The sequence below is a fragment of the Flavitalea flava genome (assembly GCF_054461575.1).
In genome coordinates, this window is sequence record NZ_JBTLQH010000025.1 from 1 (window position 1) to 57,671 (window position 57,671).

Annotated in this window: 50 protein-coding genes and 8 tRNA genes (1 of these 58 running past the window's edge); 20 read left to right on the forward strand and 38 right to left on the reverse strand. The window is 45.0% G+C overall.

Annotated elements, in window-relative coordinates; translation table 11 throughout:
* The first annotated feature begins 131 nt into the window (after positions 1-131).
* Genes ACX0G9_RS19975 through ACX0G9_RS19985 form a run of 3 tightly spaced genes read left to right on the forward strand, consistent with a single transcriptional unit; the run spans position 132 to position 935 of the window.
* The gene (locus ACX0G9_RS19975) at positions 132-467 is read left to right on the forward strand and encodes a helix-turn-helix domain-containing protein (protein WP_459066723.1); all 336 of its coding nucleotides are present in this window, start codon (positions 132-134) and stop codon (positions 465-467) included.
* 4 nt (positions 468-471) lie between these two features.
* Complete coding sequence (locus ACX0G9_RS19980; protein ID WP_459066724.1) at positions 472-684, forward strand: hypothetical protein; 213 nt, start codon at positions 472-474, stop codon at positions 682-684.
* Positions 681-935 (forward strand): type II toxin-antitoxin system RelE family toxin, encoded by a 255-nt coding sequence (locus tag ACX0G9_RS19985; protein ID WP_459066725.1) that lies wholly within the window; start codon positions 681-683, stop codon positions 933-935. The genes ACX0G9_RS19980 and ACX0G9_RS19985 overlap by 4 nt, the downstream gene beginning before the upstream one ends.
* Positions 936-943: 8 nt before the next feature.
* Here the strand turns inward: ACX0G9_RS19985 and ACX0G9_RS19990 are convergent, their stop codons facing one another.
* The 8 genes from ACX0G9_RS19990 to ACX0G9_RS20025 form a co-directional block, all read right to left on the reverse strand.
* Entirely contained in the window at positions 944-1,303 is a 360-nt protein-coding gene (locus ACX0G9_RS19990; RefSeq protein WP_459066726.1) for a hypothetical protein, read from the reverse strand.
* 15 nt (positions 1,304-1,318) lie between these two features.
* Positions 1,319-5,596, reverse strand: a complete 4,278-nt coding sequence (locus tag ACX0G9_RS19995) for a DUF6443 domain-containing protein (protein WP_459066727.1) — start codon at positions 5,594-5,596, stop codon at positions 1,319-1,321.
* Positions 5,597-5,644: 48 nt separating this feature from the next.
* Complete coding sequence (locus ACX0G9_RS20000) at positions 5,645-6,163, reverse strand: glutathione peroxidase (RefSeq protein ID WP_459066728.1); 519 nt, start codon at positions 6,161-6,163, stop codon at positions 5,645-5,647.
* Between the two features lie 41 nt (positions 6,164-6,204).
* Positions 6,205-10,623, reverse strand: coding sequence for a DUF5977 domain-containing protein (locus ACX0G9_RS20005; RefSeq protein WP_459066729.1), 4,419 nt, complete (start codon positions 10,621-10,623; stop codon positions 6,205-6,207).
* Between the two features lie 29 nt (positions 10,624-10,652).
* On the reverse strand, positions 10,653-12,170 hold the full coding sequence (locus ACX0G9_RS20010) for an intermediate filament family protein (RefSeq protein ID WP_459066730.1): 1,518 nt from the start codon (positions 12,168-12,170) through the stop codon (positions 10,653-10,655).
* A gap of 632 nt (positions 12,171-12,802) precedes the next feature.
* Complete coding sequence (locus ACX0G9_RS20015) at positions 12,803-13,642, reverse strand: universal stress protein (protein ID WP_459066731.1); 840 nt, start codon at positions 13,640-13,642, stop codon at positions 12,803-12,805.
* Positions 13,643-13,805: 163 nt separating this feature from the next.
* Positions 13,806-15,191: an ATP-binding protein gene (locus tag ACX0G9_RS20020; protein ID WP_459066732.1), complete on the reverse strand. Its 1,386-nt coding sequence runs from the start codon at positions 15,189-15,191 to the stop codon at positions 13,806-13,808.
* A gap of 108 nt (positions 15,192-15,299) precedes the next feature.
* Positions 15,300-15,992 carry a response regulator transcription factor gene (locus ACX0G9_RS20025; RefSeq protein WP_459066733.1) on the reverse strand — a complete coding sequence of 231 codons (693 nt, stop codon included), beginning with the start codon at positions 15,990-15,992 and terminating at the stop codon, positions 15,300-15,302.
* 245 nt (positions 15,993-16,237) lie between these two features.
* On the opposite strand from ACX0G9_RS20025, the gene ACX0G9_RS20030 reads away from it, so the two are divergent.
* Positions 16,238-16,543, forward strand: a complete 306-nt coding sequence (locus ACX0G9_RS20030) for an early set domain-containing protein (protein ID WP_459066734.1) — start codon at positions 16,238-16,240, stop codon at positions 16,541-16,543.
* Between the two features lie 56 nt (positions 16,544-16,599).
* Here the strand turns inward: ACX0G9_RS20030 and ACX0G9_RS20035 are convergent, their stop codons facing one another.
* The 6 genes from ACX0G9_RS20035 to ACX0G9_RS20060 all read right to left on the reverse strand — a co-directional run bounded on the left by ACX0G9_RS20035 (position 16,600) and on the right by ACX0G9_RS20060 (position 23,595).
* The gene (locus ACX0G9_RS20035; protein WP_459066735.1) at positions 16,600-17,292 is read right to left on the reverse strand and encodes an SDR family NAD(P)-dependent oxidoreductase; all 693 of its coding nucleotides are present in this window, start codon (positions 17,290-17,292) and stop codon (positions 16,600-16,602) included.
* Between the two features lie 84 nt (positions 17,293-17,376).
* Positions 17,377-17,997, reverse strand: a complete 621-nt coding sequence (locus ACX0G9_RS20040; RefSeq protein WP_459066736.1) for an SGNH/GDSL hydrolase family protein — start codon at positions 17,995-17,997, stop codon at positions 17,377-17,379.
* Positions 17,998-18,072: 75 nt separating this feature from the next.
* Positions 18,073-19,290, reverse strand: a complete 1,218-nt coding sequence (locus tag ACX0G9_RS20045; RefSeq protein ID WP_459066737.1) for an AGE family epimerase/isomerase — start codon at positions 19,288-19,290, stop codon at positions 18,073-18,075.
* 29 nt (positions 19,291-19,319) lie between these two features.
* Positions 19,320-20,543 carry a glycoside hydrolase family 130 protein gene (locus tag ACX0G9_RS20050; protein WP_459066738.1) on the reverse strand — a complete coding sequence of 408 codons (1,224 nt, stop codon included), beginning with the start codon at positions 20,541-20,543 and terminating at the stop codon, positions 19,320-19,322.
* Between the two features lie 21 nt (positions 20,544-20,564).
* Positions 20,565-22,421 carry a sodium:solute symporter family protein gene (locus ACX0G9_RS20055; protein ID WP_459066739.1) on the reverse strand — a complete coding sequence of 619 codons (1,857 nt, stop codon included), beginning with the start codon at positions 22,419-22,421 and terminating at the stop codon, positions 20,565-20,567.
* 22 nt (positions 22,422-22,443) lie between these two features.
* Positions 22,444-23,595, reverse strand: a complete 1,152-nt coding sequence (locus ACX0G9_RS20060) for a glycoside hydrolase family 26 protein (protein WP_459066740.1) — start codon at positions 23,593-23,595, stop codon at positions 22,444-22,446.
* Between the two features lie 250 nt (positions 23,596-23,845).
* Between ACX0G9_RS20060 and ACX0G9_RS20065 the strand changes: the two genes are divergently transcribed.
* A complete protein-coding gene (locus tag ACX0G9_RS20065) occupies positions 23,846-24,724 on the forward strand; it encodes a helix-turn-helix domain-containing protein (RefSeq protein ID WP_459066741.1) in 879 nt (292 codons plus the stop codon).
* 53 nt (positions 24,725-24,777) lie between these two features.
* Here the strand turns inward: ACX0G9_RS20065 and ACX0G9_RS20070 are convergent, their stop codons facing one another.
* Positions 24,778-25,836, reverse strand: coding sequence for a fatty acid desaturase (locus tag ACX0G9_RS20070; RefSeq protein ID WP_459066742.1), 1,059 nt, complete (start codon positions 25,834-25,836; stop codon positions 24,778-24,780).
* A gap of 109 nt (positions 25,837-25,945) precedes the next feature.
* Between ACX0G9_RS20070 and ACX0G9_RS20075 the strand changes: the two genes are divergently transcribed.
* Entirely contained in the window at positions 25,946-26,575 is a 630-nt protein-coding gene (locus ACX0G9_RS20075) for a hypothetical protein (RefSeq protein WP_459066743.1), read from the forward strand.
* Positions 26,576-26,626: 51 nt separating this feature from the next.
* Here the strand turns inward: ACX0G9_RS20075 and ACX0G9_RS20080 are convergent, their stop codons facing one another.
* Together ACX0G9_RS20080 and ACX0G9_RS20085 are read right to left on the reverse strand one after the other, a co-directional pair.
* Positions 26,627-27,487, reverse strand: coding sequence for an alpha/beta hydrolase (locus ACX0G9_RS20080; protein WP_459066744.1), 861 nt, complete (start codon positions 27,485-27,487; stop codon positions 26,627-26,629).
* 24 nt (positions 27,488-27,511) lie between these two features.
* Entirely contained in the window at positions 27,512-28,174 is a 663-nt protein-coding gene (locus ACX0G9_RS20085; protein WP_459066745.1) for a MarC family protein, read from the reverse strand.
* 83 nt (positions 28,175-28,257) lie between these two features.
* Here ACX0G9_RS20085 and ACX0G9_RS20090 point away from each other — a divergent pair, with 83 nt between their 5' ends.
* The 3 genes from ACX0G9_RS20090 (at position 28,258) to ACX0G9_RS20100 (ending at position 30,644) form a co-directional block, all read left to right on the forward strand.
* Complete coding sequence (locus ACX0G9_RS20090; RefSeq protein ID WP_459066746.1) at positions 28,258-28,857, forward strand: peptidylprolyl isomerase; 600 nt, start codon at positions 28,258-28,260, stop codon at positions 28,855-28,857.
* A gap of 144 nt (positions 28,858-29,001) precedes the next feature.
* Positions 29,002-29,352 carry a YciI family protein gene (locus ACX0G9_RS20095; RefSeq protein WP_459066747.1) on the forward strand — a complete coding sequence of 117 codons (351 nt, stop codon included), beginning with the start codon at positions 29,002-29,004 and terminating at the stop codon, positions 29,350-29,352.
* Entirely contained in the window at positions 29,352-30,644 is a 1,293-nt protein-coding gene (locus ACX0G9_RS20100) for an RNA polymerase sigma factor (protein WP_459066748.1), read from the forward strand. The genes ACX0G9_RS20095 and ACX0G9_RS20100 overlap by 1 nt, the downstream gene beginning before the upstream one ends.
* Here ACX0G9_RS20100 and ACX0G9_RS20105 read toward each other — a convergent pair whose 3' ends face one another.
* Both ACX0G9_RS20105 and ACX0G9_RS20110 read right to left on the reverse strand, forming a co-directional pair.
* Positions 30,645-32,864 carry a DUF3857 domain-containing protein gene (locus ACX0G9_RS20105; protein ID WP_459066749.1) on the reverse strand — a complete coding sequence of 740 codons (2,220 nt, stop codon included), beginning with the start codon at positions 32,862-32,864 and terminating at the stop codon, positions 30,645-30,647. It abuts the gene before it with no gap.
* Between the two features lie 65 nt (positions 32,865-32,929).
* A complete protein-coding gene (locus ACX0G9_RS20110) occupies positions 32,930-34,927 on the reverse strand; it encodes a transglutaminase domain-containing protein (protein ID WP_459066750.1) in 1,998 nt (665 codons plus the stop codon).
* Between the two features lie 38 nt (positions 34,928-34,965).
* Between ACX0G9_RS20110 and ACX0G9_RS20115 the strand changes: the two genes are divergently transcribed.
* The 3 genes from ACX0G9_RS20115 (at position 34,966) to ACX0G9_RS20125 (ending at position 39,769) form a co-directional block, all read left to right on the forward strand.
* Positions 34,966-35,856, forward strand: coding sequence for an alpha/beta fold hydrolase (locus ACX0G9_RS20115; protein ID WP_459066751.1), 891 nt, complete (start codon positions 34,966-34,968; stop codon positions 35,854-35,856).
* A 79-nt stretch (positions 35,857-35,935) separates the two neighbouring features.
* Positions 35,936-39,052: a ligand-binding sensor domain-containing protein gene (locus ACX0G9_RS20120; protein ID WP_459066752.1), complete on the forward strand. Its 3,117-nt coding sequence runs from the start codon at positions 35,936-35,938 to the stop codon at positions 39,050-39,052.
* A gap of 90 nt (positions 39,053-39,142) precedes the next feature.
* A complete protein-coding gene (locus tag ACX0G9_RS20125) occupies positions 39,143-39,769 on the forward strand; it encodes a response regulator (RefSeq protein ID WP_459066753.1) in 627 nt (208 codons plus the stop codon).
* Here ACX0G9_RS20125 and ACX0G9_RS20130 read toward each other — a convergent pair.
* Positions 39,750-41,249 (reverse strand): RtcB family protein, encoded by a 1,500-nt coding sequence (locus ACX0G9_RS20130; protein WP_459066754.1) that lies wholly within the window; start codon positions 41,247-41,249, stop codon positions 39,750-39,752. The two genes, ACX0G9_RS20125 and ACX0G9_RS20130, sit on opposite strands and share 20 nt — an antisense overlap.
* Before the next feature lie 630 nt (positions 41,250-41,879).
* The gene (locus tag ACX0G9_RS20135; RefSeq protein ID WP_459066755.1) at positions 41,880-43,397 is read right to left on the reverse strand and encodes a TROVE domain-containing protein; all 1,518 of its coding nucleotides are present in this window, start codon (positions 43,395-43,397) and stop codon (positions 41,880-41,882) included.
* A 106-nt stretch (positions 43,398-43,503) separates the two neighbouring features.
* Between ACX0G9_RS20135 and ACX0G9_RS20140 the strand changes: the two genes are divergently transcribed.
* Positions 43,504-44,514, forward strand: a complete 1,011-nt coding sequence (locus ACX0G9_RS20140; protein WP_459066756.1) for a helix-turn-helix transcriptional regulator — start codon at positions 43,504-43,506, stop codon at positions 44,512-44,514.
* Here ACX0G9_RS20140 and ACX0G9_RS20145 read toward each other — a convergent pair.
* The 10 genes from ACX0G9_RS20145 to ACX0G9_RS20190 form a co-directional block, all read right to left on the reverse strand.
* Positions 44,511-44,996 (reverse strand): ribonuclease H-like YkuK family protein, encoded by a 486-nt coding sequence (locus tag ACX0G9_RS20145; RefSeq protein ID WP_459066757.1) that lies wholly within the window; start codon positions 44,994-44,996, stop codon positions 44,511-44,513. The genes ACX0G9_RS20140 and ACX0G9_RS20145 overlap by 4 nt on opposite strands.
* Positions 44,997-45,042: 46 nt before the next feature.
* Complete coding sequence (locus ACX0G9_RS20150) at positions 45,043-46,116, reverse strand: AAA family ATPase (protein WP_459066758.1); 1,074 nt, start codon at positions 46,114-46,116, stop codon at positions 45,043-45,045.
* Positions 46,117-46,425: 309 nt separating this feature from the next.
* Positions 46,426-46,499 (reverse strand) — tRNA-Lys (locus tag ACX0G9_RS20155).
* 37 nt (positions 46,500-46,536) lie between these two features.
* Positions 46,537-46,608 (reverse strand) — tRNA-Ile (locus ACX0G9_RS20160).
* Between the two features lie 22 nt (positions 46,609-46,630).
* Positions 46,631-46,703, reverse strand: a tRNA-Ile gene (locus ACX0G9_RS20165).
* Between the two features lie 9 nt (positions 46,704-46,712).
* Positions 46,713-46,783: transfer RNA gene (locus tag ACX0G9_RS20170), tRNA-Arg, on the reverse strand.
* 19 nt (positions 46,784-46,802) lie between these two features.
* Positions 46,803-46,876 (reverse strand) — tRNA-His (locus ACX0G9_RS20175).
* 5 nt (positions 46,877-46,881) lie between these two features.
* A tRNA-Gln gene (locus ACX0G9_RS20180) sits at positions 46,882-46,954 on the reverse strand.
* 6 nt (positions 46,955-46,960) lie between these two features.
* Positions 46,961-47,036, reverse strand: a tRNA-Met gene (locus tag ACX0G9_RS20185).
* A gap of 5 nt (positions 47,037-47,041) precedes the next feature.
* Positions 47,042-47,112 (reverse strand) — tRNA-Asp (locus ACX0G9_RS20190).
* A gap of 868 nt (positions 47,113-47,980) precedes the next feature.
* On the opposite strand from ACX0G9_RS20190, the gene ACX0G9_RS20195 reads away from it, so the two are divergent.
* Positions 47,981-48,496, forward strand: a complete 516-nt coding sequence (locus ACX0G9_RS20195) for a hypothetical protein (protein WP_459066759.1) — start codon at positions 47,981-47,983, stop codon at positions 48,494-48,496.
* A gap of 1 nt (position 48,497) precedes the next feature.
* Here the strand turns inward: ACX0G9_RS20195 and ACX0G9_RS20200 are convergent, their stop codons facing one another.
* The 5 genes from ACX0G9_RS20200 to ACX0G9_RS20220 form a co-directional block, all read right to left on the reverse strand.
* On the reverse strand, positions 48,498-49,241 hold the full coding sequence (locus ACX0G9_RS20200; protein ID WP_459066760.1) for a nuclear transport factor 2 family protein: 744 nt from the start codon (positions 49,239-49,241) through the stop codon (positions 48,498-48,500).
* 34 nt (positions 49,242-49,275) lie between these two features.
* On the reverse strand, positions 49,276-49,800 hold the full coding sequence (locus ACX0G9_RS20205) for a GNAT family N-acetyltransferase (protein ID WP_459066761.1): 525 nt from the start codon (positions 49,798-49,800) through the stop codon (positions 49,276-49,278).
* Between the two features lie 114 nt (positions 49,801-49,914).
* Positions 49,915-50,898: a helix-turn-helix domain-containing protein gene (locus ACX0G9_RS20210; RefSeq protein ID WP_459066762.1), complete on the reverse strand. Its 984-nt coding sequence runs from the start codon at positions 50,896-50,898 to the stop codon at positions 49,915-49,917.
* A 13-nt stretch (positions 50,899-50,911) separates the two neighbouring features.
* Positions 50,912-51,316, reverse strand: a complete 405-nt coding sequence (locus ACX0G9_RS20215; RefSeq protein ID WP_459066763.1) for a hypothetical protein — start codon at positions 51,314-51,316, stop codon at positions 50,912-50,914.
* Entirely contained in the window at positions 51,313-51,651 is a 339-nt protein-coding gene (locus ACX0G9_RS20220; protein ID WP_459066764.1) for a hypothetical protein, read from the reverse strand. The genes ACX0G9_RS20215 and ACX0G9_RS20220 overlap by 4 nt, the downstream gene beginning before the upstream one ends.
* A 168-nt stretch (positions 51,652-51,819) precedes the next feature.
* Here ACX0G9_RS20220 and ACX0G9_RS20225 point away from each other — a divergent pair, with 168 nt between their 5' ends.
* Positions 51,820-52,476 (forward strand): Crp/Fnr family transcriptional regulator, encoded by a 657-nt coding sequence (locus tag ACX0G9_RS20225; protein WP_459066765.1) that lies wholly within the window; start codon positions 51,820-51,822, stop codon positions 52,474-52,476.
* A 107-nt stretch (positions 52,477-52,583) separates the two neighbouring features.
* Positions 52,584-52,913 carry a hypothetical protein gene (locus tag ACX0G9_RS20230; RefSeq protein WP_459066766.1) on the forward strand — a complete coding sequence of 110 codons (330 nt, stop codon included), beginning with the start codon at positions 52,584-52,586 and terminating at the stop codon, positions 52,911-52,913.
* A gap of 35 nt (positions 52,914-52,948) precedes the next feature.
* Here ACX0G9_RS20230 and ACX0G9_RS20235 read toward each other — a convergent pair whose 3' ends face one another.
* Entirely contained in the window at positions 52,949-53,917 is a 969-nt protein-coding gene (locus ACX0G9_RS20235) for a ligand-gated ion channel (RefSeq protein WP_459066767.1), read from the reverse strand.
* A gap of 137 nt (positions 53,918-54,054) precedes the next feature.
* Here ACX0G9_RS20235 and ACX0G9_RS20240 point away from each other — a divergent pair, with 137 nt between their 5' ends.
* The 4 genes from ACX0G9_RS20240 to ACX0G9_RS20255 all read left to right on the forward strand — a co-directional run bounded on the left by ACX0G9_RS20240 (position 54,055) and on the right by ACX0G9_RS20255 (position 57,527).
* Positions 54,055-54,477: a secondary thiamine-phosphate synthase enzyme YjbQ gene (locus ACX0G9_RS20240; protein WP_459066768.1), complete on the forward strand. Its 423-nt coding sequence runs from the start codon at positions 54,055-54,057 to the stop codon at positions 54,475-54,477.
* Positions 54,478-54,565: 88 nt separating this feature from the next.
* The gene (locus tag ACX0G9_RS20245) at positions 54,566-55,357 is read left to right on the forward strand and encodes a 2OG-Fe(II) oxygenase (RefSeq protein WP_459066769.1); all 792 of its coding nucleotides are present in this window, start codon (positions 54,566-54,568) and stop codon (positions 55,355-55,357) included.
* A 122-nt stretch (positions 55,358-55,479) separates the two neighbouring features.
* Positions 55,480-56,559, forward strand: coding sequence for an acyltransferase family protein (locus ACX0G9_RS20250; RefSeq protein WP_459066770.1), 1,080 nt, complete (start codon positions 55,480-55,482; stop codon positions 56,557-56,559).
* A 131-nt stretch (positions 56,560-56,690) separates the two neighbouring features.
* The gene (locus ACX0G9_RS20255) at positions 56,691-57,527 is read left to right on the forward strand and encodes a hypothetical protein (protein WP_459066771.1); all 837 of its coding nucleotides are present in this window, start codon (positions 56,691-56,693) and stop codon (positions 57,525-57,527) included.
* A 38-nt stretch (positions 57,528-57,565) separates the two neighbouring features.
* Here the strand turns inward: ACX0G9_RS20255 and ACX0G9_RS20260 are convergent, their stop codons facing one another.
* Positions 57,566-57,671, reverse strand: partial view of a DinB family protein gene (locus ACX0G9_RS20260; RefSeq protein ID WP_459066772.1) — the end only. 341 nt of this gene lie beyond the right edge of the window; the window shows 106 of its 447 coding nt (coding positions 342-447); its start codon lies beyond the right edge, outside the window; the stop codon is at positions 57,566-57,568.

Genomic DNA, 57,671 nt, shown 5'->3' on the forward strand with positions numbered 1-57,671 from the left:
TATAGTACCTATTGGTGACAAAAATAATAGATAGGTTTTAAACGGACAAAACTTTTATAGTTTGTACAGCATAAATAAGTATCTTAAATTTGCTTCAACCCCTTGTTTTAGGGGATTTAAAGCACTTTTATATGACTTTTGGAGAACATGTGGTCTTGCACCGCAAGCAGTTGAAGCTGTCCCAGGACGATCTGGCTAAAAAGGTAGGCACCTCAGCTCCTATCATTGGCAGGTATGAACGCGACGAGATTAAGCCCTCTATCGAGACAGCTAAAAAAATTGCCGATGAACTCGGTGTAACTGTTGATTATCTCATTGGAGGCTCGACGAACATGGTCATGGATAAAAAGCTTATGAAGCGCATCGAGGATATTGAAGCCTTGCCGGCAGAGGATAAAGACAAGGTTTATTATTTTATTGATATGGCCATCACTTACAATAAAACAAAAAAGGCTTTTGCCAAATAATTTTATGACACACCTCAGAGAAAATTTTGTCGTAGATGCAAAAGGTAATCGGGTAGGCGTTTTCCTGCCCATTAAGGATTACAATAAATTACTCGAAGAACTCGAAGACCTGGAGGATGTTAAGACCTATGACAAAGCAATGAGTCGCAAACAGGAGTTTGTCCCGTTAGACCAGGCCTTAAAACAGATCGAGGTTTCCCGTAAAAAGAAAAAATGATGTACCAGGTTGTCATTGAAAAACAAGCTCAAAAGCAACTTTCTAAAATCTCTCCGCCCGATTACACTAAAATAGTAGCCGCATTAAAGGAGCTGGCGTCTAATCCCAGGCCCTACGGGTACAAAAAACTCAAAGGCCGCCCCGGCTACAGAGTGCGGATTGGTGACTATCGCGTTATCTACAATATTGAAGATAATATCCTGACGGTATTTGTCCTCATCATTGGCCATAGAAGAGAGGTCTATGAGTAAAGATATGTTCATGATTTCGCTGGCAAACTCCTTTCTAATATTTCTCCTGTTAATGGATCGACTATTAAATAAATATCACACCAATTATTTAAATGAATCCGGTTATTATGCAATTTGGCACCTACAAATGGACAGTTGACCTCTGCGCCATATTTTAATTCGGCTATTTGCCATTTAATTTTCCTTTCTGTAAGACTCACACCAAATACATTCTCATTAAAAATAACGCCTTGTAAATGCTCTAGTATGACTATCAGCATATCAAACACCTCCACAACATCGTCAATTCGATATTCAAAGGGAATCTCACAATCACCGATTTTAAGGATATTTTCGAGCGTACTGTATTTATTGTTGTTCTGATTCATTGGATAAATTTATTGCTAAGGTATAAGATCTTCAATAGGTGGTATTTCTTCTATAGGTATTCTGGTGCCAGTTTTAAACATAGACTCTGGCAGAACAATATCAGGTATTGGCGTTTGTATTGAGCCAGGGTTTTTAAACCAGCTTTTAACTAAGTCACTTAAAATTTTAAATTGAATTCCACCGCCTTTCCCAAATTCATTTTCACCGGCGACACTTGATTCCATCTCCTGGCCCGCAGGTACGTCAACGTCTGCTATCTGATCAGGAGTTTCAGGTAACGCCAACCTATCCTTTATCTGAGTAGGACTCAATCCCTCTATTTCACTTCTTTGTACTATCCATCTCCCGACGGCATTTGAATTCGGGTTTTTAGAATTGTACACGCGTACATATTTTCCTAATACACTCGATTTAAATCTCATTACGGTTGTCCCCTTCTTGTAAGGAGGCTGTTTATACCCAGATGCAACATTTGCTTCTTCTGCTGAAACAAACCTAATGGATGTATTTACAGTGGCTCTAGCAACCGGATGATCAGTCACCGCCGCTCTACCAACCGTCAAAGCTGATAAAGCCGCCAGTCCTTTACTTGAATTAGTATTATTATTTTTAGGCGTAACGGTAACAGGGGGAAGACTATCGGGCATCAAACCCATAGGATCAACGTGCAGTATGGGATTATCTACCCCAAAGGCATACGGAGAAATATCTTCGCTGATTTCAAGCAAGGGATCTATCTGCCAGAATCTCCCAAGTTGAGGATCCAAACTTCTGAAATTGGTGGCATATAACTCTAAGCCGCTCCCATCACTGAACTCCTTGTTTTGAAGCTCTGTACCTCTATTATATCTACTCTTATTCTCAGCATATTGTGCCTTCAACGCCTTATCTGATATACCCGCCATGGTCAACCCAAACGGATAATAGTGATTTTCCTCCAACATCGGGCCGCTGCGCATCGTTACGCTCAGGTTATCAAAGAACACATCCCATCCCTTCGATTCATTACTCACGTAAATATACAAATATCCGCTCTTTTTCATCGTTATTCCCGGTTGCGCCAGGGTGCCCAATACTCCGGCAGCATAGGTACTCACCGGGATGGCCCCGCTTTGGAAGTTTCCGGTGACATAATTGAACTGGTTATCCAGTAAGATCCAGTTCAGATACGCCATCGGCTTGTTCGCTATGGGCTGGTCATATTGGGTAACAAAGGAGCTTAAGGCCCCGCCTAAGGGACCGGCCGTATTATTTAACTGGGTAAGGGTTCCTTTTGCTCCGCCCGTCATATTTACCATGGCCCCGGCCAGGGAATTCAGGACATCATTAAAAGAACTGCTCGTATCGCTCGGGGTAATGCTGTTATAATAAGACTTCACCCCGATATCTACCACATCCCCGCTCATCACTTTCAGGATAATAGCCGGTCCTACCTTTTGGCCGCTGCCATTTACCCTGGCCACGCTGTCGTTCGGACCCGGGATGCTTGTATCCACAGGATATCCTAATGCCACAGGGCGAGCCACTGAAGTCTGTGGAATATTATAGAATAAGGCATTTTCCGTAGTCCGGTAGGCCGCTTCCATCGTCGCCACGTATTTGGCCGTGTCCTTTTGCTGGCTCAGAAGGACCCTGGTATTACCCAAATGATCCTTTTCCATAAAATCATATTCCCAGCCGTAAGCCGTTGTACCGGTGGTATATTTATGAAAAGCCCATCGGGCCCGGCCTTCCTCGTGAGCCATGAATTGCAGGGTATCAATGCTGCTTCCCGGGCTAGTGATCGTATCGGTTTTCTGGTAAACAAAACCTCCGATATATAGGGTCGTTGTCGCCCGACGAGTCAGGCTGTCCAGTGTTACCTTGCGGAGCTTTGTGCCCGTGTTATCATAGGTATACTGGATATAGCCTTTCCCTTTCATATACACCTGCGTGGGAAGATTCAGGTAATTATAGACGATGCTGGAGATGTCCTTGTTTTTGTCGGCAGTCAGATTTCCGTCATTGTCGTAAGTGTAGTCGGTAGCCCCTTTGGTGGTGGGATTGTATTTGAAATCCCCCAGCTTTGAAAGTTGGTCATTGGCACCGTCCAGGACCCCGGTCAGTTTATTGCTTGCTCCTGTATTCTGGTACGAATAAATCAGGGAATCGATCGTAGAAGAACCACCCACTTTAAAACCCTTTTGCCGCATGCTTAGTATGTTGCCATTGGCGTCATAACCCAGCAGATCTACGCTAAAATCGATTTTGTTTTTGTCCCAGGAACTGCCAGCGGTATTTTGCAAAAATGCCGCCCCCGTCAAGCGGTTCACATTGTCATAATTAAAATCATATTTCCGGTTAACCCCGTCGCCCGCACTCTTCCAGATCGTGCCGGCAATATTGCCATTGTAAGCGGGATTTAAATAAGTGGTCGTTCCTGCCTGGGAAGACGTTTTATCATAAGCCAGCTCCATACCAAAATAGTTGGACGAAGGGGTATTTAAATACTGTTTATTGATCCCCGTCAGCCAACCGCGTATATTATAGTCATAAACCAGGCTATCCAAATTGTTGCCCAGCGTTTTACGCTGCAATTGTCCTAATTCATTGTATTTTATACTGTCGATCAATTGATCACTGCCCGCATTATCGATATTTTTCCATATGGCTTTTGGCCTTCCTCCCGGATCATACGTAATTTTCGTGCTAACGGTATGTGTCTGCGTCGTATTACCCAGTTTTTGATGCCGCAGATAGGTCTGCAGGGGTTTGCCGCTGAAATCATACTGGGTAGTGCTGATATCTATTCCCCCTGTCTGGTTATATTGTTTGACTTGAATTACACGTTTGCGGTCATCATAATAAGTAGCCGTCAGGATACCCCCCATCACTGAAGTAGTGGCTACTCCGGTAACCATTCCCCGCGTATCAACGGACTGGGTCAGGGGTTGAGGATAAGGATAGGACGTATTTTGCGCCGTGGCAAAATTGGCATCATAACTATTGTCTTTACTACCATAAGCCCCATACATACGTGACCAGCTATAATCGTCATAATACGTATAGGTCATTACATCGGCAGAAACCGCCGCCGGAAAGGTAGTGGTCAGGGAATACATCGGAAAGACCTGGTTGCTGAAGGTTTCTGCGCGCCCCATGTTTTGGGTGGTCACATAGGCCTGCATCAAAGCTTGGGTATTACGCGTCGCATCCGTATAAAATCCAATTACGATAGGCCGGTTAATCGTATCGTATTTGGTAAACAGCCATTTATTCTGTGCCCGAAGATTGGGATCCTGTGATAAGACCTGCCTGTCCCATTGATCATAGATCAGCCAGACTTCTCCGGCTCCGGGCACTTTTTTTATTATCATTCTCTTACGGTAATCATATTCGTACCGGAAACAGAGTTCATCGGCAATGGATTGACTGATAACCCAATGAGTGGCTGTCGTATTGATCAATTCCACCGCTCTGGGCTGCAATACAAAACGAAGATTATCCAGATCGTCATATACGTAATAGGTGTTGAGCCATCCAACATGAGCCGTACCGGGAGAAGCAGCCACTTGTACCTTTTTTAAGATTACATGCCCTTCCTTGTCCTTGTATTCCACCACCTGGTGGCTTTGCTCATCAGCGGTCACGTTCTTGAATAACCTTCCCGCCGGATATACACCTGCACTTACAGGTAAAGATCCGGCCGTTAATGATATATTCCATATCTGAACACTATCGCTAAGGGAATTGACGAGATATTGCATGCCTGTTCCCCGGTTGGCCCCCACCCAACTGTTTCCCGGAGCATAGGCAGTAATGGGTCTGTTGAGGGGAGAGGCTTCAAAACCGGTCTGCGAATAATAGTACGTTTCACCGGGATATTGCCCTTTGCTAAATACAGAATCCTGCTGAAAAGGATCCAGTTTAAAACTGCCGTCATCTGTAACATCTCCCCCTTGAGCCGATTTGGATATGAAAGGCATATATTTAATCTGTTCCCTACCATAGGCATCATAAACGGTAGCCGTGACAACATCCTGTAGAAAGGGGCTGGCCTGTTTGGTTACGGTCTGTAAGGGTCTTCCTAATCCATCAAAATATTGCGTTGTCTGTTGCACATCCCTTACCGGCCGTGTCACCAGGGTGACCGGATTTTGTTCTGGGGCAAGGGCTTCCCATGCCCGCACATAATTAACCAGCGTGGTATTGGGATAAGCCGCCGGTGTTTGAATCTGCGCATGCAAATCCCCCCTCGTAACCAACAGGGAAAACAGGAGGAAAAAGAATGGGAAAACTTGTTTACAATTCATAGTCGTGAAGTGTTATGCATATTAGAACCTGACGGTTGAAATAATAATTTATTGCTGTTGAATCGCCTGTTGAATATCATCGTTCATCGGGTCCACCGCGCCGGCAAACAAACCAATCAGATGACCATCTGCCGCAATCAGGTATTTCTGAAAATCCCCCATTACCGTACTGCTCATCCCCCCATTCTGACTGCCCGTCACCAGCCATTGATACAAGGGTGATTGACCAGCTCCCGTCACGGTTATTTTCCCTGCGAGCAAAAAATGAACAGGGTATGTGCTGGTGACCAAATTTTGGATATCCTGTTCACTTCCAGTCTCATTATTAAAATCATTGCTTGGACAGGCGATTACTACCAGGCTGTCTTTATACTGTTGGTATAATTGTTCAAGGCTCCCATATTGTTTAGTAAAAAGACCCGAAGAGGCGGTATTGACGATCAATATCTTTTTTCCCCGGTAAGCATTCAAATGGATCGGCGCTCCGCCTCCAAGGGAAGGAATGGAAATACTATAGATATCAGTAAGGGAAAAAAGACTTAGCAGAGAAAAAAGAAAAGTATACATAAGTAACTATTTAACTATTTTTTTATTTAACTATTCATCTATCATGGACAATGCCCCCCGACCGTGTCTGTATGATCCAGGGTATAGGTTCCATCGGTGAAGAAATACCCCCATTTGGTCACACATTTCAGATTCACGCCGGTGCCCGTCTCTACCTGGGAGATCATTTGATAAGTACCGGTCTGACAGGCGCAGCTGATTATTTTGTGGTTAGTTCCGGTACAAGTCGTCGTACAGCTGCCGTTAGTATTCGCATAGGCTTGTCCTCCAGCGGTAACGGCATTGATCGCTAACGTGTTGGCTGAAGGAAGGTCTACTGTTGAACTATAGGAATTGGCCGCAACGGTATAAACAACAGCACTACCGGTGTATTGGCAGGTGCAATTATTCCGGGTATAGGTTCCGCTCTGGGCCGTGTTATAATATGTGCAAATAGCGTTCGCGTTGGCATTGGCCTGCCCGGTGGTATTGGCAGCGGTGAGCGCCAATGCATCCGCTGCAGCCTGGCTGTTGGTTGAACTATAGGTATTTGCCGGCACAGTATAGGTTACCGTTCCTCCTACCCCGCCGGTACCGCAATTATTACGCGTGTAGGTTCCGCCCTGGACTGTATTATAAAAGGTGCAGGTGCCATTTGTATTGGCATAAGCAGGACCACCCGCAGTAACAGCAGCTGAGGCTAACCCATTTGCCGTTGGCTGATCCACTGTTGAGCTATAGGCTCCGGCGGCAATGGTATAAGTTACCGTGGAAGGTGTTCCCCCTGCTGCACAATTCGACCGGGTAAAATTCCCGCTCTGAACTGTATTATAAAAAGTACAGGTGCCGTTTGCATTCGCATAACCTGGCCCACCCGCTGCCAAGGCAGTGGCAGCCTTCGCGTCTGCATCTGCCTGATTAATGCCTGAGGAATAGGCTCCCGCAGGAATGGTAAAGGTTACGCTTGAAGAAGTGCCTCCTGCTGTACAATTGCTTCTGGTAAATGAACCGCTTTTCGAAGCACTAAAAAACCGGGAAGGGACCTGGTATTGATAATCATACTGTTTAAGAATATATTTATCTGCGTCCCGAATACGCAATAACCGGCTTAAACCATCATATTCATAATAAGTTATTTGGTTAGCTGCAGAACAGCTCGAACTCATTCCAATAAGAGAGTTGTATGTATAAGTGTTCATCTGGGCATCGGCAGGGTACAGACGCAATTCATCGAGCGTTATTCCCGCGCCTGTTATCGTTACGGAGGTACTTGCAGCAGGAAGAGTATGTTGGTAAAAAGTCCAGCCATTCTTAACCATTCCGCTAACAGCAGTAGTACTACCAATGGTCAGCGACCCACCCTTTGCCCAATAGGTCAGGATATAATTCCGGGACGCGCTCAGTCCCGATCTGGAAATTGTGTTGCCGGTTGACAAAATATAAGATTTGCTACCGGTAATTCCATCTGCCAGGTTCACTATCCCTCCGGTGACTATCCACGTGTCCTTGGTGCCATCTTCAAAAGAGGTATAAGCAACAGAAGCAGAATCCGAATTGATCACTTCGGCAACCGGATATACTCCCTGGTATCCATATAAATAAATATGCTGTACATCGTTGGTTTTATTTTGCGAGATCAGGTTACCGCGGACATCGTATTTATTGAATTGAAGACGATTTTCAAGGGCATTACTCCCAATCTGAATCTGTATATTAGCCGGAACGATCAGATTGGTAACCGGTCGGTTGAAAAAGGCAAAATTGGTCAGTTTTTTTGCGGTCAGGTTGCCATTCCTATATTCATCGGCCTCTACCACGGGTATGATGGTATTACGGGAAATCAGTGAATCATATACCGCCGTACCGGAAAAGTTTTTAGGATATTTAAACAGAGTAATTAACGAATCTCCCTTACTGGACAAAAGAGATTTTTTAGTAATCTGGAGGTTAGTGCTGTCATAATTAAAATAGGCGGTAGTGCTTACTGAATCCTGGTTCGTGGAGCTAAACGTTTCTTCCTTGGTGGTCGACAAGGTTGGCCAATATTGATAAATGCTGTAGAGTTTACTGTTCAGACTCCATCCCAATCCTGCCGGGCAGGTATTTGCATCGAACGTAATACTTCTTCGGTTAATTCCAGCTTTACATCCAAAGACCTGACGATAATTCGGGTTTCCCGCCTGGTCATTTATAAGATAGGAGTTGGTGGTCCGCTGAGCGATAGTTCCATCACTCTTATAAGCGACCCTTTGAAGCAGCAAACCTCTAAGATCATCTCTGCTGTTTACAGGAGCATATGGATAACTACCTCCACCTATATCATCTACAAAATTGTAATAAAGTTCCTCCTTTCCATTTTCCCCATTATCGCCATACAATATAGTTACTTTGGAGTAGCCAATATCTCCACCTTGGGTTCGTCCGATATCGACCGCCGAAACAGAATGCTGGGTAAAATATTGCCAATCTCCATACTTGGCATAATTGCATATCTGAGGAGAATATTCATAGGAAGAATAGACCGCGGAACCTAACGAATGACCGGATGAAGTGGAGGAGTCCGTCTGATAGATAAATCTCTTCACGATGGAAGTAGTTCCATCTGACTGGACCATTCTTTTTATCCTTGCACCGCCGATCGGGTTTCCAATAGCGGGATTAAAAGAATGATATTGCCAGGGGAGATTGATCCTTCCATAGGCATTGGTGGAAGATTTCGTAGCCGTTATCTTATACACATATCCGGGAAATAAATGAACTCGGGTGGTAGTATAACCTATGGCCTGTCCAAATAAAATAGTTACAGGGGTGGTGCCGGTCTGCACCAGGGACATATAGGCTTCTCCAATCAAGGCGGGCCCTTCATCTACGATCACTTCGACATTCACAAATTGCTCATAAGGCACGGAAAAGGTTACAGAACTGGGAGTAAGATCTGTCGAACCGTTCGCAGAGGTAGTCGCATAAATAGTATTTACCCCGGTTAAGGAATCCGATTTTCCAGAACGGTTGCATTCATATTCAAATGAAGTAGTCCCCCCGGTGGGGTATTGGATTTGTTGCAAAAGGCCGTTACCTGCCGCTCCAGGAGCTATAGTGCGATCCCCCAGATAGGTAATTATACCATTATTTTGGTCCGTATAAGTGGGAATCAGCGTTGTATTGTTGTTTATCCCGTTAGAATAGCCCCACTGATCCTGGCCTTTGGAATTTTTATCTGGCAGGGTATTGGAGTTATAGGAGAACCGGTAGACCTGCCCGGCATCGTTTACAGAATCCGATTCACTAAAGGATAAAAGACGCAGACGTTTACTTATGGCATCCGTGCTGGTATTATTGTAATAGTCATACTGGAAGATATACTTTTTGATCAATTGATCCGGATTACCCGGTGAGGTGGCATAGATCTTCAGGCTATCAAGTTTATAAGGCATACCCGAAGAGAAATCGGGAATATCACTTCTATTCGCATTCGTAATAAAATCAACCCGTTGATTACGGGTGGTTATACTTTGAATGATATACCCTGCAATACTATGGGTATAATAGGTCTTGGTACTATTAATCGTTGGCGTTCCCCCACAGTAAGGAGCCGTTTGACCATAAACCGGTATAGAGTAGGATTCGGTGGGATTATAAGATATCGGCGTATAGCTCACTGATTTATACGAAATGCTAATAGTATCCGTTCTGTTTGCGGAGATCACCTTTGTCAGATACCAACTGGTATTCCCGGATATGGGTGTAGTATGATCGTCTCCGGGAAGAGTTTCGACGGTATTGGTGGAATATTCCGTAAGATTAAACGTGTAGATTGTTCCTTCTTCTGTAACGACTGTAAAACCGGAAGTTTCATTTCCGGTTAACTTCCAGGCTTTAAAAGGAGAAAAGTAGGGTTTGGCATTCTTATCAAAAACTAATTTGGCGGAATTGCCGCAAAAATTTATAAAATAGTTGTCGGGCATCAAATCATAGTTTTTACCCAATGCCAGGTTATATAAGTTACAGGTAGTCAGATTGGCCAACCAATTGGAAGTACCCAAGCCATCCGGAGTGGGGTCCGGCATCCCGAAATAAGTGGCACTTGCCCGGTACCCTGCGCCTCCGTCATTCAGGGTATTTTCATCGGGTTTGCCAACAATCGACCGCCCAATTGCACCAGCTGCCACCAGATCCCATTCCAGACCTGTCCAGCCCGCATCTTCCTCCACTTTGATCCCGGTTGCTCTGTAATTAATGCTGATTGGCATTTGAAGCGAACCAATTTTAACCGTATGCAGGGGAATACTGGTTTGTTGTGCCCCAATATAATAGTTGATCGGAACATTAATATCATGGAACAAAGCAGCGGCTACCGGTGAGGGCGGAATAATCGTTGGAGGGGCTGCATTGTCAAAATTTGGATCTGCCTGTCCGAAGGAATGGCCTGAGAAAAGGGTTCCTGTCGATACGATTAGAAGTTGAAAAAAAAGATTCTTCATGATATTATTTCGAATGATTATTTCGAGAATTAAAACCCATACCCAACCCTAAATACAATCGGCTGTGTCTGCGGTCTTTGCGAATAACTTAGCATATCCCACAGTAAACTCAGCTTCGTCTTCTTAAACACCCGGCTCTTGACTGAAACCGTTTTACTCACTCCAATAAGCCCTGACCGCGTCCAGCTATCCATGTTCCGTAATTGCTGCACCGATGAAAAGGGAGTCGTATAATTGTATTCGAATCCGCCGCTGATGAAAAAGCTTGCTTTTATTTTTATGTCAATAAAACTTCTGAGACCAAGGCCGTTAGACGAGAAGGCCATATGATTCCATCCATTACCCAGACCTACCTTATAACTAGCACCAATACCTGCACTATTACCATGTCCAAGTCGATACCCGACCGAAAGGCCCAGATCCGCCACCGTCGGATAGTACTGGTTATTCCGGCTCGTCTGGAAGGTCGTTCCATATTCCAAACGTTTCCATAATGTCTTGATCTTCTGATCATTAGGTTTGAAATTGGGCATATCCATATCCCCGCTGCCCTCACCCAGTTTGTTGAGTTTATCCTTATAACCATCCAGCTGCCCTTGCGCCGATTGCAGGTTAGCCTGCAGGGCGGCAGCACCTCCTGCTCCGCCTGCTGACACCTGGCTCTGGATAAGCTGGCTGATCTGATCACGGGTTTGCAAACCAACGAGTCCCTGGGGATCACCATATCCGGATGGTAAACCGAATAAACCGGCGAGCGCTCCATTTTTCTTCAGGAAGGCCTGAAAGGCAGGAAATTGATTCAGATAGGTCAATGCCTTTTGTTCAAGGGCATCGGGAGAATTCAACAGCTCGCGGTATTCGCGGACCTGCTGCGAGTAATAAAATAAACTCTGATTCATCCCCTGCATCTCTTTGGTGAGGCTAGCGGGCGGATTATTATAACGGCTGAGATATTGTGAGATCTGTTCTTTGCGATCCCGGATATATTGTTTGATCTGATCGGCATCCTGTAGTTTGGCCTGTAGGGCTTGCAGCTCAGCTGCCGAACGTTGCAACTGCGGATTTACCGACGCAACCGCCGAAGCTTGCAGCAACTGCGGGTTCGCTTGCAGAAAACCAAGCGTGCTGCATAAGGAATCCGTATGAGGCTGATACTCTCCGCTGGGGGATGCCGACCGGCTGCCGGTATCCGTCTTCAATTTTTGCGCCAGTGCCGCATATTGTTCCGATGAATGGGCAAACAAATTTTTGGTCCCCGTCGAATCGATCCGGTATAATTTCTTCCGGATCCGTTCTTCGCGACGCGTCATTTGCTCCAGGTATTTTTCCGTTTGCCGGATAAGCTGTTGGTTCAGATCCGCCGTCTTATGCTGTATCCTGTCCAATAGCCTGGAAGGAAAACGGAATACCTTTCCCGATACGGATTCATCCCTTGAGGTAGGCGAAGCAGCCTGCCCGGATGGTCCGGATTCCACGGATTGTCCATAGGAAATCTCCACACAAAGCAGTTGCCCGATAAACAGGCAAATGGTTATTCTTTTTAGCATAGGTATAGCATTACCGATACGATTTGAATCAGCTTGATTACTTACAGCAAGGATAAATCAGGCGTTGAACACGCGTTGAAGAAAGAAGGATGTCAGCTCGGACACAAGAAAAAAGGTGTAGAAGGACGGGCCATATAACGGCCGTTTGCTCGAATTAGGTTTGGGTTCATGAGAGAGGCTACTTAAGGGTTAAGGTGTAATGATTTCTAAGGAATTCATGGAGCTACAGTATAATGAATGTAGAATTTTTTTTTAATCTTCCAAAAAAAACTTTTCCATTTTTTTATTGCGCTCTTTGAAACCCCTTCTTATTATTTAATCTCCCCGGGCAATCAAAGCAACCTTTTGAGATACTCAAAAAGGCGCTGTACTTCATTTGAGTACGGAGGGATCAACAATTTTCCGTCTCTCTTAAAAAAATGGCGGAGAAAAAGAATATGTACATTGATGGCCGTTGTACATCGCCAGTTTGATGCCTGGAAAAAATTAAAAAATTGTTCATTTACAGATAATCAACAAAAAGGATAGTATGCTTTTTAGGCAGCGATGTCCGGCAGGACCAAGGAGAATAGGTTGAGAACGATGGATCGAAAGTAAATGTTTTTTTTAAATCTCCAGGAATAAAATAAATTTCACGATACCGTCATCACGGGAATGCTGGACAAATTGAACAGAGAGCGGGACCAGGTTCCATTGAGATAACGGGAGCGCAGCCCGTTGAGAAAACCTGACAACAGGGATTCCTTTCCGGGATAGACCAGGATAAGATCTGCATTTATTTTTTTTGCATAGTCCCAGGTTACCTCTGCCAGATTGTTTCCCGGCACAGCCAGGCATTCGACAGGCAGATCGGTATTATCCCGCAGCAATCGATAGGATTTATACAGGCTCTCCCTGACTTCAGCATGGGAACCCTGGGACTTTTCTCCGGTAGACCGCGTTGATATGAGATGGATGGTCGAATGAGAAAGTTTGGCCAGATAGGTGGCGAATAACAATTTCTGCCTGGGCAAAAGATCGCCTACCGGCAAAACGATATTCTTCATAAAAGGAATTACAGGATGGCCGTAGATGGTCAGTACAGGGCAACTAACCTTTTTTATCAGCCGGTTAAGATCTACAGGAACTGACTTATTAAAAAAGAAAGGAAAAGTTTTTCTCGCCTGGCACAAGAGGATCAGATCGATCATATTCCGGTTATAATATTCGATGATATTTTTTTCCGGTGCCCCCTGCTGGCGGGTGATCGTTATCGATAAAGATGGGTGGAGCCGTTCTTTATAACGCTCTAGAATATCTGTTTTCAGGTAATTGAACACGGAGTCATCCATTTCTCCGTTTTCCTGAACAAGATGGAGGAAATGAATATGGCATTTAAGCTGGTCGGCAATTCCGATCGCCTCACGTATGGAAGTATCGGCATCTTTTGCCAGATCGACGGGAACCAATATGTTCGTAAAAAGCTTTTTCATAAGGACCGATCTGCTTTATTCAAAGCTGCAAAATCCTTATTAAACAGGCATTAAACACGAATTAAAAATAAATTAAAAGTAAGGGGCAAACGGCAAATTAAAATGGCAGCCGTCGTTTTTGACGGATAAACGGGTCAAATTCGGACAAGATCAATAGACAAGATCAATTGAAGATTTTTATGGAAGGCAGCTCGATGGTGAAATTTGTTCCCTGGTTCACATCCGATTCCACCAGGATGATCCCCTTATGAATAGCAACGATCCGTTGAGCCAGTGCAAGGCCCAGGCCAAAACCCCTGGAATTGCCCGTTCCCGCTCCGCGATAAAAAGGCTGAAAGATCTCCTGTATTTCTTCTGAAGCGATCACATCCCCTTTATTCACCACCTGAACCATCACCTTGTGGTTGACAAAGGAAAGATCTACTACGGACCTTCTGTCCGGCGAATATTTACATCCGTTCTCCACGATATTTTTGATGGCGATATAGAGCAATTCATTATTGCCGAAAACCACAAAATCCTTTTCGTCTTCCGGAAATTCTCCAAAATTCAATTCCACCCGGTAATCGATATTGAGTTTTTTGACATCGGCCGTTACTTTCAGCAATACTTCATCCACCCTTATTTCATTCAATTCAATTCCACCCTGGGAACCAGTCTTGGCTATCTCCAGCAAACTCTTGGTCAATTGTACCATTTGCTGCACATCCTCCCGGATCGAGTATAAAACCTGCTTATATTCCGGCACTTCTCTCTCCTTCTGCAGGGCTACCTCCACCTGGCTGGAAACCGATGTAAGGGGAGTAGATAGCTCGTGTGAGGCATTGGAGATAAACCGCCGCTGGATGGCAAAAGATTCCTGCAAACGGCCCAATAAGTCGTTAAATGTATTGCCCAATTGGCTCAGCTCATCCTGGCCGGTACCCGCACGGATCCGGTGGGAAAGATTGTAGGAGGAAATCTCCTTCACCTCATGGATGATCTGCGCCACCGGTTTCAATAACTGACCCGTGAACAGATAGCTGACAAGTGCGGTAAGTACTACGCCAGCGACTAAACTGAAGAGCAGGATCTTATTCAGTCTTTCCAACCTTTCCAGGCCATCGTCATCATGCCCGGCAACAACCACTACAAATTGTCGGCCGCTGGTCATTCTTTGTAAGGCAATGGCATCCCTGTTGTCTATATTAAAATATTTCTCCCCTTTCAGTTTGACTTCCTGCAGAACCTCGGGTGATACGGAAATATGTATCGTTCCCGGCATATCGAACTGATACAATACCTTGCCCTCCTCCGAATAGATGCATATACTGCGGGAAGGCAAAAGCCCTACTGTGGAAGTGGTGTCCATCCTTCGTAACAGCGAAAGACCGCTATCCCCCATCAAGGCATATAATTGGGTATTGTAATTCGCCCTGGCCTTGAGCCGTTTGTTAAATACATCCCTTCTTTCCAGGGTGGCCACATAATGAATGGAATATTCCAGTATGGAAATGATAGCTGTTACCAGCAGGATGAACAACAGCATTATTTTGTACCGGATCTTCAAATCAACTGGGTTTAATCAAGGGTTTAATAAGGATTTAATAAGGGTTTAATAAGGGATTCCATTACGGTTTAATATGCGCTTAAATAAGCCGGTTAACCAGGTTTATTGTCAGGGGGTTTCTTTTAACACATATCCCATGCCCACCTGGGTATAAATAAGTTTGGAAGAAAAATCTTTTTCTATTTTTTTACGCAGAAAGTTGACATATACGTCTATCACGTTGGTCTTGGTGTCAAAATCTATATCCCAGACATTCATGGCTATATCGATCCGGGATACCACCTTATTTTTATTACGTATTAGGTACTCCAGCAATTGAAACTCCTTTGCAGTCAGTGGAATAACCCTACCCTCCCTGGCCACTTCCTTGCTATCCAGGTTCATGACCAGATCGCCCACTTTCAACATATTGGACCCGGCACCCGGCTGGTGATGAAGCCGCTTCAACAATGCCCGGATACGGACCAGCAATTCCAGGAAATCGAAGGGTTTTACAATATAATCATCCGCCCCCGCCTCGAATCCCTCGATCTTATCCTCGGTCGTATTCATGGCCGTCAGCATGATCACCAGTATTTCTTCATTAACCCCCCGGATATACCGCGCCAGTTCATAACCATTCATTAACGGGAGATTAATGTCCAAGATAGCCAGATCGTACCTGTTGAGGTCAAACAGCTTTTTGCCCGCCATCCCGTCATAAGCCACATCCACCTCGTAATGGTGCTCCGACAATCCCTTTCTGAGGGTTTCTGCTATCTTCCGCTCATCTTCTACCAATAATATCTTTGTATCTGCCATATGGGAACCGCTTTGTGAATCAAGCCCAATATATCCAATCCATGGGGTTTAAGACATTAATACTCTATTAAAAAAGCATTAAAGCCATTAAACCGTTTTAGCAAAAAAATAAACGTTCTTCCCGCAAGATGATGAAAAAAATCGTAACTTTTACCTGACTGCCTGCCTAAATCTCTATATCGTAGTATACAGCCTGTTTCTATCAGGCCAGCCAAAACAACCTTAAAATCTAAAAAAATAAGACTATGAAAATGCATGAGTCGCCGTATATCAATAAGCGGAAAAAAACAATCGAATTTTACATTCACCACCTTACTCCCACTGCCGCCTCTCATATCTCGCTGGCAGGGACCTTCAATCATTGGGCGCATGATGAATTGTTATTGCACCAGGCAAAAGACGGCTGCTGGAAGGTAGAGATCCCCATGTTACCCAGCGGCAAATATTATTATAAGTTCTTCATCGACGATAAAATGTGGATGGAAGATATCGAGAATCCTTTGCGCGAACCGGATGGCGTAACGGGATGGAACAGCGTGCTGACCGTCTGAGCTTTTGAGCGTTCTTTCATCACCAATTTTTCTAAGCACTTAATTATTCCGGGCACTTAACTATTGTTATAAACCTTATATACGGATTCCCGCAAGGGGGATCCTTTTTCACTGCAAATAAATTCCAGCACATCGGCAATCTGTTCCGGTTTCACCCAGGTGGCCGGATCGGCATCCGGCATACTCTGTCTGTTCAGGGCCGTATCGATCGTGCTCGGAGCCACTACTGAAGCCACGACATTCTTTCCTTTTGCCGATGCATTCAGCAATTCGGCCAGGTGAAAAAGCATAGCCTTGGTCAAAGAATAGGCAATCACCCCTTTTCCCTGTTCCGCCTTTACAGCAGGTCGGGCGCCCATAAATACCAGGCGGCCGTAATCCTGCTTCAGCATCTGTTGGAACAAGGGACGGGCTAAAAAATAAGCTGTTTCAAAGTTCAGGGAATACATTTTTTTCAGCGCCGCTCCATCCGTTGCGGCAATATCGCCCATGGCAAAACCACCTACCAGCAACAATGCCCCATCGACCTTCCCATAACGGCCAATAACTTCCTGCACAAAAGCTTCCGTAGCTTTTTCATCGGACAGATCTACCTGCTTCAATTCAAAATCCGGATTCGTCCTGGCAAATTCCAGGTGCTCACCCGAATGATCTACGGCAATCACCTTATATCCCTGGTCCAGGAATTTTTTAACGGTAGCAGAACCCAGGTTGCCATTCGCACCGGTTATAATAATGAGTTTGGACATTTGAATTGATTTGAAGGATTAAGTGAATTTCTCACAAAAAGCAACGCCTTTTATACTCCCCCTTCAGGGGGTTGGGGGGTGGGCCTATTTACTCTGCAAAGCTTCCATCATTTTATCCGCTACCAATTTGTTGCCTGCATCATTCAAATGAACGCCGTCTGCGGTAAGAATGCCTTTTGTGTTGTTGCCCGGGTTATTCTTCAATTCGTAATTATGAAAAAGTTCGCGCATATCTACCAGTCCGCTATGGTTCTTCTGGGCAATATTGCGTATGATCTGGGAATAAGCGTTAAGATCCCCATCCAGCTGATTGGTAAAGTCCGTCTTTTCGCCGATCACTGCAGGGGTACAAAGGATAACCCGGATATTCTTGTCCCGCAGTTTATTAATGATGGCGGTGTAGAATTTTTCAAATTTATCCGGATCCGTTCCCGTACCGAAACTCTGTTTGTGCCAAACATCGTTTACCCCCACCCAAATCACCACCACATCCGGCTTCTGCGCCAGCACATCCTCTTCCATGCGCAGATAAAGATCATATATTTTATTGCCTCCGATACCCGCGCCGATCAATTCGAATTGCGAGTTAAGGCCTTTTTGTTTGAGATCATCCGTCATTTTTACAATAAAACCGCCCGGATTCGCACCTGCCTGGGTTATCGAGTCACCGAAAAAAATCACGCGAACAGGCTTTTGATAGGCCATAGAAGACGCTATTATAATAAAAAGAAGCAGACAGACAGATCGTGAAAGAGATTTCATACAATTCCCGGGTATTAGTTAACTTAATTTATTTGAGGTGTCTAAGTTAATCCTTTTTATTATTTCCAGGCAGGCCCGGCTATTATGATAGGGACATTTCCAGAAACCTGCCTTGTCCTGGCCGGTCATCGGTGAATGATCCTCCCTTATTCCCCAGAACCATTCTCCCCCCGCAGGATCTTTGATATATTTTTTAACGAAGGCCCAGCTTGCCAGGGATCGCTCCAGCCATTTTTCGTCCCCGCTCACCTGGAAGGCATTAAAAAAACCGACCATGGCTTCCGCCTGGGGCCAGGAATGTTTTTCACGAACCAGGCGACCATGCTCCCGCTCATACCAAAGACCGCCATCGCCGCTATCCTGATCCAGACCTTCCACAGCAGCAACCGCTATTTTTATCGCAAGCTGCCTCATCCTCTCCACCCGGCTTTTTATTCCGGAGATCTCAGCTGCCTCCAGCAATAACCAGGCAGCCTCGATATCGTGTCCGTAAGAAACGATCCGGGAGGATACTTTCCAGTTCTCATCGAAGAACAGGACCAGATGACCCGTTATCCTATCGACCATATATCTGTCAAAGACTTCCAGCAAATCCCCTATCCGGGTCTGCAACCGCGGATCCGGCCATACCCTGTAAAGATTGGCATACGCCTCCACCACATGCAGATGGGTATTCATCGTCTTTTTTTCATTCGCATCCTTTGGGCTAAGGCGCATATCTTCCATAACCTGCCAGTCCCGTGTAAAAGCTTCAAAATAGCCTCCTTTTTCCGGGTCGTAACTGATCCGCTCGATTGACCGGAATAAGGCAATAGCCTGATCCAGGGCAGATTGCTCCAGCGTAGCCCGGTAATATTCGCTAAAGCCATAAATACAGAAGGAGAGCCCGTAGATCTGTTTGCGGTCATTCAGGGCATTACCTGTATGATCCACGCTCCAATAAACCCCGCCGTAAACAGGATCGACAAAATGATCCGTCAGGTACCGGTAAGCTCTTTGCGCAATTGGCAGATAAGCGATTTCTTTCGTTTGCAGATAGGCCGCACTGAAAGCCCAAAGGATCCGGGCATTTAAGACGACACCTTTGGGAGCCTCCGGATGCACCCGGTCTCCGCCATCTATTCTTCCGTAAAATCCTCCCTGCCGGTCATCGATGGTATGGTCCATCCAATACCGCAGAATGGATTGAAGCTCTTTCTCCAACTCCTGTTTGTAATCCGCCAGTTTCCGATCCATTCCACCTGAATTTTATGCAAGCATACAAGCTATTCGGCATTTTTCATCGATAATTCCTCCTTTAGTGGACTAAGGGGGTGTATATGCGGTTTGTTCCGGTCAATGATCTGCTGCAGAGTAACCAAGGAAGCTGCGGAATGCAGACCATCCACCGGAGAATGCATCGTGTAATCCAACAATTTGTCTATGGTGGAGACCGCCACATGCATACGGGTGTCCGAAGAGGCGTAATAAATATAAACTTTTCCGTCCTCATCCGCGATCCATCCATTGGAAAAAACGACGTTCGAGACATCGCCAACCCGCTCCTCTCCTTCCGGAGCAATAAAATAGCCCCCAGGCCTGTAGATAACCCGGGTCAGATCCTGGAGATCGGTCATGAACAGATAAAGCGTATAACGAAGACCTGCTGCCGTATTTCTTACTCCATGCGCCAGGTGCAGCCAGCCATGGGCCGTTTTTAGCGGAGCGGGGCCCAGCCCGTTCTTTGCTTCATTGATGGTGTGATAAACCCTAGGATCGATTATGACCTCTTCGTCGATCACCGCATTTTCGATAGAAGCAGAAAGCCCCATTCCTATACCTCCGCCGCTTCCTGCATTGATGAACCCGTCCTGAGGCCTTGTATAGAAGGCATATTTTCCGTTCACATATTCCGGGTGCAGGACGACGTTGCGTTGCTGGGGAGAGGGAGTCCGGAGATCGGCCAGTCTTTCCCAGGTTTCCAGGTCCCTCGTGCGGGCAACCCCACATTGTGCAATAGCCGAAGATTGATCGGAGGCCGGCGCATCAGGATCTTTCTTTTCCGTACAAAACAATCCATAGATCCAACCGTCCTCGTGATGAGTCAGACGGATATCATATATATTGGTTTCAGGCTCTCCGGTTCCGGGGATATGCACCGGCGAATCACGGAACCGGAAATTATCTACCCCATTGGGGCTTTCCGCAATGGCAAAAAAGGATTTCCTGTCAACTCCCTCCACCCGGGCCATTACCAGATATTTATTTTCCCATTTAATAGCGCCTGCATTAAAAACTCCGTTGATCCCAAATCGTTCCATCAGGAAAGGATTAGTTTTTTCATTCAGGTCGTAACGCCAGAATAAAGGGATATGCGCGGCCGTCAATATGGGGTTTTTATAACGATCTATGACTCCATTGCCGATACCGCTGATCTCGTTAGGTCTTTTGATCAATTCCGCATACCGTTCAAAAAGTTTCTCCAGTCTTTTTCTAAATGCACTCATCATCGTCGATTTTTATTGTATAAATCAATATTCATTGAGCCGATCCCACCATGTTCTTTTAAGGATCAGGATAATTAGTAACAGTATGATCCCTGTTATCAACAGGGGAAGTTTTAACCACAATACGATATACATCGGCAGGATGGTAAGGCATAACTGACCGATGATACCGAGCGCCACATTGAACATATTCCTCTTGAAATTCTTATTGGCTTCGAAGGACGGGTCTTCCCGCAGAACCAGTTGATGCACAGGTTTCCAGAAACCCCAGGGACGTACTATCTTATAAAAGGACTTCAGGGTTGCCTCATCGGTGGGAGGAGCCGCATAGGAGCCTATTACTGAGCCTGCCAGGGACAAAAGGAATAATATGGGCCAGTAATACAGGTCGAGGCCCTGCAAAATACCAAATGATTTTAATACCGCCAGGGCAATGGCAGGAATGATCCCGGCCAGCATTCCCCAGAAATAACCGCTTGCATTAAACCGCCACCAATGCCATTTCAACATATTGGAGGCGATATAACCGCCGTACAGACCAGAAACGATCCATTGCAAGACAGTATTTACATCTGTTACGAACAGCCCCAATACGATCCCTGTAATGACCACCACCAGGCCAGCCAGGTAGTTCATGGAAATAATCTTGCGCGTGGAAGCATCAGGGTTCACATATTTGAGATAGATATCGTTTACGATATAAGCCTGTGCTGCATTCAAGGTTCCCGAAAAAGTTCCCATAAATGCGCCCAGTAAGCCTGTCAGGACCAGACCCAGCAAACCGACAGGCAAAAAATTATTGATGGTGGCAGGTAATATTTTTTCGAAGTCGGTTCCTCCCTTTGTCTGCAGATCTCCTCCGATCCGGTTATAATAGAGCAGGGCCAGTACCGTCAGCCCGATGACCATCGAGTACCTGATCGGCAGCAGGATGATCGAGACAAAACCGCTCATTTTACTGGCCTCTTCCGGCGACCGGGTACTCAGCACTTTCTGCATATCGTAATTGGGAGCGGGTCCAGCCAGGCTGGCAAATAATCCCTTGAACAACATCATCATAAAAAAAATGCCGAACAGGGAAAACCCATCATCTTTTATCTTTTTTTCCGCATCGGGCAGGATCGAATGCCAGTCCAGGCCCAGCTTCCATCCGAAGAAAGGATTGAACCAGCCCTGCGGCACATGAAGTGCCTGAGAACCGCTTTGATGCAGCCGCAGCATCGCAATGATCCCGATGCTGATACAGGCAACGGTCATGATCGCATATTTGATCACATCCCCCAGCACGATGCTGTGCATACCGCCTAAAACAGAATAGAACATGGCGATCAAGGTAAAGACGATCCCGTAAAAATGCGGGACATAGGCAGCCGGAATATGAAAAGGCAGATAGGGTTGTATATTATCCCAGGGTATAAAAATTTCCATGAATTTTCCCAGGCCTACAAAACCATAGGCCATGAATCCCAGACAGCTTAACAGCGCAAAGGCAACGACTATATTATGCGAAGACCGCACCCCTGTTCCCGTCTTACCAAAACGACCGGTCAGCCATTCGGCACCGGTAGTAGCATTGGATCGCCGTACCCACCGGGATAGATACATCATCATGAATACCTGGTTGAATACCGGCCATAACCAGGGTATCCAGATACTCTTCATTCCATAAACAAAACAGAGGCTTACCATCCACATAGTACCGGAAATGTCGAACATATCCCCGGCGTCGCTTAAACCAAGCATATACCAGGGCAAAGATTTTCCCCCTAAGAGATAACTCTCTTTATTAAGCCTGGCTTTTTTCCGTAAGGTCCAGCCAACCATCACCATGGCAATGAGATAAGCGGCAAGAATCAGCAGATCCGGTAGTTGTAATTTCATTATGGTAAAATACGAACTCTGTTCAATTTTTCCGGTAAAGCATAAGCTTCCGGGTGTCCTGTTCCAACAAACAATTTTTTCCCTTTGTCAATTTCCTGAAATCTTCCGCCGAGCCCTGCCCTTTATAAGGAACATAAAATTCAGCACTGCCGTCGCTTTTCGGACCGGCATTCCGCCAGGCCATAACATAAGCGAGCCTATGATCCCCCAGGGTCTTTCCAAAAACATTCGTCCACCAGGTGTTGTCCGGAAGACTATTATAGCCGAACTCCGTCAGCGCGGGAATCTTTTTACGGTCCGCTGCAATTTTTTCCAACTGGGAAAGCGTATGGTCAAACTCCTTTATGAAGGCGGTATTGCCGGTCTTATTTCCCTGATAGATATCGAATCCGGTAATATCCACCCACTCATCGCCGGGATACTTATCAAAATAGGCTGACTCCGATGTGAACCGGTCTGTATTATAGGCATACAAAATACTATGGATCTTTTTCTCATCCCGCAGATAACGCACGGTAAACTGCCAGAGGGTTTTCATTTCCTCTGCAGAACTGTTCTTTCCACCCCACCAGAACCAATTCCCGTTAATCTCATGGAACAACCGGAGAATGACAGGGATCGGCTCCCCTTGTCTGCCTTTCAGGTCCAGGAGAAAAGCCGCGACCTTATCCAACCAGCTTGTATAGAGTGCATTTTTTTCACCGCCGGGAAGAATAGCCGCAACGGTACCGGGAGCCGGCTGCCAGGCCGTTCCTCCTGTAAGCGGATTATTCAAATGCCAACTGATCGTAATCACGCTCCCCCGTTCATATCCATCCCGGATAAATTGTTTCATTTTATCAAAGGGGACACTATCGATATTTACCAAATGGTCCAGCTCGATCCGGCCCAGTTCCCATCCATAAAGACCTGGATACTCTCCGGTAACATCCCTGATATCGCTGCGCCCGGGAATATATTTCCAGTTCACCCCATAGGCAAGATCATCCTGGTGCCCGAACAGGAAACCTTTATTTGTAAGCTTCTTAAGATTATGATAAAGATTCACCGTTTCAGGGCTGGCATTCCGGTCAACCGGAAGATCCTGCCCGGATGTTATTCCAGATGACAGACCTATCAGGAATACGGAGAAGATCAACAACCGAAGTGGTCTGGCGATCAGGTTCCTTCTCATACAGCAGGCAATTAATTTAAAGACAAATATAACGGCAACAATTATCAGCTAACTAATGAATTTTTATCCTAAAGTTGATCTTATCCTACCAATCTTATGAGGATAAGCCCTGGAATACCTGGTAAATTTTTAACAATCAACGACTTATGTTAAAATCTTCTATCTACAGGATAATAATACTTTTTTATCCCGTTTTGCATGAATTTGGGCAGGTCTTCGTATATTTATTTTGCGATTAAACTACTGCCATATGAGTACGAATATTGTTCGTGAAATTACTCCCCTGACGCAAAGCGATTGTTTTACCATTTTTTCCCGTGTAAAAAAGGAATTCAGCTTCCCGCTGCATTACCATGAAGAGCTCGAATTAAATCTGATCATCAATGCCAAAGGAGCGAGACGGATCGTAGGCGATCATATCGAATCCATTGACGATCTGGAGCTGGTCCTGGTGGGTCCCAATCTTTATCATGCCTGGTTCACGCATCAATGCAGGAGCGAAGAGATCAGGGAGGTAACCATCCAATGGCACAAAGATCTTTTCGATGACAAATTACTCCGGCGAAATCAGTTGAATTTTATCCGCAATATGGTAGAAAGATCGCAGAAAGGAATCCTGTTCTCTGCGGAAACAGCGACTGCACTGGCTCCCCGGATCTTATCGCTCAATCAGAAAAATGGCTTCGATTCCGTCCTGGAATTATTTTCGATCCTGCACGATCTGTCCATCTCCAGGAATATGCGGACCCTGTCGGATGTCTCTTTTACCAATGAACATTTCACCTACAACAGCCGGCGTATCGAGAAAGCCTTTGAATATATGAATCACAATTATGACAAGTCAATCACCCTGGGAGAGGTTGCCAAACTGGTGAGCATGACCGAAGTGTCCTTCAGCCGGTTCATTAAAAAAAGGACAGGCAATACGTTCATCGACAGCCTGAATGAAATAAGACTGGGTCATGCTTCCCGGATGCTGATCGATACTACGCATTCCGTTGCCGAAATATCCTATAATTGCGGCTTTAACAATATCTCCAACTTCAACAGGATCTTTAAAAAGAAAAAAGCGTGCACCCCTAAGGAGTTCCGGGAGAACTTTACTTCGGGGACACGCGTATTTATTTGATGAAAGATTCTTTTTCGCGGACGCTTATTTCCAGCTAATATTTTACAGAATGATCAATGCTGAAGAACGCTTCCTGCATTGGTGCTGACAGTGCCGTTCGCACCTCCACCTCCCGCTGACGTCATATCCAGGTCGGGCTTGGATTCGTCCGTGAGGGCTACCTTACCCCTTTCCTTGCGCACGATGCGGGAGTAAAGGGAAATTTCACGATCGAATAAAAAACGGAAAAATAACTTAGTCCATGACCGGTGCGACACCAGGCTGTCATAATAACCGGGAGCCGTTTGTTTGATCCGGGGAAGTTTGTTCCAGGGAATGGAAGGGAAATCATGATGCTCGTTATGGTAGCCGACATTGAAGGCTACATTATTCAATACGCCGTAATAACTAAAGGTTTCCTGTTCTTCATCATGGGTAAGGTAATGCTCCTGTATCCATCTTGCACCCAGGGGATGTAAACCCACGGAAAAGAAAAAACTAAGCAGGAGATAGGCAATCGCCTTAGGACCGAAGGCTATCCAGATACCTGCAATAAAAAGAATCTGCAGACCAAAATTCAAGGCAACCCATTTGTCAAAAGGTTTGATCTCCCGGAGACGGGAAATCCGGAATACCTGGAATACTGGATAGAACAATAACCAGATCACTTTTCCGATAAAATAGTTATTGATCAGTTTCGCCTCCCAGCGGTTGGGCAGATCTGCATCCAGCTCGTGGACACCCTGGAAAGAATGATGTTTGATATGATAACGCTCGAAGGATACCGAGCTGGGGAAAAGCTGGGGCAGATTGGCTAATATTCCGGAAAGACGATTGGCCGCCCGGCTCTTAAATAAGAGGTGGTGCGCACATTCATGGATCATGACGAAAAGGGCATGATCGGCGAAAGCTCCCAGCAAATACGCTGCAGCTATGATCACCCACCAGGATTGCGCACTTACCAGCCAGGCCAGTACAATTTGAAACCCCACCAGGCCAAGGATGGCAAAAAATGTATATTTATTCTTGCCGATCAGCTTACGCACTTCCGGATGCTGTTGGAGGATCTGCCGGGTACGTATCCGATGTGGTTCTTGTTTGCCAGAATGTACAAAATCAGTTTTCCGTAACATAGGTCTCTTTATGGAGTTTTTTAAGCGGGTCAAGATACTAAATATACGGCATATTTGGGGCTTGCACCGGTTCCCTTTTTGTATTATCTTGTCCGCAAAGTCCATACCCATGAATATCCTCAAACCCGTTTTGCCCGGATTGGTCATTATTTTGACTCAATGGGCAGCCTCCGCTCAGCCTGACACGGCCAGAATCACCGAAAAAGCATTATTTTTTGCAGACAGTCTTATTAAGGCAGATGGTTACCAGAACTGGAATACCTATGCCGATCTGGCCCCTGCCAGCGTCATTAAATATTATGGCGGAAAGGAAGGTCTTATCGAGCACATCGTCAACGGTAAAAAACGATTGGTCAGTACGACAGATGAAGACCTCCCCGTATTAAAAATGATGAATTTGATGACCCTTAACGATCAGTGGCAATGTGTTATCCGGGAATCCCGTTATATCCACCGGGATGACAAAAAATATCACCTGATCACCTATTTCATTGGCCAATCAAAAGACGAAGGGGAGACCTGGCGGCTTTTTGATGTGTATTATAATAAGATTGCCAACGTCATCTATATGTTACCCGATATCTTCGGCGATCTTCCCATTCCCGAAACAGCGCTGCTTTCCCAGGAGGAGGAACTGGCCCAGATACAGGCACAAGAAGCCGCCGCTAAGAAAGCATCAGCCGGTAAACAAACCTCTTCGGCTGCCAACGGAAAAAGAACCGCTTCAAAAAAGAAATAATACCGCCGGCTTGCAGGAAAGAATAAGGCCAGGACCGTCCGTAATACCTGATCAGGGTTTAACGAGTATACTATTATCCGTTAGCCAGTCAGTCAACCGCTGAGGCCATCCTTTAATAGATTGCAGGTTGGAACGATAGCCCATATTAAATGCATGGTTGCCCTTGGAAAAAATATGTGCTTCCACTGGCACCTTGGCGGCCCTGTATTTTTCCAGTAATTGGACGATAGGCGCGGAACAGCATTCATCATCATTTGCCGCGACAAGAAAAGCCGGTGGCGCATAAGGGGGAACGATGGCCGGAACGCCCAGCGGTCCGGGATAGACCAGGATTTGAAAATCCGGCTTCCCGTTCAGGCGGTCCACAGGATCCGGGGCAGCCGGATCTCCGTTACCGGGTGTATAAGCAACCATCGCCGCCACTTCTCCTCCGGCAGAAAAGCCCATTATGCCGACCCTGCCGGTATCTACCTTCCATTCCATCGCCCTGCTCCTGACCAGGCGCATAGCCCGGTAAGCATCCTGTCTTACTTCCTTTTCCAAGGTATACGGAGAATGTTCCTCCCGGAAAAGCCGGTACTTCAATACAAATGCAGTAATACCTATACTGTTCAGGAATAAGGCCGCATCCCTTCCTTCCGAATTATACACCAGGAGCCGGTGCCCTCCACCGGGACATATGATTACCGCTGCTCCCGTTGCCTTTTCTTTCGGCGGAAGATAAACAGTGACCGATGGATTATGAATATTCTTTACCCAATAATCTTTTGCCTCTTCCGGTTCATCTCTCCGGTTTTCAAACCCAGGCGCTCCATTGGGCCAAAGAGGGATCTGTATTGGCTTTTCCTGGGCCAGGGCAGACAAGGAGATGATAGTTATCAGGATCCCGAAGAAAACAGGCTGCAAACGCATAAAGAAGATTTTAAATGGGGGCATTCAACCCTTCCACCAGGCCAGAATTCCGGAAGAAGTGATCTGCATACCGATGCAAAAAACCAGGAAGGCACTCAGCCGGTTCACGATCTGCTCTCCCCGCGGCCCTAACCTCCTGATTAGTCTGGGAGTATTGGCCAAACAGAAATAGATAAGGCCGACTATCAGGACAACAGCTACTAACAGCGCTCCGAGGTTGGTCAGGTGTACGGAAAAATCCTTGTCTTCTCCATGAGCGCTAAGGGTCAGCAGTACGGAGATCGTTCCGGCCCCGGTCGTCATGGGAAAGGATAAGGGATAGAATAATATGTTCTCCATATCTCCTGGTTTACGCACAGGTTGGGCAGTCTCTTTTTCTCCTTTCATAGTGTTGTCCGAAGTTAACAACTGCCAGCCCATCCTGCAGATCACGATACCACCTGCCATCTGGACGACAGGGATCGAAATCCCAAACAATTTTAAGACCCAGCTTCCGATCAGGAGCGACCCCAGGCAGATCAAAAAACAATAAAAGGTAATTTTTTTGGCGGCAGCCTTTCGTTCAGACATATTAAGTCCAGCAAGTAAAGGATCCACGATGAAGGCTGCGCCGATAGGATTAACGGCAGGAAAGAGAGATAAAAAGCCGACAAAAACCAAATTCAAAAAAGGATGATCTATATGCATAAATCAATATATCCTGGTGATTACCGCGTAAGTTAACAGATTCGGGTATAATTAGCTAATTTGTGTTGCTCAAAAAAAGGCCTATGCAAAAGCGCTTTTTAAGGTTGTTACCCGTCGTAATGTTGTTTGCCTTTTTATCCGCCTGCTCTTCCGGCCGGAAGGGAAACCCCCATATCGAAATCCGGACCCAGGCAGGAGATATAGAGCTTGAATTGTACGCCGGTCAGGCGCCAAAAACGGTGGCGGCCTTCTTATCCTATATAGATTCCGGCTTCTATAAGAACAGTTCTTTTTACCGTGTGCTGAATGACGACAATCAGTCCTCCAATGCGCCAAAATCGGAATTGATACAGGGTGGGATCTGGAAAACCCGTTATCAAAAAGCGGTTTCCCTGCCCGGCATATCCCATGAGACTACCCAACGGACCCATATATTGCATAAGGACGGTGTGATCTCCCTGGCCCGTACCGCCCCGGGAACGGCAGGTTCGGAATTTTTTATCTGCGTCGGGGAGCAACCCGGATTTGATTTCGGAGGAGAAAATAATCCGGATGGACAGGGTTATGCCGCCTTTGGAAAAGTGGTAAAAGGGTTGAATATCGTCCGGTCTATTTATTCCAGCCCCGAAAACAATCAGTCCTTCGATCCGCCCATTGCCATTTTTGATATCGTCCGGCTTTAAACAATCAGGTATTTAGCCAAATGACTTAGTGAGTAGTTCAGGCTATTAACTATTTTTTTCAATTTTTGTCCGGATCATTGTCCTTCGTTCGTCATACCCGGGAAAATAAATTTTCCTCATTTTTCACCTTTTAAATGTAGCAGTATGAAAAATTTTATGTTCCTTTTTCGCGGCCCCTCTCCGGAAGATCTGAAGTTCACGCCCGAACAATCCCAGCAATCTATGCAGAAATGGTTTGGGTGGATCAACGAGCTGCGTGAGAAAGACCTCTATGTCGGAGGAGAACCCCTGATCAGTACAGGAAAAACGGTACAAGGAAAAAAACCAGTCGTAACCGACGGCCCCTTCGCGGAAGGCAAGGAACTGGTAGGCGGATATATTATCATCAAGGCAGATTCCCTGGAAGATGCGACAGAACTGGCCTTTGGTTTCCCCGATTTTGGCGTACAGGGATCCGTAGAAGTACGGGAAGTCATGCAAATGCCTATGCCCTGATGCATTCTCCATACGAAGAACCCGCTCAACAATTGGTCGATCATCTTTTCCGTCATGAGTCGGGAAAGATGGTCGCCGTGTTGACCCGCATTTTCGGGATCCATAATCTGGAGTGGGTGGAAGATACGGTCCAGGAAACTTTTTTAAAAGCGCTGCAGGTATGGAAATTTAATCAACTGCCCGATAATCCTTCTGCATGGCTCATGAAGGTGGCCAGGAACAAAACCATCGACCTAATCCGCCGGCAGCAGAAACTGGCCGTTATATCTCAGGAATTATCGGTTTTGCTTCAATCCGATACGGAACAAACGGTCCGTCAGTTTTTCCTGGATACGGAGATCGCAGACAGCCAGTTGCGCATGATCTTCACCTGCTGCCATCCTTCGCTTAAACAGGAAGACCAGGTGGCCCTGACGCTGAAGACCCTCTCCGGCTTTGGGATACAGGAGATCGCCAAAGCGCTGGTCTCCAATGAAACCGCCATTCAAAAAAGGATCTACCGCGCTAAGGAATATATCAAGACCCATTCGATCGCCTTTGAGATCCCCAGCGGACACGATCTGGCGCATCGCCTGGATACGGTTTATACGGTACTTTATCTTTTATTCAATGAGGGGTATAATTCCGTCAAGTCGGATGAGCTGATCCGTTATGACCTTTGCGCGGAAGCCATGCGTCTTTGCAAGCTGCTGTCGGAGCACCAAATGGGAAAGACACCGTCCACCTTCGCTCTTTTATCCCTCATGTGTTTCCAGGCATCCCGTTTTGACAGCAGAATGGGAGAGGATAATTCGATCATATTACTGGAGCACCAGGACCGTCGCAAATGGGACCGGGAATTGATCCGAATGGGTTATTATTATCTCAATCATTCTGCGCAGGGGGAACAGCTTTCGGTATACCATATCGAATCGGCTATTGCGGCAGAACATTGCCTCGCTCCGGATTTTGCCTCTACCAACTGGCCATCCCTGTTGCGTCTTTACGATTGCCTGCTGGAACTAAAACCAATACCCATAGTACAGTTAAACCGCGCCATCCTTCTGGCAAGATTAAAAGATCTGCCATCCGCCATCGATACCATACTCGATATTCCGGGGATCGGAGACTTGCTGAAACACCATTATATCTATAGTGCTGTTCTGGGAGATTTTTATGGCAAGGCCGGCAATCCCTCCGAAGCCCGGAGGCATCTTGAAAATGCCTATACCCTTACGACCTCCCTGGCAGAAAAAAAATTATTACAGGATAAAATAGACAAAATGTCCGGCGGCAAAATAACCGACGGTTGATTATCCCTTCTTCAGCAAAACCTTCTGCCCGGCAAAATCCGTGGAAGCATCAAGAATGGCCAGCAGTTGGGGCCATTTATCGGCAGGCTCTATCCCATGTTTGTATACCCGCTTGAAATGTACGATCAGTTTGTTCCCCTGGATCTGAGCCGATGTCGTTACGCTGCCGCAATCATTTTCCAGGATCTTTCCTAGTTTGTCTGCGCCCTGGACGGTATAGCCGGCAGGAATGATAAAGGATACCGAACAATCGAGGGTCCTCGCATAAGCCATATATATATCCACTTTCCGGGTCCGCTGTGAAGGCCTGAGTTTTATAGGCGAATTGACCACTTTGCCGATATTCAACAGCAGGTTATTACCGGCACGCTGAACCAGCGCATCCACCGTGAACTCCGTTGAATAAACCAGGTCGGGTGCATTATGCCGCAACCCGGGATTTTCCACTTTCCAGGAGAACAATTCCTTGGGATCCTGTTCGAACTCGGAAGAGATCTCCGCCTTGAAACGATCTTTCAGCGAAGCTCTGGCTTTATCTAAAGCAGTGGCATAATCTTCAGAAACATTTTTGCTTCTCCTGACTTTTTTCAGGTCATCCATGATCGACTTTTCCACCAGGAGGGAATTGCGCTCCATCTCATAACAATCTTCAAAATTCAGGAGCCGTATCTGCTCGTCAGATTTCATTTTCCCCGTCAATACCGTATGCCGTTTGACCCGGAGCAATTGCAGATCCGCTCCTTCCATGGAAATCTGAAGATCTTCCTGGTGAATGTTATCCGCAGCATTGCTAAGGGGAGTTTTTGCAAGGAGGTCAACCGCCGCATCATGTTTGTAAGTCTTGGGACGGACATCCGGACAGGGTTGCCCTTCCAGGTAACCAGGTACATAACCAGGATAGGTGAACATATCTACGTTACTAAAATAGAGAGACTTATACGGTGTGCCTGGTTTTTCCAGATCGACCCGCAGCATGACCGAAAGATCACCCACTCCCATTATCTGGTTGATCCCGGGACCATATTTGGAGGGCATAACCACGAATTGGGACCGGATTTTATGTGCATCGAGGACTTTTTGCAGATAGATCAGGTAATCATAGTTGTTTATATCCATACTGTTCCGGTCTTCTCCCACTTCCAGATCGCTGCTGGTCAGGTTATAATAACGGGCAAACCGATAAGCGTAGAAAATAAGATAAGCCAGGCTGTCATCCGGCAATTTGTTAAATTGTTTAAAGTTATGGAGGATCACGGCTACCTTTTTTTTGTAGGCCGCCACCGCATAAGGATCCGGGTAACTTGTTCCCGTATATATTTTCCCGATCACATCTTCCAGGGGAACATCCTTTACCACTTCACCCTTTGCCCTTCCTGAGGTTCCACCGGTAAGGACATTGAGCCGGAAAATTGGCAACTGACGAAATTGGGACATCCACAGATCGGTCGGTACAGCAGGAATATTCTTCATAGCAAGATCCAATATAAGGTCCTTATCTTCCGTAAAACTTTGTTTGGCTTCCGGAGCCTTATTGATGGAGCGATACTCTACCGCATATTTATCTCCGATATCGCAATGGATCGAATAATCCAGGATGGGATGATCGTCTCCAAATACAAAGTTCATTCTTTCCGGCTCCTTGATCGTCTGGGAAAATTCTTCCACCCGTATAAAAAGATCCAGGATATCACCTACCTGCAGATCGCTGATGGCCAGTTTTCTTTGCTGATCCTTTATGCCGGTCCCGGTCAATACCGATTCGTCTATATTGACTTCTTTCATCGTGCCATCCGGTTTAATGATCCGCGCTCCAACAAAGGAAGTCATACTGCCATTGATCCAACTGTTCAGTTTCTTGAACTGCCGGTAACTGATCTGGGAATATTCCTCCAGAGAAGCTTTGTCATTGATCTTCACCAATTCCCGTACGGTGCTGTTATAATAAAAGCTGCGACTGGAAAATATCTTCTTTTTGGTATCCGCATCGATCTCGGCTCTCCTGGCCAGGATCACACTGGACTCATTCGCGTATTCGGCAGGGATCTTACGGTTGGCAAAGGCAGGAATATTCCATGCCCAGATCTCCTGTCTTACCACGGCCGCCCGCTCTTTGTATTTTGCCGGGTCCATCTGGGCACATAAAGAAGAGTGGATCAGAACGGCGGTTACAGCAGGCAGTATTTTGCGGAGAGCCGAAAGATGTTTGGTATAGAAACGCATATATCGTATTTGGAGAATGAGGTTAAAGGGGTTATTTATATAATCGGTTTAACAGGTCGGGCCGATCAGGTTTTCGTTAAAGTGATCTGCTGCAGGTAAGCCTTTTTTAACCGGTCAATATCGGAATTCCATTGGGCAAAGGCTGTTCTGGGCAGATGAACCTCTTTCAGGATAATCGTCTTGCGATATTTCAATACATTCCCTTCCAGCTTATACGAGAGCGAGAAACTATACCCTGCCCGTTGGATATCCAAGGCAACAGGAATATCCTGTACCTTATAACCTGCCGGAAGGGTTAGATTAGCCTCGGTGATCCAATCCGCCTTGCAATCGAAAAGGAAATCATGTTTGCGGGTGGCAGTGTCAAAATCATCCCATGAAAACTCCTTCCGGAAATCCAGGTCGATATAAATATCCTTATCAAAAGACGTAGCGGCATTATTAAAAACAAGATTGTACCGGAAGGAAAGATCGGCATTCCGGTTCTCCAGGCCCTCGTCCTTTATGTCAGTCATATTGTAATCTGCATTGTTCCTGGAAAGAAAAAGACGTAGAGATTCCTGCAATTTATTTTTATGGATCGCATTGGCATGGAACAGCACATCTTCCTTACTTTCTCCTTTCCACAAATGACGTACTTTACCTGCCAGATTGGTTCCTTCGATATGCAGATCGTATTGATGCCGGATCTCATTTTGCTCATAGCCGGGTGAAGGTACCCGCTGCAATAAATAGTTATCTCCGTTCTCGATCAAAACCTGCCGGCCCTGGATCCGTTGTGCATATTGGCCGAAACCAATATAGGATTCGGTAGCATCCAGAAAATAGAATTTGCCCTGGTAATTCAGAGCGCAGATCATATGGTTATCCACAGCCAGGGAAGGGGTTGAGTAATCATAGGCAATATGGTCCGTGCCAATCCAGCATAAACGGGCATCCAACCCGAGACCGGTGAGCAGGTTCTTAGTCAGGTTGGCCATCCCCTTACAATCCCCGTATTTTTTACTCAGTACGACCTGGGCCTTCTCCGGACGAAAACCCGCCATCCCATCCTCGAAAGCGATATATCGTATATTCTCCTGCACCCACTGGTAGATCGCTTTCGCTTTATCAAGATCGTTGGTAAGCCCCTTGGTAATTTCCAGGGCTTTTGCCTTGAGGACGACAGGATCATTGCCAATCTGGAGGGTCAGGCTCCTGTACCAGGCATACTGATCTTTTAGTTCGTTGAAATATTGCTGCTTTCCCCCCTTAAGTTCTGCATATTTACTCAGGATAAACAGGTGTGGGTAAACATAGGATGGTCCGGGGCTGCCTGACTCTTTTTTAAAAGCGGGCAGGTCGGATATGGTATACATATAAACATCCGCCTCCTTGCGGGAATCGTATTGTTTGGACTTTTGAATATGGTATCCTTTGAAATTCATTTCCCGGATCTCCAGGTGCATCCATTTGGGAACGGTTATTTCCACCGTTTTTTGTTTGACCACCTGCTCTTCCGGAAAATAGACGGAAGTGAAATACCGGGGATCCAGGGTTGTCTTTTGCATTTCCACTTCATCGGAAGTTCCCTTTTTAAGGAAAGGGAGTGTGAAATAATAAATCCGCTGATCCGAGAAAAAAATATCTCCTGAGGAATAATTCTCATCCTTTACAGGGATCGTCTTATCCCTGGAACCATTCACATAAATTTTTACCCCATCTATTGTCGATTGACCGTCATAGGATTCCACCCATGGAATGGAGGATCGCAGCTCCCGGCAAAAATAAGTGGTTTTATTTTCCTGGCGAATGATCACTGGATGGTCTTTTTGCCCTTCCTCAAAAGAATATCGCTCCGTCTTATTACTAATAATGATATTACTGTCTTCTCCCGAAAACGGAGGGGTAACCGGGAGCCGGCCCGCATTGGCCGGAAGGGAACAGAGGACACCCCCTGCGGAAAGGACGGTAAATAGTAAAAGGGGTAAAAATGCTTTTTTCATAGTCGTCAGGGCATTTAGGTAAAAAGACCTGTTTTCTAACGATACCGCTAAAACAATAGTATGCAGTCTTCCATCCATTTTTTCTTATTTTTAAGGCTCGAATGAATAACTAAGGAATGATCGCAAAAATAACCCGGACCTTTCTAAAATTCTTTTTCTGGACCCTTCTGCTTCTGGTCGTGCTGGTGTTCGTTCTCGGACGAATCGTCACCTTCAGAACGGATGACAAAAGCCTCCGGACCTGGTTCCATGAACATAAGGTCGAACCCGGTATAAATTACTATACTGCCAAGGACCGTACGATCCGGTATCTTCAGGCCGGAGACCAGGCAAAAGCCACTATTTTATTCATTCACGGGGCTCCCAGCTCCCTCAGTTACTGGAATGGTTATCTGAGCGACAGCAATTTGCTGCAAAAAGCAACCCTGTATGCCGTTGACAGACCCGGTTACGGATATTCAGGGCTGGGTGAACCCCTGCCGGATATGGCTGCCCAGGCAGCAATCATCAAACTGATCCTGGATAGTCTGCACAAAACACCTCACCCCATCGTTATAGTGGGCGTTTCTTATGGCGCCCCGATCGCCTGCCGGCTGGCCATGGACTATCCGGAACTCGTCGATGGGCTGGTATTGGTCGCCCCCCCGATAGGACCCGGGTTGGAAAGAATCTTTTGGTTCACCTACCTGGTTGAAAATCCAATTATCCACTGGGTTGTTCCGCCTATGCTCAAATCTGCCAACCGGGAGAAAGTACAACACCGGGAAGAATTGACCAAAATGTTACCCCTGTGGCCCAATATCCATGTTCCGGTCATGTATATGCAGGGCGAGGAAGACAGCCTGGTATCCACCGCCAACGCAGGATTTGCCAGATCCCATTTGATCAATGCCCCTTCCCTGACTATCCAAATGATACCAGGCCGTGGACATCTGATTGCCTTTAATGAAAAAGCCAGGATTACAAAAGCCATTCTCGACATGTTGGACAAGGTAAATAAAAGATAGATTTCATCTGGCCCTATTCAAAATTAGTCCGGCAATAGTCAAAAAAGGGATAATTTAACCATAAATTGTCAGCCGCACCATGCCTGTACGCACCCTTGTCATCTTTCTTTTTTTTCTGTCCCTTCATTCCATGGCGCAGCATCCATCTCTTTCTTTCCGGAATGTTGGGATAAACGATGGGTTGTCCCAAAGCAGTGTAGTAGACATCGCTTTTGACAGTACCGGGTTTGCCTGGTTTGCGACACAGGACGGTCTAAACCGTTTTGATGGAAAAGAGTTCCTCATTTTCCGTAAAAATTTTAACGATATCACCACTCCTGCCGGAAGCCGTCTTGGAAAGGTAGTATGTCATTCCTCCGGAGAAATATGGATCATCACCAGCGAAGGCAGGCTTGAAAGACTAGACCGGTACCGTAAGGTCTTTATATCTGTCGATACATTAGGGGCCGAACGAATAGCCTTACCGGCCGTAAGTTGTTTTTATGAGGACAGGAAGCATAATTGGTGGATCGGCACCGAATCGGAGGGTATATTTTTGTACCATCCACTTTCCGGCAAAATCAAACATTTTAACACACAGTCTTCTTCACCCTTTCAGATCGGGTCAAATTCCATACATGCCATTTTTGAAGACAAGGATAACCAATGCTGGATACTGACGGATAATGGCCTGATGGTCTGCGATCCCCTGACATTCCGGTTCAAACAGTTTCTTTTACATACCGATAAAGATTCTCATTCCGAAAAGGAGGAGCAACCTGTTTCCTGTAGTTCCATCTGCCAGGATCAGGAGGGTAGTCTTTGGGTGGGTACCTATGGAAAAGGGTTGTTCGTGAAACGCCAAACCGATGATAATTTCAGACAGTCCGCCGATTCACTTAAACTGCCGCTTTCCCTGGTAACGCAGACCCTGCTGGCCGACCATTCTCATAACATTTGGATGGGCACTTATGGAAGCGGTTTGTTCCTGATCAATACAAAGGCAGGATCCGTTCGCCATATAAACGCTGATAAAAAGGATCCCTTCTCTCTTTCTTATGATGATATTCTTTGTATCAAAGAAGATCCCAATGGAGGTATATGGATTGGTACGGACGGAGGAGGGATCAGTCATTACGACAAGAGACTGAACAATTTCAGCTTATGGTCGAGAAATAATGTGCCCGATAACATACCTATTGAACAAGTCCGGGCCATAACTACTGACAGGAACAAGGGGATCTGGATTGGCACTTCCAATAGCGGCCTCGTGTATACCAATAAGGAACACTCCGTTTTCAGAGCATTTCAGCTGCCCCCGTTCAAAAAAGGGCTGACCAATTACGAAAGGGTGGTGTCCCTGATGACCGATCGGGACCAGAAAATCTGGGTAGGAACCCAGGGTAATGGATTACTGATAATAGACAACGCCAGTCAAAAAATTATAAGACATTTTTACCCCGGAGGTAAAGAACCGGATGGGTTACCGGATCATACGATATGGTGTCTGCTGGCCGATTCAGGTTCCCTGGTTTGGGCGGGTACCCGCAACAGTGGTTTGTGTTTACTGGATAAAAACAGGGGATTAATCTGGCAGTCATCCGAAAGGGAAGGGCTGGGAAAGTCAGGAGAAAATCCTGCTGAAAAAAATATCCGGTCCCTCACCCGGATCAATGACAGCCTTATTTGCATAGGTTTCGAGAAAAATGGTTTTCAGTTCCTGAATACCCGCACCCGCCGGTTTTATTTTCCCGGCAAACTATTCAAGGGAAGTGTAAACCAGCTTGAAGGGGTTACACTAAAATGCACGTATTATCAATATCCCTTGTTATGGGTGGGGACATTGGGGCAAGGATTGCTGGCCTGCAATCTCGCTGAAGAAAATTTTTTGTGGATCACGGAGAAACAAGGTTTGCCCAACAATACCATTTATAGTATCCTTCCCGATAGACTGGGGGCGCTCTGGATGAGCACCAATAAAGGGATCTGCAGGCTCTCCGTTCCCAATGACCCCGGCCGGATCAATCCCGGCCATTTCAGCCTGTTCACCAGGGAAGACGGAATACAGGGAAATGAGTTCAATACCGGCGCCTTTCACCGGGCCGCCGACGGTCAATTCTATTTTGGCGGCACGAGCGGTCTTACCGCTTTTTATCCGGATAGCCTGCAACTTACTGACCAGCCTGCCCGGGTCGCGATCACCGGAATGACGATCAATAATTCACCCGCTATTTTGGACACCCTGATCACGTATAAAAAAACAGTGCATTTATCCTACCTCCAGAATTCCCTGTCGTTCAACCTGGCAGCCCTGGACTTCGTCTTAGCAAACCGGTTCACCTATCTATACCGGTTGCAAGGGCACGATACCGGATGGATAGATGCCGGTACCCGGAATTTTGCCAGTTATACGACCCTGCCTCCCGGCCATTATACTTTCCAGGTAAAGGCCCTCCGGCAATTCTCCGATAACCTGGAACCCATCACCTCTCTCTCTATAATTATCGAGCCGCCTTTCTGGCGAACATGGTGGTTCATCAGCTGTTGTATACTTGCCTTTTGCTGGCTGCTTTACGCATTTTACCGTTATCGGATCCGTCAGCTGATCCGTCTTCAAACCATACGGGAGCGGATTGCCACCGATCTTCACGATGACATCGGATCCACGCTGACCAATATCGGCCTGCTATCTGAGCTAAGCAGGAAAAATCTGTCCAGACCCGAGGAAGCCGGGATATTTCTTCACCGTATTTCCCGGGAAGTAGAAAGTTCCAGCCAGGCGCTGGATGATATCGTCTGGAGTATCAATACGAACCACGACACCCTCGAACAAACGGTAGCCCGGATGCGCAGATATGCCGCCGAAATATTCGATGCAGCAAATATTAATTATGAATTGCAATTGGATGGACAATTCGAACAACGAAAATTGAATATGGAGCACCGCCGGGATTTTTTCCTCGTTTTTAAGGAAGCCATCAATAATATTTATAAACATGCCGGTGCCAGTCAGGTGCTGATCAGGATCATGCTGGAAGGAAACCGGCTTATTATGGAAATAAAAGATAACGGCAAAGGGTTCGATCCTTCTATGCTTACCCACCGGAATGGCATTAAAAATATGCGCCTGCGGATGGAAAAATGGAAGGGGACCGTTCAGATCGACTCTGTTCCCGGCGGAGGTACCCGTATCCTTACCGGCTTTTCCATACGGTAGTGATAAGAGCCAACTTTCATCCCTGTTCTGGCTGCATAATCACTCAAATGAAGGATAGGTAATTTTACTAATTGTATTTAGCTTTACGTAATGCCTGTAAAAATTGTCATTTTTGAAGACAACGACCGTCTCAGGGAATCCCTGGTCTACCTGCTACGTATGAACGAGTATGAGGTTGCGGGAGATTACAGTCAGTGTACGGATGCTGCCAATATCGCCCGGGTATATAAACCCGATGTGGTATTGATGGATATCGACATGCCCGGCGAAAGCGGGATCCAGGGAGTAAGGCATATAAAGGAAGCAAGGCCTGAAACAGCCGTCATCATGTATACCGTATTCGAAGACGATGACAAGTTGTTTCAATGCCTTTGCGCCGGCGCAAACGGCTACCTCCTTAAAAAAACACCCATGGCCCGCTTATTCGACGCCATCCAGGAAGTACAGGAAGGCGGCGCTCCCATGTCTCCGGTGATCGCCCGCAAGGTGCTGAATACCTTTCAGTCAAAAACCGTTGCCAACAAATATGACCTTTCCCATCGTGAAATAGAAGTCCTTCAGTGGCTAAGCAAAGGATACAGCATTAAGGCAATTGCCTCGGAAATGATCCTGGCTTTCGACACCGTCCGCTCCCATCTCAAGAATATCTATCAGAAACTCCATGTCAACTGCGGAAAAGAGGCCATCGTCAAAGCCCTCAGCGAGCGGATCGTCTAGCTGCGGATCGTCCAGGTTTCGTTCCATCCATCTTCACAATTTTTGGAATGAATTTGCCCAGCGTTTTCACCAGATGCCCCTGCGATCCCATGACGGCATCGATATCCTTATAGGCAAAGGGCGCTTCATCCAACCCGCCACCCAATAGTTTCACACCATGTTTGTCCAGCATTTCCTGCAGAGCCTGTTGGGTGATGGATTGAAGGGCGGCTGTCCGGCTCATCTTTCTTCCGGCCCCATGTGAAGCGGAGTAAACCGATCCTGATTCACCCTTACCTTTGACAATATATCCCGGAGCTGTCATCGAACCCGGGATAACTCCCAATACATCTTTTCCAGCCGGAGTCGCCCCTTTCCGGTGAACAATGACTTCATGGCCATCGACGATTTCTTTCCAGGCGAAGTTATGATGGTTTTCCACCCGGGTTACCGGCTGTCTTCCCAATTGCAGGGCGATCTTTTCATGGATCACCTGGTGGCAGGCCGAGGAATAATCCCCTGCCAGATTCATCGCCAGCCAATACTCCATCCCTTCCTGTTCATCCAGGTTCAACCAGGCGAGGTTGACGGCTTCCTTTGGCAAAGGTCTTTTTTCTTTGGCCAACCGGGTATAATAACCGGCGATAGTAGCGCCTAATCCTCTTGAGCCGGAATGCGACAACAGCCCCAGGTATTTCCCGGCATCCAAACCTAATACCGGGTCCTTTTCCCCGATCTCTACCACACCAAATTCTACAAAATGGTTTCCGGAACCGGATGAGCCTAATTGCCGGGCTGCCTTCCCCTGCAGGTCCCGCAACAGCCCGATCTCTTTAAATTCTTTTCTTTCCAACACTTCATGCGGCGTGATCTTATCGAAGAATCTTCCCGAACCGAAAAGTGTAGCCTCCCCCAATTCCCTGATAAAAAAAGATTCCCGTTTGACAAGGTCCTCCGGGGAAATATCAAAGACAGACAAACACATGCGGCATCCTATATCCACTCCAACACCATAGGGGATCACCGCGTTTTCTGTCGCCAGTACTCCGCCGATGGGCAATCCATATCCGCTGTGGGCATCGGGCATCAGCGCCCCGGCAACAACGATGGGCAGACGGGACGCGATTTCCATCTGGTCCATCGCACCTTGCTCAATATGGTCCCTTCCAAATATATTAAAAGGGATTCCCTTATCCTTTAATTTTATCTCTGCATTTTCTGCATCGTTCGCTGATCCCGGCGCAGGTTCAGACGAGGACTGTAGCGCAGGTTTATGCGCAGGTTCCGGCGCAGGGATTAATCGCTGCGCTATGAGCCCAAATATGGCATCTTTTTCGTATTCAACGGGAGCCGCCAATATCGCTCTCAGTATGTTCATGACTTCCTCCTTTGTATTAAACTTATAATTCTTTTCCATGATCTTCATGGCTATGGTGATCACCGGTCCTTCTGGGTAACCAATGGCCCGGAGATCTTTTCCTGATAATTTTAATGTTGACATATTTTTGTTTTTTTGTTACTCCTATCAATCTTTTTCCGCAGCACTTCCTTTTATGCTAAGGAGTAGTTTAAAATAATAAAATGAGCGACAGGCAAACAGCGACTGTTATTATTGAGCCACTTTTCCGTTCCCGGAAATGACAGGATTTGAACCTGTGACCTTCCTGCTTTTGGCAGGACGCTCTACCGAAGTAACGCTGTCTTACGGCATCATTTAAATGAAAAGGCAAAAATCGATAAGAGCTTTCACCCACGTATTTCGGATGAAATGACGCAGATGGTTAGATTCGAACTAACGATTGCCACGGAGTATCTCTAATCTACGGCACTTTTCAAAAAATTAAGGAGTAACAGGCAAAATGAGAGGCGGGGTGCCGTCAGGCCGAGGATTTGCACCTCTCCCGGGATTGCTCCCGGACCCTATCCCCTTTCTTTGGACGAAGTATCTCATTTTTACGACATCCTTACTAAATTAATAACCCTTTATAATAAAATGCAGGGTAATGATTCGAAAAGACACTAATAAAAATCATAACGTTTTATGGAAAAGCAGCTCCCGGGATAAACCGGGAACCACTTGTTTTCCTCCTTTGTCTGCATCTAATCATTTACTATTCCATACAATATACTTTTACAATGTTATCCTGTTAATCCGCTCAATCGCATCTGTTCCTTCGTCAACCGCCCGCAATACATCGAAGATCTTGTCGCTCCATCCGGCTATCAGGTACACGTCATCCCGCATTACGCTTATCGGAGTATTGCCGTATCCGGCCAGGTCGAAAAGATATAACTTCGCACCCGGAGCTTTTCGTTTGTATTGTTTCCAAAGTTCTGCAAGGCTCTCTCCCGTATTATTGCTGTTCCACAATTGGCAATCCGTGAACAACATAACCTTATCGACAGGTTTATTCCACTGCAACAGGTCTTTGATCACCAGGTAACCATTCGTGCTATATCCCACCTCTCCTTCACGACGATGAAACTCCTGCACATTTGCCAATATGTTCTTTTTAGGCACATTTATCCATTTCCACGTATCACCAAACATACCTGTCAGCACATTTTCACAACGGTTCTGCAGGAGCATGGCCAGCAACAGCCCAATATCATAGTTCATCACTTTGCTTTTGACGCTGATCGCTTTCTGCATACTTCCGCTTACATCAGCAGCAATGACCACTCTCGTATTTTCATCGTATCCCGCAATATTGGCGGCGCTTAACAAAACCGCTTCTTCCAGGGCATCCAACACTTTTCCGACACAACCGTTTTTTAGGTCTTTCAATTCCCGCCAGGCGCTAAGAAAACGAAAAGGCAATTGTTTACTTTTTGCTACGGCCCCAGGGTTGGTGAGGTATGCACAAACTTTGTCCAGTGCATCTTTTCCCACTTCCGCTTCTAAAATGTTTCGCAAGTTCCGCAGGAGGGCCATATAACCCAATTTTTGGCTAACTATCAGTTCTTCCCATTTTTCCCGCAAGGCAGCGCTTTTCAAAATCCCGCTACCGAATTTTTGCTGCCCCAATGCGCTCAATTCCACTTCCCAGGTATAAGGAGTCTGCAATTCATCTTTTACTATTTTATCGAACAAACCCTGCTGTGCTTCGTCCTTTGCTTTGGGGTGAACAAGGAACAGGGCATCTTTCAGCTTCACAGAAGCATCCCGGTTGTATTTGGCGAACTGGTATTCATCGAATTTATTGAATGCCTCAGCCAATCCTTTTTGGATTTGTTTGCTCAATTTATTCAGCTTTTTGACCCCTGACCGCTCATTCGCCAATGCATAAAAAGCCAGCAATTCCATAATTTCATCGGCCCGTTTAATCACCCGGCCGGTCAATTTGCCAACTATTGCATTACCGCTGTGCTGTTTGGCGAGTTCAACGGCCATGACAAGAGGCACACTACGCAAATTCATTTCTTCACGGGCATAAATCGCCAGCCGGGATACAAACTCCGCGTCGTTTGCCGCAATCAACTTGCGGATACGAAGCAATTTTTCTTCTGCCTTAACATAGAACTGGTCATTCAAGGCAGCGGTTGCCACTATGGAATACAATTCCATTTGAGGAGTCAACACAAAGGATTTCTCCCCTTCATAGTTTAAAGTTTGGCTGGCCTTTTTGCGCATTATATTAAATTTCATACTGTAACTCCCTTCTTTTTCATTTGCTGATACAAACCTAGAACGCGACTGTGCAATCTATTTGCACAGTTCAGTTTTTTTTCTTTTTTTTGAAAAAATATTTAAAATGCCTGTCAACCGTAATGCTCTTATCCGCTACCGCACCATCGACAAATGCCTGCAGAACCGGCGGCGCAAATGGACCATCGATGATCTCATCGAAGCCTGTAATAAAGCCCTTTACGAATATGAAGGACTGGCCAATGGCGTAAGTCTCCGCACTATCCGTCTCGATCTCAGTGCTATGCGCAGTGACAAGCTTGGCTACAATGCGCCTATTCTTGTTACAGATAAGAAATTTTATAGCTATGAAGACCCCGACTATTCTATCTCCAACAATCCACTCTCTTCCCAGGATCTGAATGTCCTCCAGGAAGTAACTCATCTTCTCCGGCAATTCAAAGGGTTCAGCCACTTTAACGAAGTGACGGAAATGGTAAATAAACTGGAGGATAAGATCTATAGCGAAAAATTCCAACGGGATCCTGTTATCGACTTCGAAAAAAATGAATTGTTAACCGGTCTCCAGTGGTTAGACATTCTTTACAAAGCCATTATTGCACAAACGCCTCTTTCCCTTTCTTATCAGTCCTTCAAAGCAAGAGCCACCAGTGAGATCCTCTTTTATCCTTATCTGTTAAAAGAGTACCGGAATCGCTGGTTTGTCCTCGGAATGACGCAAACCAGTAAGGAAATTCTAACTTTTGCTCTTGACCGGATTCAGGGTATTATTCCCCGTCCGGAAAGGCCCTTTCAGCAGCACAAAAATTTCGATCCCCACACCTATTTCAAGGATATTGTGGGTGTAACACGCAATACAGGTGATACACCCACTCTAATTCTTTTTTTAGCGGACCATTCCCAGGCACCATATATCAGAACAAAGCCTATCCATACCTCTCAAGTGGTTGTGGAAGAGAAGAAAGAAGGGGTCCTTTTCAGCATTGAAGTGATACCCAATTTCGAACTGGAACGCGAACTGATGGGATTCGGGGAAGGTCTAGAAATAATTTCCCCTAACAATCTGGTCCGTCGCATACGAAGAAAGGTAAAACTGATGCACGAGATATATACTTAGTGCACCACTTTATTCGCACAGCTGGAGCTTGCAAATGCATGGGGTTTAGCCTTGAAAACAAATCCCATTCCCATGATATAACCCATCGCCTCCTTTAATGCATCATTGCTCTTAAAACCCGGATTGGTATTTATGTCCGCATGTACTTCCATATCCACATAGTAAATGGTGAACAGTCTGCACAAAGAATAAGCCGTATCGATACTTTTAGCCACTTCCAGCAACATCCTTTCTTTTATGCTCATCTTTCTTTGGGTGACCTCGTTATGTATGTACATGAACCCACCCTTTCCTTTACGGATAAATACAATCACTGTCGCCCATTCTGTTTCTTTTCCTTTCACCTGGCTATCCGTACCAATACAAACTTTCAATTCATGCCCCAATTCTCTTTCCCGAACCAATACTGCCCTGATTTCATCTTCGATTGGCCTGGTTATCCGGGTGCCATCCAATTTCCTCCATTTTTGTTTTTGTTCCATTGCCGTTTTATTTACTATTATCCTACCGTTCAATTTTCCCCTTCTCTCAATTCTGAGCCGGTTCCCGCCTGAAGCCAATAATCTCCACCCGGTCCGCTTTCTGCTCTTTTTCAAAGGGATTTGCAATCTCCGCTATGGTCATCGGCTTATTAATGGCCAGATCAAAGCCAAGATGTTTGCTCAATTTCTGCGCTTTTAATACGCCCAACTTCCCAAACTCATATTTTGCGATCAGTCTTCCTTTCCGCAAAAGCGCACTGTCAATCAGGGTCAGGGAACTGTTAAACGTGCAAACCAGCTGTACATTCAGGAAATCCGCCAACAAGCCATCAGATATATTCAGCAGGTTCGATACCGCTGATCCGGCATTGTGCTTCCTATCCATAATTATATTTTCCGCATCTTCAATGATCAGAACCGTATCCGGGTTATCGATCAGCAACTCGATAAAATCGGGATTCATCAGATTGCCAGCCACCGATGGTGAAAGGAATAAAACCCGTTTTTTTATCTTGCCGATCAGGTATCGTAAATAGGTCGTTTTACCAGCTCCGGGAAGCCCGTGTAATAAAACAATGCCCTTGTCCTTTTTCCGGTTCAGTCTTTTTCTGATCAGTTCATCCACTTCTTTAAAATCATCCTCATAAAAAAAATCAATATCCAGTTTTGTCCTTTTTATCTCCATAGCTTTCAAATCCAGGCAAGATCCGTTATACACGATCAGGTTCATTTCCAGCGGTTGCCGTCTTTGCCTTTCCTTGAACTTATTGACCATTTCCGTCACTTCCTCTACAAATTCTGCCTGACGACCATCATGAAGTACCTGGCAATGGCCTTCGTCAAATGCAAGCAGGCAATTATTTTTCAGCACTACCACCGTATTGTCAAACTGATATTTTTTCCGTCTATTCTTATACCAGCTATATTCATGCACCTGATTGATCAGCGCGCCGAATTTTTCCTTAAAAGCTGCAAAAGCTTTTTCTCCATCTACTTGCCCCATAAAAAAAAGATTCGGCAATAAGTTAAAACTATGCAGGTATAAGGATTTGATATCCAAAAAGCGTTTGTTAAAAACAATATTGTTATTAACCACTTTCGGATGGTTTAGATTGTCCATTTTTAACGTATGTTGAAATAGTAATTAAATATTTATCTCCAGAGTTTCGATAAACTTTTCCTATTTCATTACCAAAGTGCGCATTGTTTTCTTTTTAGCGGACGAAACAGGATTCGAACCTGTACACCCGGTACTTCAAACCGGAGCCAATGTGGACCACAGGTCCACAGGCCGCAGGCCCCTCATTATAGTTTTTTTGAATTGGGCTAAATTTCAAAAAACCCAATTACAAAAAAACACCGTTGAGCTATTCATCCATCGGTCAGTTGACCCAAGTTTTTACACTCATTTCAAAAATACTATCCCCTGTTGGCCCGCCGGGACTCGAACCCGGAACCCCCGCATTAAAAGTGCGGTGCATCTTGCCATTGAGCTACGGGCCATTGTTTCATTCCTATGTTGTTTACTGCCATTCATTTGTTGTGACTGATGGATTCGAACCATCAACCCTTACCGTATCAGGGTAATGCTCTACCGTTGAGCTAAGTCACAATTAAATCAAAGCACCCTTTTGTTGACCCGATCAGACTCAAACTGATAACCTTGTGCGTATAAGGCACGTGCTCTTACCATTGAGCTACGGGTCATTGGGATTGAGGGCTTAGAAAGACTCGAACTTCCACCTCTGCGTTCGTAGCACAGGGTTCTTCCATTAAACTATAAGCCCTTACCTTCCATTTTGCCTCGGTTGCCTCCGGGATTCGAACCCTGATCACCCCATTCACAGTGAGGCATTCTAGCCAATTGAACTAAAGACAACGAATGCTGTCAAGGCTGGACTCGAACCAACACCCCCAGTGTCAAAAACTGATGTGCTAAACCATTACACTACTTAACAATAAATTGGTTGCGACTTTCAGAGTTGAACTGAAATCCTCCACCTTATGAGAGTGGCGTGTTACCTGTTACACCAAGTCGCAAGCTGCGGTTCGTACGGGAGTCGAACCCGTGTCGCCGGATCGACAATCCGGAATGTTACCGTTATACCAACGAACCATGTAATCTGTAGGGGAGTCGAACCCCTATTCCAGGATTGAAATTCCTGGGTCCTGGCCATTAGAAGAACAGATCAAAAAAAAGCCCGGTCTTTTATTGACCGGGCTTAGCTTTTTGTGGAGATCTGTTTTCAGGATCTCTTTTGCTTATGCCACAGTCTTTTATGTCGATCACCTATCTCCCCACAGAAATTAAATTTGGACATATTTATACAATTCCGATTCTGTCGGTCAATAATGATGGGTCTATTTGTAATTTGATATTGCCTCAAAAATTTCTTTTATTGATGATAAACATTGTTTCGACCCGGATTGGCCAATAAAAATTCATATAAAACAAAAACCCCGCAATCTCTTGCGGGGCGTATCTTTTAGTGATTTAGTCCTTTGACTTATTCATCAGCATCAGATGCCCCGCAATCGGTAAAGTCCCTCTCGGAACTAATCCAATTATTTGTTTTTATATGTAGGCGCATCTTTTGCATTTTTTGTTTTTATTAACAGTGCAAAGATGTAACTATTTTTTTGATCATGCCAAATTATTTTAAAATATTTTTAAAATTTATTTTTTTGCCGGTATTTTAAACACTTCAGCCGATGCTCAAACGCTATTTTTCATGAGGATGATAAATGATAATACTCCGGTCGATCGTGCCTGGCCATTTTTGTTTTTCCTGTCATTAGCCATGGCCAGAATGGCTTCATTTTTTTCTGTCCTGTCCCATTTCAAACATTTTTGTCAACCGTTCATAAAGGAATTTGACACAGTCATACTAAATCGCACTACGGGTATTTGTTTTTTTATTAAGTTTAAGGTAGCTGACAGACAGTTGTTTACCTCATTTAATTATTCGTTAAACTGCTTAATTATGAGAAGTCTGCTTTTGTTAACCGCCTTTATGGCCAGCCGGATCTTGTCCAATGACAATAACCCGAATCAATCCGTTGTACATTCCTGCAAATCAGTTGTACTAAGCTCCCGATCAGCTCAATCCTTTATTGACCCGACCGGTACCTATGTACTGATGGGAGTCATTAAAAAAAATAAGGTAATAGGTCATTCCGGGGAGATCAGGGTGCAATTACTGGAAACTAATAAAGTAGCGGTTTGTTTTTATATAAATAAGGGATATCCGGATTACGCCTCCGGCTTTTTTACAGATACCCTTCCCTATAATGAGAACCAGGTCCATTATACCCCTCCGGCAACGCCGGATTGCACAATCGTCCTGGATTTTCAAATAAGAAGCGTGGAGATCATGCAGGTATATTCCGACCCGCATTGCCGGTGTGGTTTTAAAGAAGGCGTATTGGTATCCACAACATTCCAGAAATCATCCAGTGAAAGACCGGTCATCCAGGATATGGCTCTTCATAGAATATAGATCATTTTATCTTCGTCCAAACCAAATCATTGCCTGCCCTTCTGTCGATCATTCGTACAACCTGTCCTGTGGCATCTTTTATGAACAGCCGTCTGTGTTCGGCTTGCTCTCTTGCGAAAAAAACGGTTTCGGTTTCCGGCAATAAAACCTGAGCTTTCCTTCCGGATCGCTGCCCCATCAGTTTGCCATCCTGTACCGATACCACAAAAATAACATCCCCGGTCAACTGATAGGTTCCGCTAAATACCGCTATCTGAGAATTAGTTAAATCTATGGGTACAGGTGAGGCCAATATTTCAGCAACATGAGAAGAAAGCAATTTCCATTCTCCTTTGTCCTTTATAAAAACATCCGTTTCATTATAGGAAGTGTTAAGGATCTGTCCACCGACTTCCAGTCTTTCCCTGGGAATTATCGCCAGTATAGCTGTATTTTCAAATTGTTTAAGTATTGGATTCGTAAGAATGATACTTCTTTTGAAGCCAGCAGTCAATGGCCGCATGAATTGTAATTGCTCCGCCTTGCTCCGGACAACACCATCCTCCTCGGTTATAAAACCGCTGTCGGCCATATATTTCTCCCAAACTGCTTTATCACCACTAACCACTGCGTCCAATAGCTTTTGGGTAATAGCCACCAATTCTTTTTCCGTATTACCCTGACCTATACTCCGGTAAAAATTACCGCAAATCAGTAGCATCGACATTATGAGAATTACTAATAATGCCAGGAGATTAATTTTCATATTCCTGTTTTTGAATTTTATGTTTATCGTGGGTCTAAAGCTTCTTTTTCATCAGCAGGCCCGTCTGGGCATCATTTCCCCGCATAAATAGTTGCGCGTCAAAAAGTTCGAATCCCCATCTTTCATAGAAGCGGATGGCCTGGTCATTTTTCTCCCAAACGTTCAGCCAGATGATCTCATTTCCTTTTTCCCGGCCTATACCGATGCAATTTTGCATGAAAAGTGATCCGATTTTTCGCTGATGCCATGCGGCAAAAATGTACAAACGCTCTATTTCTATGGAATTTTTGCTTTCTAATAATGCATGGGTTCGCCCCCACCTGAGTTTTGCATAACCGATGAGTTCCTGTCCGGCAAATGCCAGGATAAATTGGCTGTTCGTATCCTGCAATTCATCACCAAGCTTTTGAATGCTAAATGCCTCTGCCACATAATTTTCCAGGTCCTCCAATAACATTTTGGAAGAGAAGGCCTCCTCAAAAGTGATAGCCGCAACTCTGGCAAGTATAGCCTTATCTTCAACGTTACCTCGCCGGAGATAGATGTTTTCATCGATCATGAAATTTATATTTGGAAGCCCAGCCGGAAACAGATCAGTGTTCATACCTGCAAAGTTGCCATTACAGATAACATTCACCGTGAAAGATCGGGATAAAAAAGTGTAAAATCGGGATTATCCTTTGGCCTGGCCCGGAGGAATTCCGTACTTCTTTTTGTAGGCGTTACTAAAATATTGTGGAGAAGAATATCCGGTTTGATATGCTATTTCGCTTATCGTGAATTGTCCGCTATGCAAAAGGTCTCTTGCCTGCTCCAACCTGCAATTGATTAAAAAGTCAATTACCGGGGTTTCGAAAAGCTCCTTAAAACCTCTTTTAAGTTTGTATTCATTCAATCCGCATCGCCTGGTCAGGTCAGCCATCGTAAGGGAGCAGGAGGCATTTTCCAGGATATAGTTCCGTATATAAAACAGCTTTTCCTTATCTGTATTTGTTTTTATAAAATTATCCCTGTGGCTGATTTTCTTATTGGCTCCATCCGCGATTAATACGAACAATTCTATTGCCCTCGATAATAAAAACATTTTTCTTAAATCTCCAGCAAACCGGCAATTAATAATCTCATCGATGCATCTTTCGATCGAAAAATTCATAGGTAGCCAATCCTTTGAAAACAGAACCGGTTCATTTTCTTCTATTTTCCGTAGAAAACTCTCCATACCGGAATTGCCCTGGCCGGCGAGCTGAAAAAAACATGCTTTAGTGAACTGAAGGGAAAACAATTCAGAATGGTCATCGTTATGACTCATCGAGGTGTCCAGCTCCTGAGAATAAAGCATATTATATTGCCCTGCCTGAAGGCTCATCTTTTGTCCTAATTGTTTATAGCGTACATCTGTGGCGCCTTTCCTGTTGAAATAAATTTTTACCGCATCCATCCGGTTTTTCACCTGGTAAGCAACTTTTTCTCCTTTCGTCAACACCGAATGCCCAAACCGGTATCCATCAAAACACCAATTACTAAAAGTCAGTCTGCCTTTATCCAAATCCAGGACATCCCTGCTCTCCATCAATCTTTCCGAATCGAATTCACGGGTCGATAAGGGGTTTCGGTAAAATTCTTTTTTTTCAGGAAAATAATTAAACACTAAAGACATAGGTCGTCAACTTTTATTTGAGGTTAACATTGAGATATTCCACTAAAGCCTTGATTTCTTCTTCCTTTTTAAGCTTACTCTTATGCTGAACCGAAAAACTTTCTATATCGGCTGCATATTCAGGTAATGCTTTTTTCACGGCACTACTATTATGAGAGATTTCCGTCATGGTCGTCGCCAGAACATCATAAACATACAGGAACTCCCGCTGGGCATATGCCTTCTCCGTTGGCCCGCCATAATTGGAAGACACCTGAACAACTTTATAGACATATTTTAATAAATGGACTTTGGGGCCTTCGGCCAATACTTCATAATAGGTCTGCCCCGTATTGCTGCCAATGGCAGGATAACCCGTTTTGAAATGAAGGGTTTTTTCGTTTCCCTTTCCTGTGGCAGGCAGTACAAAATCACTCACCGGGGTAGCAACCTGTAATACCAGGCTATCTTTCCTGAAGTACAGTTGATTATTGACCAGGAAAGATTCATCTCCAGCCCGTTGTATACTTTTCCATTGCTAAGCTTCAGCATTCCTTTTGTAAACTGCTCATTCAACATCATATTACCTTCCACACCGACCTGGCTGCCCAGTGGAATTGCCTTTCCTGAAAGATCACGAAAATCTGCAAAATTTTTGGAGTAGTTTGGATCACGGTACCCATCTTCCCCTTGGCCAGAGGCAATATGAGAAAAGGGGATAAAAATAAACAGAAAGGTTAATCTGTTCAGAAAATCGGATTTACGCTTAGTCATAAGAAGGTTTTTAACGCATATAACAAACAATCGAAAGCTTACCCTAAAATTACCTGTTTTTTCGCAGACCGGGGCTTCGATTCAGTTTCTATACCCGATGATGGAAAAACCAAAAGGACCAGTATGCCCTGAGATGTGCAAGTCTTTGTATTCCAATAAGTAACGGGCATGTCAGCATTTGCTGGTATATGGCGGAGCAACCAATTAAAATCCATTTATTTGCTGGTAATAAGTATATATTTTTGGGGTATGTATACCCAGCTTATCCATACATTCGAAAGGATCATCCGTTTGGATGATGCGGAAAAAATATTTATACAAACCCTCTTTCAGGAAAAAATGGTTAAAAAAGGCGATTTTTTTCTGAAAGAGGGCAAAGTATGTAAAGAAGTAGGTTTTATCGGAAAAGGGCTTGCCCGGTATTTCATTAATAATAATGGGGAAGAGCTGGTTTATGGTTTTGGAAAGGAAAACGATTTTATATGCAATTATGAAAGTTTCCTGGATCATTCCCCTTCCGTCAAAAACATCCAATTTATAGAGAACAGCACTATACTCACTATGTCTTTCGATAATCTTCAATTGCTCTATGAAAAGGTAAAAGAAGGACAGAAATTCGGCAGATTGGTATGCGAACAGATCTTTGTGTCTGCGCTGAAAGAAATTACTTCTTTTTACACCCACACTCCGGAGCAACGTTATGTTGAATTTATAGCTTCCTATCCCGATCTTCAAAATCGGATCCCTCAATATTATATTTCCTCCTTTGTCGGGGTAAAACCACCCTCTCTCAGCAGGATTCGGAAAAGACTGGCTTCCTCCTGATCTATGCGGACCACCTACTTATGATTCCAACTCTTGTATTTATTAACCCGGGTTAACAGGTTTCTTTTTGACTGGGCCTAGTTTTGTAAACACAAAAATTTACAAGAATGCTATTATTCAACTGTCTGCTCATTATCCATTTTACAGCCTTTCTTTTGTATGTAGCTCAATTGGCCCTACTATATCCGAAGATCGATTCCCTGCGCGACAAAAAAGGATTAATAGCGGGTATTATTATCCTGTTAACCGGTATCGGAATGGTTATTATAAAATACCCCCATGTAAATTATTATAAGGTGGTTCCCAAAACAGGCATTTTTTTGATGATTGCCATTATCAATGCCCTATATAGCAAAAGGGAATTCACCAAACCTGTCTATTATCTACTGGTCGTTCTGACCTTGCTGGCAAGTTTGATCGCTATTGTAAAGGTGTAAATTCCGGATTACCGTAATAGAGAAGTCATAGACATTCAGCTATTTTTTGCATGCAGGATAAAATAGATGTTTAAGGTAAGATAAGCCGCCAGCATGATCTGGGCGGCAATAAAATCAAACCGGTTGGCCTGCTTAAGTTTGTTGGCCTTAAGCAGTTTCAGTGAAAAGGCTGATGAAGTGATGACGGCAAATATAAAGAACAGCGTGATCCCGTGCAAGGTATCCACCAGGGTAAATGAAGTGGAATCCGGTAGAGAGGAATCAATGATATATTTATTGCCGATTGCTGCAAACAAAGCGCCTACACTCAACCCAAAGCGGGAATCGATGTTATCGGCATGTATATAAAAACATATATAACAGATCAGGAAGGAGACATACATTCCCAGGAACATTTTCCAGAACAATTCGGTGGCGCTGCGGTCTATCCCTATTTTAACCTTAAATGAGCTGTATTCCACATGAGGCTTAACCTGATCCGGATCGCCAAAGGTCGTTTCGTAAGGTTTGATACCAACCGACAAAGTGAAGGTGTCGATTATCCAGCCTCTCAGGGTAAACCGTGGATCAAAATGTTTGCCCAGGGTATCCGGAACAAAGATCAGGGCCCTGGAATCGAATTGGGAGTTTTCGATGGAGATCCGCAAGGTCTGCCTGTCAAAGGGAAAACTGCTGATCTTCCAGGAATCCTTCATCAGGCATTGCAGCTTCATCAATATATAAATTCTGCCATTCGAGGAATCTATCGTGGAAAAAGATTTTGTAAATGTCTTGGCCTGTGGTATTTCCAGGTTTTGCAAAAAATCGAATTCTTTTTTCTTGTAGGTCAGCCACAACCAAAAGTTGACCGTATACTCGCTTTGTTTGAAATCGATATCATGGATACTGGTGATATAAATGCCCGTCTTTACCGTATCCGGAGGCGCCTTTTCGGCAAATGCCCTAAAAGCCAGGAGTGACGAGTTTATTATAAAGAAAACAAGCAGGGAAAGGATGTTTTTCATATTGACCGGTTCAAATGAATAGGAAAGTTAAATAAATGGCCGCAAAAATATAAACTAATATGAACGCTTACCTTTTTTCCTGTTCATAGGCTAAATACAGCAATTTATCAGAACTTCGCTTAAAAAGAAGAATCTCTATGAAAATCTATCAACAGGCTATCTCCCTCCCGGCCCGAAAAAGAGGCTTTCATCTCATTACCTCCGCCATACTCCAGGCCGCGCCCGGTATCAGGCAATTCCGTGCCGGCCTCTGCCAGGTATTTATCCAACATACTTCCGCTTCTCTTACGCTTAATGAAAATGCCGATCCCACTGTCCGCAAGGATTTTGAAACCTTTTTTAATAAGGCCGTGCCTGAGAACGATCCGGATTTCCTGCATAATGATGAAGGCCCGGATGATATGCCCGCACACCTGAAAGCGGCCCTGTTGGGAAACTCCGTCATGATGCCCATTACTAACGGAGAATTGGCCCTGGGGATGTGGCAGGGAGTCTACCTTTGTGAACACAGGAACCAGGGGGGCGAAAGGGAACTGGTGGTAACCTGTTGGGGGGAGTAGGCGAAGAGTGTGTTAACCATTTCAGAGGGCTTTATTTTACTCATCTGTTATCGAAATTTATATCTTTGCCTTCAAATAGCCTGATTATATGGAATTTATCAATAAGCCTTACCAGGACCTGCTGGCCATAGCCAAAGCAGAAAAATCAAAATACGCTTCCAATTCACCCTTTCCCAACACCTATTTCAGGGATTTTTTCAATCCGGAAGTGCTGGATGAACTCCTTAAAGAGTTTCCTGATTTATCAACCGGAAAATCGTATAAGATCGATAACCCAGGCCAGGTTAAATTGGCATCCAAGGGGATTGACAGGCTTGGTAAAAATACCCGGGCTTTTGTCGAATATCTCAATTCCAAGCCATTTCTCGACTTCCTGCAGGAGTTAACCAGTATTCAAGAGCCGCTGATTGCCGACCACGATTTACTAGGCGGCGGCTTGCATGAAATCAAGCCAGGCGGCTTCCTAAAACTTCATGCCGACTTTAACAAAAACTCGAATGGTCTGGACAGGCGGCTCAACGCACTGATCTATCTTAATAAAGACTGGAAAGAGGAATATGGCGGTCACTTTGAATTATGGGATACAGATTTGACGAAATGTGGTCAGAAGATCACTCCCCATTTTAATACGCTGGCTATTTTCTCTACTACGGATTTTTCCTATCATGGCCACCCGGATCCCCTGACCTGCCCCGAAGACAGGAGCCGGAAATCGCTGGCACTTTATTATTATTCCCAAGGGCGGCCTGCTTCTGAAATAAAACAAGGCCAGGAAAAACATTCCACCATTTTTGTTGGACGAAAAGGATACAATGAAGATGAAATCAGCGAAACCAAAAAATCCGGCTTTAGCCGCTTAATTAAAAAGATTTTTGGGTAAGCGATGATTATATACGACCAAATGTCATGTTTTTTTGCAGATTTGGCCACTTATAGCTCACCTATAAGCGGCCAAATGTATTATTTTTGCAAAAAAAGAAAATCGGTGTGAACCCGAAAAATATGAACAAACTAAATCCGGGCCTTTTAAAAACCAAACAGCATTTTGAAATTCTTGATGGATTAAGGGGAATAGCAGCTTTGGCCATTGTAGTTTTTCATTTTATGGAAGTGGCTTATTCCGACTACAGCAAAAACTTCATCGGCCATGGTTTTTTAGCAGTAGACTTTTTTTTCTGTTTATCCGGTTTTGTTATTGGATACGCTTATGATGATCGAATCGGGAAAATGGGGGTCCTTGAATTTTTTAAATCAAGGATAATAAGGCTGCACCCGTTGGTAATTTTAGGTTCAGTATTAGGTTTATTAAGTTATCTCTTTGATCCATTCAACATTCATGAGGCATTAAATGGCGCCGATCAAATCATACTGCTATTTCTCGGTTCCATTTTTCTTATCCCCATGCCTGTAATGCCGGAACGTTATTTTAATCTGTTCAGTTTCAATGCACCTTCCTGGTCATTATTCTGGGAATATATTGCCAATATTTTTTATGCCTTTGTCCTTTACAAAATCAGCCGCCGCTATTTGATCATATTACTCATACTTGCAGCGGCAGCCCTTTTTTTTGTCAGTCATCGTTCTGAAGGATTACTGGGCGGATGGAGCGGGCAAACCTTTTGGGATGGCTGCGCCCGTATTTCCTTTTCCTTTTTGGCAGGACTGCTAATTTATCGTTCTAATTGGATCATTAAGACGAAACTGGGTTTTGTGGGCATGTGTTTTTTGCTGATCCTGGCATTTATTATGCCATATTCAAAATGGAACTGGTTGACAGAATTAATGGTTGTATTATTTTATTTTCCCTTGCTTATTTCATTAGGAGCTGGCGCTACGTTAGCCCCGGGTTTAAAAAAACTCTGCCTGTTCTCCGGGAAAATATCGTACCCGTTATACATGACGCACTATGCAGCCATATGGGTATTTGGCAATTATTACACCAGTCGCCAACCTGGTCCAACTCAACTGTTCTTTATCATTCTAACAGGAACCATTCTATTGATTGGCATAGCCTATCTGGCAATGATTCTTTATGATATTCCGGTCCGCAGATATTTAAATAATAGAAGAAATAAAGGCTGATTTTCGGATATGTTTTGCCGGAATACCGTTAGGAAAAATAATCACTCCATTCATACATCAGTTTTGACACTTCAGCCGTTCCTTCAAAAAATTGACCCTATAGTGGTTTAGCTTTGCATGCAAAAGTGAATATGCGGCATAACGATACTTTACGGATAGTGACTTTTGCACTGCTCCTCTTTTCGTGCAGAAAAGACCAAACGACTAACCCCGATATTCCTCCACCACCTGTACCCATTAATAAAATACTTCTGAAAGATATTACGCTCCCTGGTCTGCCTTCACCTTATTATCATTTCGAATATAACAACGATAGTACGGTTACCAAAGTTGATTTTGCTTCCGGGTTCACTATCTATGATGTTCTCTATAGCGCAAATAAGATCAGTGAGATGAGAAACAATATCCTGGTCAATCACGATACATTGCGGTATTTATATGATAATGCAGGCAAAGTGTTTATGATCAAATTTATAAACCAGGATAATATTCTTTACAGACATGTCAGCTTTTCTTACAGCGGAGATCAGGTTAAAGAAATAGAGTGGGATCATAAAGAAGGTAATGTCGGCTTTTTGCTCGACCGTAGCTTAACATTCACTTATCATCCGGATGGTAATGTAAAAACAATTACCGAACGCCGCCTTCCCCAAGGCAGTTCGCCGGAGTTTGTCTCAACCTGGCAGTTCGGGCAATATGACGACAAGATCAACGTAGATGATTTCAGTCTTATTCATGACGGGATACAAGAACATCTCTTCCTCCTGCAAGGATTTCGTTTACAGCGAAACAATCCCGGGAAAGAAATCTTTTCAGCAGGGGTTGGCCTTACTGCTTATACTATCGATTATACCTACACATACAATAGCGATAAATCGCCTTTATCAAAGAAAGGCGATTTATTATATACCGCCGGGACTGACGCAGGAAAAAGATTCCAGACAAGCACTTTCTATACTTATTATTGATCAGTTTATCTCCCGCCGGTTAATTTCAGTAGAACCATCTAACTATTAAATTGCCGAAGATGGTGATCGGTATGTTTATAAGCTAAGTACCCGCTTTGTTCTTTTGTTACGATCCCGGAAAAAGCGTGAATATATTCAGTGTTT

Bases quoted from the DNA above. Each gene is read 5' to 3' on its own strand.
- ACX0G9_RS20240 (WP_459066768.1), top strand. From the start codon at position 54,055: ATGAAAATCTATCAACAGGCTATCTCCCTCCCGGCCCGAAAAAGAGGC.
- ACX0G9_RS20065 (WP_459066741.1), top strand. From the start codon at position 23,846: ATGAGTACGAATATTGTTCGTGAAATTACTCCCCTGACGCAAAGCGAT.
- ACX0G9_RS20200 (WP_459066760.1), bottom strand. From the start codon at position 49,241: ATGAAAATTAATCTCCTGGCATTATTAGTAATTCTCATAATGTCGATG.
- ACX0G9_RS20205 (WP_459066761.1), bottom strand. From the start codon at position 49,800: ATGATCGATGAAAACATCTATCTCCGGCGAGGTAACGTTGAAGATAAG.
- ACX0G9_RS20135 (WP_459066755.1), bottom strand. From the start codon at position 43,397: ATGAAATTTAATATAATGCGCAAAAAGGCCAGCCAAACTTTAAACTAT.
- ACX0G9_RS20245 (WP_459066769.1), top strand. From the start codon at position 54,566: ATGGAATTTATCAATAAGCCTTACCAGGACCTGCTGGCCATAGCCAAA.
- ACX0G9_RS20250 (WP_459066770.1), top strand. From the start codon at position 55,480: ATGAACAAACTAAATCCGGGCCTTTTAAAAACCAAACAGCATTTTGAA.
- ACX0G9_RS20055 (WP_459066739.1), bottom strand. From the start codon at position 22,421: ATGAAATTACAACTACCGGATCTGCTGATTCTTGCCGCTTATCTCATT.
- ACX0G9_RS20130 (WP_459066754.1), bottom strand. From the start codon at position 41,249: ATGTCAACATTAAAATTATCAGGAAAAGATCTCCGGGCCATTGGTTAC.
- ACX0G9_RS20050 (WP_459066738.1), bottom strand. From the start codon at position 20,543: ATGATGAGTGCATTTAGAAAAAGACTGGAGAAACTTTTTGAACGGTAT.
- ACX0G9_RS20105 (WP_459066749.1), bottom strand. From the start codon at position 32,864: ATGCGTTTCTATACCAAACATCTTTCGGCTCTCCGCAAAATACTGCCT.
- ACX0G9_RS20230 (WP_459066766.1), top strand. From the start codon at position 52,584: ATGCTATTATTCAACTGTCTGCTCATTATCCATTTTACAGCCTTTCTT.
- ACX0G9_RS20210 (WP_459066762.1), bottom strand. From the start codon at position 50,898: ATGTCTTTAGTGTTTAATTATTTTCCTGAAAAAAAAGAATTTTACCGA.
- ACX0G9_RS20000 (WP_459066728.1), bottom strand. From the start codon at position 6,163: ATGTATACTTTTCTTTTTTCTCTGCTAAGTCTTTTTTCCCTTACTGAT.
- ACX0G9_RS20045 (WP_459066737.1), bottom strand. From the start codon at position 19,290: ATGGATCGGAAACTGGCGGATTACAAACAGGAGTTGGAGAAAGAGCTT.
- ACX0G9_RS20060 (WP_459066740.1), bottom strand. From the start codon at position 23,595: ATGAGAAGGAACCTGATCGCCAGACCACTTCGGTTGTTGATCTTCTCC.
- ACX0G9_RS20025 (WP_459066733.1), bottom strand. From the start codon at position 15,992: ATGGCAGATACAAAGATATTATTGGTAGAAGATGAGCGGAAGATAGCA.
- ACX0G9_RS20040 (WP_459066736.1), bottom strand. From the start codon at position 17,997: ATGGCCTATCAAAAGCCTGTTCGCGTGATTTTTTTCGGTGACTCGATA.
- ACX0G9_RS20120 (WP_459066752.1), top strand. From the start codon at position 35,936: ATGCCTGTACGCACCCTTGTCATCTTTCTTTTTTTTCTGTCCCTTCAT.
- ACX0G9_RS20080 (WP_459066744.1), bottom strand. From the start codon at position 27,487: ATGCGTTTGCAGCCTGTTTTCTTCGGGATCCTGATAACTATCATCTCC.
- ACX0G9_RS19985 (WP_459066725.1), top strand. From the start codon at position 681: ATGATGTACCAGGTTGTCATTGAAAAACAAGCTCAAAAGCAACTTTCT.
- ACX0G9_RS20030 (WP_459066734.1), top strand. From the start codon at position 16,238: ATGAAAATGCATGAGTCGCCGTATATCAATAAGCGGAAAAAAACAATC.
- ACX0G9_RS19990 (WP_459066726.1), bottom strand. From the start codon at position 1,303: ATGAATCAGAACAACAATAAATACAGTACGCTCGAAAATATCCTTAAA.
- ACX0G9_RS20035 (WP_459066735.1), bottom strand. From the start codon at position 17,292: ATGTCCAAACTCATTATTATAACCGGTGCGAATGGCAACCTGGGTTCT.
- ACX0G9_RS20220 (WP_459066764.1), bottom strand. From the start codon at position 51,651: ATGACTAAGCGTAAATCCGATTTTCTGAACAGATTAACCTTTCTGTTT.
- ACX0G9_RS20100 (WP_459066748.1), top strand. From the start codon at position 29,352: ATGCATTCTCCATACGAAGAACCCGCTCAACAATTGGTCGATCATCTT.
- ACX0G9_RS20235 (WP_459066767.1), bottom strand. From the start codon at position 53,917: ATGAAAAACATCCTTTCCCTGCTTGTTTTCTTTATAATAAACTCGTCA.
- ACX0G9_RS20015 (WP_459066731.1), bottom strand. From the start codon at position 13,642: ATGAAAAAGCTTTTTACGAACATATTGGTTCCCGTCGATCTGGCAAAA.
- ACX0G9_RS20225 (WP_459066765.1), top strand. From the start codon at position 51,820: ATGTCAGCATTTGCTGGTATATGGCGGAGCAACCAATTAAAATCCATT.
- ACX0G9_RS20075 (WP_459066743.1), top strand. From the start codon at position 25,946: ATGAATATCCTCAAACCCGTTTTGCCCGGATTGGTCATTATTTTGACT.
- ACX0G9_RS20085 (WP_459066745.1), bottom strand. From the start codon at position 28,174: ATGCATATAGATCATCCTTTTTTGAATTTGGTTTTTGTCGGCTTTTTA.
- ACX0G9_RS19975 (WP_459066723.1), top strand. From the start codon at position 132: ATGACTTTTGGAGAACATGTGGTCTTGCACCGCAAGCAGTTGAAGCTG.
- ACX0G9_RS20145 (WP_459066757.1), bottom strand. From the start codon at position 44,996: ATGGAACAAAAACAAAAATGGAGGAAATTGGATGGCACCCGGATAACC.
- ACX0G9_RS20195 (WP_459066759.1), top strand. From the start codon at position 47,981: ATGAGAAGTCTGCTTTTGTTAACCGCCTTTATGGCCAGCCGGATCTTG.
- ACX0G9_RS20010 (WP_459066730.1), bottom strand. From the start codon at position 12,170: ATGCTAAAAAGAATAACCATTTGCCTGTTTATCGGGCAACTGCTTTGT.
- ACX0G9_RS20090 (WP_459066746.1), top strand. From the start codon at position 28,258: ATGCAAAAGCGCTTTTTAAGGTTGTTACCCGTCGTAATGTTGTTTGCC.
- ACX0G9_RS20125 (WP_459066753.1), top strand. From the start codon at position 39,143: ATGCCTGTAAAAATTGTCATTTTTGAAGACAACGACCGTCTCAGGGAA.
- ACX0G9_RS20110 (WP_459066750.1), bottom strand. From the start codon at position 34,927: ATGGATGGAAGACTGCATACTATTGTTTTAGCGGTATCGTTAGAAAAC.
- ACX0G9_RS20005 (WP_459066729.1), bottom strand. From the start codon at position 10,623: ATGAAGAATCTTTTTTTTCAACTTCTAATCGTATCGACAGGAACCCTT.
- ACX0G9_RS20095 (WP_459066747.1), top strand. From the start codon at position 29,002: ATGAAAAATTTTATGTTCCTTTTTCGCGGCCCCTCTCCGGAAGATCTG.
- ACX0G9_RS20115 (WP_459066751.1), top strand. From the start codon at position 34,966: ATGATCGCAAAAATAACCCGGACCTTTCTAAAATTCTTTTTCTGGACC.
- ACX0G9_RS20070 (WP_459066742.1), bottom strand. From the start codon at position 25,836: ATGTTACGGAAAACTGATTTTGTACATTCTGGCAAACAAGAACCACAT.
- ACX0G9_RS19980 (WP_459066724.1), top strand. From the start codon at position 472: ATGACACACCTCAGAGAAAATTTTGTCGTAGATGCAAAAGGTAATCGG.
- ACX0G9_RS19995 (WP_459066727.1), bottom strand. From the start codon at position 5,596: ATGAATTGTAAACAAGTTTTCCCATTCTTTTTCCTCCTGTTTTCCCTG.
- ACX0G9_RS20140 (WP_459066756.1), top strand. From the start codon at position 43,504: ATGCCTGTCAACCGTAATGCTCTTATCCGCTACCGCACCATCGACAAA.
- ACX0G9_RS20255 (WP_459066771.1), top strand. From the start codon at position 56,691: ATGCGGCATAACGATACTTTACGGATAGTGACTTTTGCACTGCTCCTC.
- ACX0G9_RS20150 (WP_459066758.1), bottom strand. From the start codon at position 46,116: ATGGACAATCTAAACCATCCGAAAGTGGTTAATAACAATATTGTTTTT.